The sequence below is a fragment of the Streptomyces sp. NPDC050388 genome (genome assembly GCF_040655635.1).
Lineage (GTDB): Bacteria > Actinomycetota > Actinomycetes > Streptomycetales > Streptomycetaceae > Streptomyces.
The window spans coordinates 57,672-113,385 of the sequence record NZ_JBFAKH010000021.1 but is presented as its reverse complement, the minus strand read 5'-3'; the positions used below and the strand labels follow the sequence as shown (position 1 = coordinate 113,385).

53 protein-coding genes and 1 pseudogene (1 of these 54 running past the window's edge) are annotated in these 55,714 nt (G+C 71.9%); 15 read left to right on the top strand and 39 right to left on the bottom strand.

Annotated elements, in window-relative coordinates; genetic code table 11:
* Nucleotides 1–82 precede the first annotated feature (82 nt).
* From cobT to AB0I73_RS14930, 7 genes are all read right to left on the bottom strand, one after another.
* A complete protein-coding gene (gene cobT / locus AB0I73_RS14960; protein WP_363037326.1) occupies nt 83–3,856 on the bottom strand; it encodes a nicotinate-nucleotide--dimethylbenzimidazole phosphoribosyltransferase in 3,774 nt (1,257 codons plus the stop codon).
* Nucleotides 3,857–4,237: 381 nt separating this feature from the next.
* The gene (gene cbiE / locus AB0I73_RS14955) at nt 4,238–5,449 is read right to left on the bottom strand and encodes a precorrin-6y C5,15-methyltransferase (decarboxylating) subunit CbiE (RefSeq protein WP_363037324.1); all 1,212 of its coding nucleotides are present in this window, start codon (nt 5,447–5,449) and stop codon (nt 4,238–4,240) included.
* A 154-nt stretch (nt 5,450–5,603) separates the two neighbouring features.
* A complete protein-coding gene (locus tag AB0I73_RS14950; RefSeq protein ID WP_109379511.1) occupies nt 5,604–6,245 on the bottom strand; it encodes a GNAT family N-acetyltransferase in 642 nt (213 codons plus the stop codon).
* A 205-nt stretch (nt 6,246–6,450) separates the two neighbouring features.
* On the bottom strand, nt 6,451–7,278 hold the full coding sequence (locus AB0I73_RS14945; RefSeq protein WP_109379512.1) for a MetQ/NlpA family ABC transporter substrate-binding protein: 828 nt from the start codon (nt 7,276–7,278) through the stop codon (nt 6,451–6,453).
* A gap of 89 nt (nt 7,279–7,367) precedes the next feature.
* The gene (locus AB0I73_RS14940) at nt 7,368–8,105 is read right to left on the bottom strand and encodes a methionine ABC transporter permease (RefSeq protein ID WP_363037321.1); all 738 of its coding nucleotides are present in this window, start codon (nt 8,103–8,105) and stop codon (nt 7,368–7,370) included.
* Nucleotides 8,102–9,175 (bottom strand): ATP-binding cassette domain-containing protein, encoded by a 1,074-nt coding sequence (locus AB0I73_RS14935; RefSeq protein WP_363037319.1) that lies wholly within the window; start codon nt 9,173–9,175, stop codon nt 8,102–8,104. The genes AB0I73_RS14940 and AB0I73_RS14935 overlap by 4 nt, the downstream gene beginning before the upstream one ends.
* 408 nt (nt 9,176–9,583) lie before the next feature.
* Nucleotides 9,584–10,234: an HAD family hydrolase gene (locus tag AB0I73_RS14930; RefSeq protein ID WP_363037317.1), complete on the bottom strand. Its 651-nt coding sequence runs from the start codon at nt 10,232–10,234 to the stop codon at nt 9,584–9,586.
* 69 nt (nt 10,235–10,303) lie between these two features.
* On the opposite strand from AB0I73_RS14930, the gene AB0I73_RS14925 reads away from it, so the two are divergent.
* Both AB0I73_RS14925 and AB0I73_RS14920 read left to right on the top strand, forming a co-directional pair.
* On the top strand, nt 10,304–10,663 hold the full coding sequence (locus tag AB0I73_RS14925) for a hypothetical protein (RefSeq protein WP_363037342.1): 360 nt from the start codon (nt 10,304–10,306) through the stop codon (nt 10,661–10,663).
* Nucleotide 10,664: 1 nt separating this feature from the next.
* On the top strand, nt 10,665–11,081 hold the full coding sequence (locus AB0I73_RS14920) for a hypothetical protein (protein WP_363037315.1): 417 nt from the start codon (nt 10,665–10,667) through the stop codon (nt 11,079–11,081).
* A 10-nt stretch (nt 11,082–11,091) separates the two neighbouring features.
* Here AB0I73_RS14920 and AB0I73_RS14915 read toward each other — a convergent pair whose 3' ends face one another.
* The 3 genes from AB0I73_RS14915 to AB0I73_RS14905 form a co-directional block, all read right to left on the bottom strand.
* Nucleotides 11,092–11,589, bottom strand: coding sequence for a GNAT family N-acetyltransferase (locus AB0I73_RS14915; RefSeq protein ID WP_363037340.1), 498 nt, complete (start codon nt 11,587–11,589; stop codon nt 11,092–11,094).
* A gap of 57 nt (nt 11,590–11,646) precedes the next feature.
* On the bottom strand, nt 11,647–12,150 hold the full coding sequence (locus AB0I73_RS14910) for a sigma-70 family RNA polymerase sigma factor (protein ID WP_363037313.1): 504 nt from the start codon (nt 12,148–12,150) through the stop codon (nt 11,647–11,649).
* Nucleotides 12,151–12,226: 76 nt separating this feature from the next.
* A complete protein-coding gene (locus tag AB0I73_RS14905; protein ID WP_363037310.1) occupies nt 12,227–13,423 on the bottom strand; it encodes a glycerophosphodiester phosphodiesterase in 1,197 nt (398 codons plus the stop codon).
* Nucleotides 13,424–13,908: 485 nt separating this feature from the next.
* Here AB0I73_RS14905 and AB0I73_RS14900 point away from each other — a divergent pair, with 485 nt between their 5' ends.
* The gene (locus tag AB0I73_RS14900) at nt 13,909–14,580 is read left to right on the top strand and encodes a lysophospholipid acyltransferase family protein (protein WP_363037308.1); all 672 of its coding nucleotides are present in this window, start codon (nt 13,909–13,911) and stop codon (nt 14,578–14,580) included.
* 68 nt (nt 14,581–14,648) lie between these two features.
* Here the strand turns inward: AB0I73_RS14900 and AB0I73_RS14895 are convergent, their stop codons facing one another.
* The 3 genes from AB0I73_RS14895 to AB0I73_RS14885 form a co-directional block, all read right to left on the bottom strand.
* Complete coding sequence (locus AB0I73_RS14895; RefSeq protein WP_363037306.1) at nt 14,649–15,620, bottom strand: aldo/keto reductase; 972 nt, start codon at nt 15,618–15,620, stop codon at nt 14,649–14,651.
* A 75-nt stretch (nt 15,621–15,695) separates the two neighbouring features.
* Nucleotides 15,696–17,123 (bottom strand): argininosuccinate lyase, encoded by a 1,428-nt coding sequence (gene argH / locus AB0I73_RS14890; RefSeq protein WP_363037304.1) that lies wholly within the window; start codon nt 17,121–17,123, stop codon nt 15,696–15,698.
* Nucleotides 17,124–17,261: 138 nt separating this feature from the next.
* Complete coding sequence (locus tag AB0I73_RS14885) at nt 17,262–18,455, bottom strand: argininosuccinate synthase (RefSeq protein ID WP_363037302.1); 1,194 nt, start codon at nt 18,453–18,455, stop codon at nt 17,262–17,264.
* Between the two features lie 223 nt (nt 18,456–18,678).
* Here AB0I73_RS14885 and AB0I73_RS14880 point away from each other — a divergent pair, with 223 nt between their 5' ends.
* From AB0I73_RS14880 to AB0I73_RS14860, 5 genes are all read left to right on the top strand, one after another.
* On the top strand, nt 18,679–19,125 hold the full coding sequence (locus AB0I73_RS14880; protein ID WP_363037300.1) for a hypothetical protein: 447 nt from the start codon (nt 18,679–18,681) through the stop codon (nt 19,123–19,125).
* A gap of 99 nt (nt 19,126–19,224) precedes the next feature.
* Nucleotides 19,225–19,812: a pyridoxamine 5'-phosphate oxidase family protein gene (locus tag AB0I73_RS14875; RefSeq protein ID WP_363037298.1), complete on the top strand. Its 588-nt coding sequence runs from the start codon at nt 19,225–19,227 to the stop codon at nt 19,810–19,812.
* 136 nt (nt 19,813–19,948) lie between these two features.
* The gene (locus AB0I73_RS14870; RefSeq protein ID WP_363037296.1) at nt 19,949–21,331 is read left to right on the top strand and encodes a ferredoxin reductase family protein; all 1,383 of its coding nucleotides are present in this window, start codon (nt 19,949–19,951) and stop codon (nt 21,329–21,331) included.
* A gap of 39 nt (nt 21,332–21,370) precedes the next feature.
* The gene (locus tag AB0I73_RS14865) at nt 21,371–22,210 is read left to right on the top strand and encodes an FMN-binding protein (protein ID WP_363037294.1); all 840 of its coding nucleotides are present in this window, start codon (nt 21,371–21,373) and stop codon (nt 22,208–22,210) included.
* A gap of 55 nt (nt 22,211–22,265) precedes the next feature.
* Nucleotides 22,266–23,003: an FAD:protein FMN transferase gene (locus tag AB0I73_RS14860; RefSeq protein WP_363037338.1), complete on the top strand. Its 738-nt coding sequence runs from the start codon at nt 22,266–22,268 to the stop codon at nt 23,001–23,003.
* Between the two features lie 35 nt (nt 23,004–23,038).
* Here AB0I73_RS14860 and AB0I73_RS14855 read toward each other — a convergent pair whose 3' ends face one another.
* From AB0I73_RS14855 to argC, 5 genes are all read right to left on the bottom strand, one after another.
* The gene (locus tag AB0I73_RS14855) at nt 23,039–23,578 is read right to left on the bottom strand and encodes an arginine repressor (RefSeq protein ID WP_109379526.1); all 540 of its coding nucleotides are present in this window, start codon (nt 23,576–23,578) and stop codon (nt 23,039–23,041) included.
* A 100-nt stretch (nt 23,579–23,678) separates the two neighbouring features.
* Complete coding sequence (locus AB0I73_RS14850) at nt 23,679–24,887, bottom strand: acetylornithine transaminase (protein WP_363037292.1); 1,209 nt, start codon at nt 24,885–24,887, stop codon at nt 23,679–23,681.
* Nucleotides 24,884–25,846 carry an acetylglutamate kinase gene (gene argB, locus AB0I73_RS14845; RefSeq protein ID WP_363037290.1) on the bottom strand — a complete coding sequence of 321 codons (963 nt, stop codon included), beginning with the start codon at nt 25,844–25,846 and terminating at the stop codon, nt 24,884–24,886. The genes AB0I73_RS14850 and argB overlap by 4 nt, the downstream gene beginning before the upstream one ends.
* Nucleotides 25,843–27,000: a bifunctional glutamate N-acetyltransferase/amino-acid acetyltransferase ArgJ gene (gene argJ / locus AB0I73_RS14840; protein ID WP_363037288.1), complete on the bottom strand. Its 1,158-nt coding sequence runs from the start codon at nt 26,998–27,000 to the stop codon at nt 25,843–25,845. Before argJ ends, argB begins: the two co-directional genes overlap by 4 nt.
* Nucleotides 26,997–28,025 carry an N-acetyl-gamma-glutamyl-phosphate reductase gene (gene argC, locus AB0I73_RS14835; protein WP_363037286.1) on the bottom strand — a complete coding sequence of 343 codons (1,029 nt, stop codon included), beginning with the start codon at nt 28,023–28,025 and terminating at the stop codon, nt 26,997–26,999. The genes argJ and argC overlap by 4 nt, the downstream gene beginning before the upstream one ends.
* A 194-nt stretch (nt 28,026–28,219) precedes the next feature.
* Here argC and AB0I73_RS14830 point away from each other — a divergent pair, with 194 nt between their 5' ends.
* Entirely contained in the window at nt 28,220–29,086 is an 867-nt protein-coding gene (locus AB0I73_RS14830) for an AraC family transcriptional regulator (protein WP_363037284.1), read from the top strand.
* A gap of 106 nt (nt 29,087–29,192) precedes the next feature.
* Here AB0I73_RS14830 and AB0I73_RS14825 read toward each other — a convergent pair whose 3' ends face one another.
* From AB0I73_RS14825 to AB0I73_RS14805, 5 genes are all read right to left on the bottom strand, one after another.
* Nucleotides 29,193–30,290 (bottom strand): barstar family protein, encoded by a 1,098-nt coding sequence (locus AB0I73_RS14825; RefSeq protein WP_363037282.1) that lies wholly within the window; start codon nt 30,288–30,290, stop codon nt 29,193–29,195.
* Nucleotides 30,291–30,421: 131 nt separating this feature from the next.
* Nucleotides 30,422–31,936, bottom strand: coding sequence for a hypothetical protein (locus AB0I73_RS14820; protein ID WP_363037280.1), 1,515 nt, complete (start codon nt 31,934–31,936; stop codon nt 30,422–30,424).
* A 69-nt stretch (nt 31,937–32,005) separates the two neighbouring features.
* The gene (locus AB0I73_RS14815; RefSeq protein WP_363037278.1) at nt 32,006–32,206 is read right to left on the bottom strand and encodes a DUF397 domain-containing protein; all 201 of its coding nucleotides are present in this window, start codon (nt 32,204–32,206) and stop codon (nt 32,006–32,008) included.
* The gene (locus tag AB0I73_RS14810) at nt 32,203–33,054 is read right to left on the bottom strand and encodes a helix-turn-helix transcriptional regulator (RefSeq protein ID WP_363037336.1); all 852 of its coding nucleotides are present in this window, start codon (nt 33,052–33,054) and stop codon (nt 32,203–32,205) included. Before AB0I73_RS14810 ends, AB0I73_RS14815 begins: the two co-directional genes overlap by 4 nt.
* Before the next feature lie 353 nt (nt 33,055–33,407).
* Nucleotides 33,408–34,052 carry a phospholipase gene (locus AB0I73_RS14805; RefSeq protein WP_363037276.1) on the bottom strand — a complete coding sequence of 215 codons (645 nt, stop codon included), beginning with the start codon at nt 34,050–34,052 and terminating at the stop codon, nt 33,408–33,410.
* Nucleotides 34,053–34,256: 204 nt separating this feature from the next.
* Here AB0I73_RS14805 and AB0I73_RS14800 point away from each other — a divergent pair, with 204 nt between their 5' ends.
* Nucleotides 34,257–34,811 (top strand): DoxX family protein, encoded by a 555-nt coding sequence (locus AB0I73_RS14800; protein WP_363037274.1) that lies wholly within the window; start codon nt 34,257–34,259, stop codon nt 34,809–34,811.
* 73 nt (nt 34,812–34,884) lie between these two features.
* Here AB0I73_RS14800 and AB0I73_RS14795 read toward each other — a convergent pair.
* Nucleotides 34,885–35,733, bottom strand: a pseudogene (locus AB0I73_RS14795) (alpha-L-arabinofuranosidase C-terminal domain-containing protein); the annotation flags it as partial.
* Here AB0I73_RS14795 and AB0I73_RS14790 point away from each other — a divergent pair.
* Nucleotides 35,708–36,058, top strand: coding sequence for a DUF6314 family protein (locus tag AB0I73_RS14790; protein WP_363037272.1), 351 nt, complete (start codon nt 35,708–35,710; stop codon nt 36,056–36,058). The pseudogene AB0I73_RS14795 and the gene AB0I73_RS14790 overlap by 26 nt on opposite strands.
* On the opposite strand, the gene AB0I73_RS14785 is transcribed toward AB0I73_RS14790, so the two are convergent.
* Entirely contained in the window at nt 36,040–36,633 is a 594-nt protein-coding gene (locus AB0I73_RS14785) for a histidine phosphatase family protein (protein ID WP_363037270.1), read from the bottom strand. The genes AB0I73_RS14790 and AB0I73_RS14785 overlap by 19 nt on opposite strands.
* Before the next feature lie 368 nt (nt 36,634–37,001).
* On the opposite strand from AB0I73_RS14785, the gene AB0I73_RS14780 reads away from it, so the two are divergent.
* Nucleotides 37,002–37,196, top strand: a complete 195-nt coding sequence (locus tag AB0I73_RS14780; protein ID WP_363037268.1) for a DUF1918 domain-containing protein — start codon at nt 37,002–37,004, stop codon at nt 37,194–37,196.
* Between the two features lie 22 nt (nt 37,197–37,218).
* On the opposite strand, the gene AB0I73_RS14775 is transcribed toward AB0I73_RS14780, so the two are convergent.
* Nucleotides 37,219–38,478 carry a family 10 glycosylhydrolase gene (locus tag AB0I73_RS14775; RefSeq protein WP_363037266.1) on the bottom strand — a complete coding sequence of 420 codons (1,260 nt, stop codon included), beginning with the start codon at nt 38,476–38,478 and terminating at the stop codon, nt 37,219–37,221.
* A 253-nt stretch (nt 38,479–38,731) separates the two neighbouring features.
* Between AB0I73_RS14775 and AB0I73_RS14770 the strand changes: the two genes are divergently transcribed.
* The gene (locus AB0I73_RS14770; protein WP_109380433.1) at nt 38,732–39,592 is read left to right on the top strand and encodes a 3-hydroxybutyryl-CoA dehydrogenase; all 861 of its coding nucleotides are present in this window, start codon (nt 38,732–38,734) and stop codon (nt 39,590–39,592) included.
* A 48-nt stretch (nt 39,593–39,640) separates the two neighbouring features.
* Here AB0I73_RS14770 and AB0I73_RS14765 read toward each other — a convergent pair whose 3' ends face one another.
* The 10 genes from AB0I73_RS14765 to infC form a co-directional block, all read right to left on the bottom strand.
* The gene (locus AB0I73_RS14765) at nt 39,641–40,186 is read right to left on the bottom strand and encodes an NUDIX hydrolase (RefSeq protein WP_363037264.1); all 546 of its coding nucleotides are present in this window, start codon (nt 40,184–40,186) and stop codon (nt 39,641–39,643) included.
* A gap of 182 nt (nt 40,187–40,368) precedes the next feature.
* Complete coding sequence (locus AB0I73_RS14760; RefSeq protein WP_363037262.1) at nt 40,369–41,709, bottom strand: transcriptional regulator; 1,341 nt, start codon at nt 41,707–41,709, stop codon at nt 40,369–40,371.
* Between the two features lie 276 nt (nt 41,710–41,985).
* Nucleotides 41,986–43,035 carry a PP2C family protein-serine/threonine phosphatase gene (locus tag AB0I73_RS14755; protein WP_363037260.1) on the bottom strand — a complete coding sequence of 350 codons (1,050 nt, stop codon included), beginning with the start codon at nt 43,033–43,035 and terminating at the stop codon, nt 41,986–41,988.
* Between the two features lie 240 nt (nt 43,036–43,275).
* The gene (gene pheT / locus AB0I73_RS14750) at nt 43,276–45,786 is read right to left on the bottom strand and encodes a phenylalanine--tRNA ligase subunit beta (RefSeq protein WP_363037258.1); all 2,511 of its coding nucleotides are present in this window, start codon (nt 45,784–45,786) and stop codon (nt 43,276–43,278) included.
* Nucleotides 45,786–46,907, bottom strand: coding sequence for a phenylalanine--tRNA ligase subunit alpha (gene pheS / locus AB0I73_RS14745; protein ID WP_363037256.1), 1,122 nt, complete (start codon nt 46,905–46,907; stop codon nt 45,786–45,788). The genes pheT and pheS overlap by 1 nt, the downstream gene beginning before the upstream one ends.
* Before the next feature lie 149 nt (nt 46,908–47,056).
* Nucleotides 47,057–48,202, bottom strand: coding sequence for an ATP-binding protein (locus tag AB0I73_RS14740; protein WP_363037254.1), 1,146 nt, complete (start codon nt 48,200–48,202; stop codon nt 47,057–47,059).
* 130 nt (nt 48,203–48,332) lie between these two features.
* Entirely contained in the window at nt 48,333–49,223 is an 891-nt protein-coding gene (locus tag AB0I73_RS14735; protein ID WP_363037252.1) for an RNA methyltransferase, read from the bottom strand.
* Between the two features lie 97 nt (nt 49,224–49,320).
* Complete coding sequence (gene rplT, locus AB0I73_RS14730) at nt 49,321–49,704, bottom strand: 50S ribosomal protein L20 (RefSeq protein WP_055470307.1); 384 nt, start codon at nt 49,702–49,704, stop codon at nt 49,321–49,323.
* A gap of 100 nt (nt 49,705–49,804) precedes the next feature.
* The gene (rpmI, locus tag AB0I73_RS14725) at nt 49,805–49,999 is read right to left on the bottom strand and encodes a 50S ribosomal protein L35 (protein WP_109380440.1); all 195 of its coding nucleotides are present in this window, start codon (nt 49,997–49,999) and stop codon (nt 49,805–49,807) included.
* A 108-nt stretch (nt 50,000–50,107) separates the two neighbouring features.
* Entirely contained in the window at nt 50,108–50,764 is a 657-nt protein-coding gene (infC, locus tag AB0I73_RS14720; RefSeq protein ID WP_202276840.1) for a translation initiation factor IF-3, read from the bottom strand.
* Between the two features lie 407 nt (nt 50,765–51,171).
* Here infC and AB0I73_RS14715 point away from each other — a divergent pair, with 407 nt between their 5' ends.
* Complete coding sequence (locus AB0I73_RS14715) at nt 51,172–51,585, top strand: DUF1844 domain-containing protein (RefSeq protein ID WP_363037250.1); 414 nt, start codon at nt 51,172–51,174, stop codon at nt 51,583–51,585.
* Between the two features lie 14 nt (nt 51,586–51,599).
* Here AB0I73_RS14715 and AB0I73_RS14710 read toward each other — a convergent pair whose 3' ends face one another.
* Nucleotides 51,600–52,331: an SseB family protein gene (locus AB0I73_RS14710; protein ID WP_363037248.1), complete on the bottom strand. Its 732-nt coding sequence runs from the start codon at nt 52,329–52,331 to the stop codon at nt 51,600–51,602.
* A 133-nt stretch (nt 52,332–52,464) separates the two neighbouring features.
* Here AB0I73_RS14710 and AB0I73_RS14705 point away from each other — a divergent pair, with 133 nt between their 5' ends.
* The gene (locus tag AB0I73_RS14705; protein ID WP_363037334.1) at nt 52,465–53,208 is read left to right on the top strand and encodes a hypothetical protein; all 744 of its coding nucleotides are present in this window, start codon (nt 52,465–52,467) and stop codon (nt 53,206–53,208) included.
* A 69-nt stretch (nt 53,209–53,277) separates the two neighbouring features.
* Here AB0I73_RS14705 and mycP read toward each other — a convergent pair whose 3' ends face one another.
* Entirely contained in the window at nt 53,278–54,453 is a 1,176-nt protein-coding gene (gene mycP / locus AB0I73_RS14700; protein ID WP_363037246.1) for a type VII secretion-associated serine protease mycosin, read from the bottom strand.
* Nucleotides 54,450–55,714: the 3' portion of a hypothetical protein gene (locus AB0I73_RS14695; RefSeq protein WP_363037244.1), read on the bottom strand. Its footprint extends 319 nt past the window's final position; 1,265 of the gene's 1,584 nt are visible here — the last part of the coding sequence; its start codon lies off the right edge, out of view; the stop codon is at nt 54,450–54,452. The genes mycP and AB0I73_RS14695 overlap by 4 nt, the downstream gene beginning before the upstream one ends.

Sequence of the window (55,714 nt, the reverse complement as noted above, 5' to 3'; positions counted from 1 at the left end):
CGTATGTCACCCCCTGGGAAGTCTCCGTGGCACCCGCACGGTCCCCGGCGGCGTTCGCCGCCCCGCCCCCGCCGGGTACCTGCTACTTCTCTGTGACGCCCGCCGAGTCGAACGTCGCCACCTCGTGCATGGCGCGCGCCGTGCTCTGCACCATCGGCAGTGCGAGCAGCGCGCCCGTGCCCTCGCCGAGGCGCAGGTCGAGGTCGACCAGCGGGCGCAGACCCAGCTTGTTGAGGGCGGCCACATGGCCGGGCTCGGCGCTGCGGTGTCCGGCGATGCAGGCGGCCAGCACCTCGGGTGCGATGGCACGGGCCACCAGGGCCGCGGCCCCGGCGCTGACGCCGTCCAGGATCACCGGCGTACGCAGCGACGCGCCGCCGAGGAGCAGGCCGACCATGGCCGCGTGCTCGAAGCCGCCGACGGCGGCGAGGACGCCGAGGGGGTCGGCCGGATCCGGCTGGTGCAGTTCGAGGGCACGGCGCACGACCTCGGTCTTGCGGACCAGGGTCTCGTCGTTGATGCCGGTGCCCCGGCCGGTGACCTCCGCCGGGTCCGCGCCGGTGAAGACCGAGATCAGGGCGGCGGACGCGGTGGTGTTGGCGATGCCCATCTCACCGGTGAGCAGGGCCTTGTTGCCGGCCGCGACCAGGTCGCGGGCGGTCTCGATACCCACCTCGATGGCCTGCTTGGCCTCCTCGCGGGTCATCGCGGGGCCGGCGGTCATGTCGGAGGTTCCGGCCCGGACCTTGCGCGGCAGCAGCCCGGGGGTGGCCGGAAGGTCGGAGGCCACGCCCACGTCGACGACGCAGACCTCGGCGCCCACCTGGGTGGCGAAGGCGTTGCAGACCGCTCCCCCGCCGAGGAAGTTGGCCACCATCTGGGCGGTGACCTCCTGCGGCCACGGGGTGACGCCCTGGGCGTGCACGCCGTGGTCGCCCGCGAAGACCGCGACGGCCGCGGGCTCCGGGACGGGCGGCGGGCACTGGCGGGACAGCCCGGCCAGCTGTGCGGAGATGATCTCCAGCATGCCGAGCGCGCCGGCCGGCTTGGTCATGCGCTTCTGCCGCTCCCACGCCTCGCCGAGCGCCTTGGCGTCCAGCGGACGGATCTGCGCGACGGTCTCCGCGAGCAGGTCGTGCGGGTCCTCGCCGGGCAGCGCACGCCTGCCGTAGGTCTCCTCGTGCACGACCCAGGACAGCGGGCGGCGCTTGGACCAGCCCGCCTGCATCAGCTCGGGCTCGTCCGGGAACTCGTCGACGTAGCCCACGCAGAGGTAGGCGACGACCTCGAGGTGCTCGGGCAGGCCCAGCGCGCGGACCATCTCGCGCTCGTCGAAGAAGCTGACCCAGCCGACCCCGAGTCCCTCGGCGCGCGCGGCGAGCCACAGGTTCTCGACGGCCAACGCGGAGGAGTACGGCGCCATCTGGGGCTGGGTGTGCCGGCCCAGGGTGTGCCGGCCGCCGCGGGTCGGGTCGGCGGTGACGACGATGTTCACCGGGGTGTCGAGGATGGCCTCGATCTTCAGTTCCTTGAACTGCTTCGCCCGGCCCTTGGGCAGGGACTTGGCGTAGGCGTCGCGCTGACGCGTGGCCAGTTCGTGCATGCCGCGCCGGGTCTCGGCGGAACGGATGACGACGAAGTCCCAGGGCTGCGAGTGGCCCACGGAGGGCGCCGTGTGGGCGGCCTCCAGGACACGGAGCAGGACCTCGTGCGGGATGGGATCGTCGCGGAAGCCGTTGCGGATGTCCCGGCGCTCCCGCATGACCTTCAGTACGGCCTCGCGCTCGGCGGCGTCGTAGCCGGGGGCGGGAGGACCGGCGGACGGTGCGGCGTCGGGCACTCCGGCGCCCTGGGTGTCCAGGTCGTCCGGGTTCTGGGCGGGTTCGTTCCGGACCGGCTCGTTCTGCACCGGCTCGTTCTGGGCCGGCGTGGTGGGCACCGCGCCGGTGTCGGCGGCGTCGGCCGGGCGGGGCACGGGCACCGGGGTGGCGGCTTCCGGCGCGGGCTGTTCCTCGGTGGGGAGGGTCAGGGGCTGCGGCGGCGTCGGCGCGAGGTGCGGGGTGGCCGGAACGCTCCCCTCCACGGAGACGGACTCTTCCGGCGTCTGCTCCGGCTGGGCCTCCGGGAGAACAGTGCCGTCGGGGGCCTGCCCGGGCCCGGCGGGAGGGGCCGCGTCCGGGGTGGGTGCCTCGGCGCCCGAGGGGGCCGGGGCCCCGGGAAGCGGCGCCCACGCCTCCTGGACGGGCGGGGCGGAGGGGGCGGTGGGAGCCTGGGGCTGGGTCTGGGCCTGCTGCGGTCCCTGGGCCGGGGACACGACCGGGTGGTGCCCGCTGTTCAGGTTCTCGGCGGTCGGCTCGGCCTCCGCCCGCCGGAGAAGCGGTTCGGCTGCCGCGACGGGAGTGGGCTCCGCGTCAGGGGCGGGTGCGACGGTCTCGGGGGCCTCGGCCGTCTCCGCCGGGCCGGGAGCGGGCGCGGGAACCGGCTGCTCCGTCTCCGTTGCGGAGATGTGCCCGGGTGCCGGAACGCCGTCAGCGGCAACCAGCGGTACGGAGGCTGACGCCTCATCGTTCCCGACAGTGGTCACGGCAGGGGCGGCCAGGTCGGCGGCCGGGCCGTGGGGCTCGTGGGCCCCGGCGTCCGCCTCGTCGGTCGCCGCGGGGACGGCGGCGTCGCCGGTCGCCGTCCCCGTCTCGGGGGCGGCGACCGCTGCGCCCGCGGCGGGCCGGTCGGCGTCGGGGGTGACGTTCTCCGGCGTCCGAGCGGTCACGGACTCCTGGTCCGAATCTCCCGGCACCACGGCGACGACCGGGGTGGGTGCCTCCTGCCCCGCGGCATCGGCCCCGGTGCCCACGGCGTCGACCGCCTCGGCGGCCTGCTCGTCGACAACCGGTGCCGGAACGGTCCCGGCGCCCTGGCCGGCCTCCGGGGCGACGGGAGGTACGACGTCCGCGGCAGGGCCCGTGCCGGACCCGTTCGCATCGGCCGCCGTCGGTGCGGGCGCACTTTCAACACCCTCGGCACCCTCGGGGTCCTGCGCCCCCTGTCCGGAACCGGTGTCCGTGCCGGAGGTCCCTGCCTCGCCCTGCCATGCCTCCGCGGCCGCTGCCACCACTGGCGCAGGTGTCTCCGGCGCCACAGGGGTCTCCGTTGCCGCAGGTGCCGACGGGGTCTGTGCCGTCGCCGCCGGCACAACGTCCTGCGGCGCGACCTGCGCCCCGGCGGTGGCGCCCGCCTCCGTCGAGACGCGGGCGACGAGCGCCTGGGCGGCGCCCGCCGGCCGCGGCGACGGAACAACCGTTTCCGCTTGGGCCGTCGTGCCCGCGCCCGCCGGCGCCGGGGCGCCCCAGGGCTCCGCCGTCTGCGGGGCCGCCTCCCGGGGGCGCGGCACGTCGAGGTACTCGGGGCCGACGGTCGGCGGGCCGACCTGGCGCACCGGCACGTCGGCCGGGCCGCGGTCGGCGAGCGAGCGGACCGGGCCGGTGGTGGCACTGGGGATGGGCGGGCCGAGGTGCAGCGGACGGCGCGGCGCCGCCGGTTCGCGCGTGAACGCGCGGCCGGGTGCCTGCGCCCGCTCCGGTTCGGGGAGGCGGACACCGCCGAGGTCGACCGAGCCGGTGTCCCGGCCGGCCGTCTCGTGCGGTCCCGGCTCGTGCACGGTCTCGACGACCGGCTCGGGCACGGGTGGGGCGACCTCGTTGCCCCAGGCGCCCTGGGCACCGGGCAGCAGCAGCTCTTCGTCTTCGGCGGAACTCTCGGAGAGGTAGGTGTACGGGTCGGGCGCGGGGACGCCCGGCTGCTCCACCATGCCTGCGTTCTCCGGCAGTCCCTCGCCCGGGACCTGGCCGGTGTCGGTCATGCGTACCCCTCGCCCATCGGTTAGTGCTCCTACGACCAGCTCACCCGGAACGGCGCACCGACCGCCCCACACTGAAGAACGAGCGTGCGTCCCCAGCGGCACGAACGGCCTGCCGAGAAAAGGCGACAAAGCCATTCACTGGCATTGTCGCTGCCGTACTGCCGTCGCGTCAGCTTGATCGGCGACGGTTCCGCTGTGGACTGCGCCACGTTGCGCGCCCTTGGGTTCCGCCGTACCACACACACCTCATGACGAGCGTGTTTTCGGGACATCGGCCGACGAATCGGCGAGCGTCCGAGTTGCGGTACAACGATCGGCCAGCCTACCGCGAGCGGTACGACAACCCGATCACGGGGACGGCATCGGAACCGGGCGGCGCGATCAGGGGGTGCGCGCGGGCAGTACACCGCTGAGCAGGAACGCGACGCTCCGCTCCGTCTCCGTCCAGGCCCGGGGGTCGAGTCCGACGGACTGCAGAAGAGCGCACTCGACGCCGTAGCCGTGTTCCGTCAGTTCCCGGCCGATGCGTTCGGCCGCGTCGCGGGTGGCGGCGTGCGTGACGATGCGCTGCGGGCGGCGGTCGGCGACCGCCGTGACCACGGCCGCTCCCCCACCGCCGACCCGGACGACGTCCGGTTCCGGGAGGTCCTCCAGGACGTGCGGGGCGGTGCCGTGCACGATCTGGAGCTGGACCCCGTACCGGCGGGCGGTGGACTCGGTGCGCGCGCAGGCCAGCGGGTCGCTGTCGACGGCGATGACCGCGGCTCCGGCCCGCGCCGCCTCGGTGGCGAAGGCACCGCTGCCGCAGCCGATGTCCCACACGAGGTCGCCCAGCCGCGGTCCGAGCCGGGCGAGTTGGGAGACTCGCAGCGGCTCCCGCTCGCCCTCGCCGAGTTCACCGCCGTAGGCCTCGGCCGGCAGCGACCAGCCGCGCGGGCCGGCGGCGGGGTCGCGTCCGGCGATCCAGCCGCCGGACTCGCCGGCGGCGGCCGGGCCGCCGATCACGATGACGACGTTGGGATCGCGCCAGGTGTGGTCGGCGGCCTTGTCGGAGGTGACGACGCTGACCTGTTCGCGAGCGGTGCCGAGTTCCTCGCAGATGACGAAGGTGCGGTGGACGCCCTCCATGAGCAGGCCCAGTTCGGCGGGGCCTGCTCCGGGAGAGGTGAGAACCGCCACTTTGGTGTGGGCTCGGCATACGTTCACCGCACGTCGCAGGGTTCGGGGGTGTGCGACGACCACCTGTGCGTCGTCCCAGGGCATTCCAGCCCTGGCGAAGGCGGCGGCGACGGAGGAGACGGCGGGGACGACCTCGACCTCCAGGCCGAACTCGGGTGCGCGCAGGGTCCGCACGACGCCGAAGAAGCCGGGGTCGCCGTCGGCGAGGACCACCGCCGTGCCGCGGTGGCCGGCGACCCGGCGGGCGGCCAGGGCGGCACTGCCGAGCCGGACGCGCTCGGCGCCCGCGGGTACCTCGGGGAGTTCCAGATGGTGCGGGGCGCCTGCCACCAGGGTGGCGGCTCCCAGTGCGGCGCGGGCCGCTGCGGTCAGCGGCGAGCCGTCCCAGCCGATCACCGTGACCCGGTCGGCCATCGTCGTCAGTCTCCTGGGTTGTGCGCGGGTCGTCTGGGGGTGTGAGCGGGTCCGTCGTCGGCCGCTCCGCCCGCGGACGGGCGGGCTTGGTGAGAGTACCTGGTACGACCATGCAGTGGGTGGACGGTACCGCCGGCCGCGGGTTCGCGGAGGGTCAGCTCCAGTCGGTGAGGGCGGTGAACTCACCGGTGTCGGTCAGGGGCCCGGACGCGCCCTCGAGGTCCTCCGGCAGCAGGCTCCAGACGATGAAGTCGGTGCGCACGTCCGTCCAGCCGCCGTCCTCGGTGCGGACGTGGGCTATGCAGGCGTTGCGCAGGACGCCCTCACTGATGCAGCCGATCTTCTGGGCGACCTGTTGCGAGGCGGTGTTGTCGGCGGCGGTGCGCAGCTCGACGCGTTCCAGCTTCTGGTCGCCGAAGAGCCACTGGGCGGTGGCGAGCGCGGCCTCGGAGGCGTACCCCTCGCCCCGTGCCCAGGGGGCGACGATGTACGACAGTTCGGTGGACCGGATGTGCCAGTCGGTGCCGGTGAGCCGGATGACGCCGACCAGGCGCTGGGTGAGGAACTCGGTGACGGCGAGGTCGAGCCCGCGTCCGGCCATCCGTTCGGCGGGGGCCTCCTCAGTGATCCAGGTGCGGACGGCCGGTTCGGTGAAGGGCCGGGGAACGTCGGTCCAGGCGGCGACCTGTTCGTCGTTCATCATCTCGGCCAGGGCGGGGACGTCGTCCTCGTCGAGGGGACGCAGCACCAACCGCTCCGTGCTGATGGAGATGTTGGGGAAGGTGCTGCTCGTCATGCGCCGCTCCGTAACCTTCGAAACCTTCGGAACCGTCAGGTCCTGCTGAACTGCCCAGCATGCAGCATGAAAGCACCGAACCGCACCACGGGGGCCACTCCGTGTACCGGAGTGGCCCCCGTGGGTGCCGGACGGGTCGCGGGCGCGGCGCGGGCCGCTGTGCGCCCTGTGCCGGTGGCGCCCGTCGGGCGGTTCGGAAGGCGGATCAGAAGGCGGCGACGACCGAGCCGGCGTACTTGTCGTCGATGAACTTCTTGACCTCGTCGGAGGTGAGGAGCTCGGCGAGCTTCTTCACGCGCGGGTCGTCCTCGTTGCCCTCCTTGACCGCGAGGAAGTTGGCGTGCGGGTTGCCCTCGGCGGACTCGAGGACGAGGGCGTCCTCGGCCGGCTTGAGGTCTGCCCCGATGGCGTAGTTGCCGTTGACGACCGCGGCGTCGACGTCGGCCAGGGCGCGCGGCGTCTGGGCCGCCTCCAGCTCCTTGAACTTGAGCTTCTTCGGGTTCCCGGTGATGTCCGCAGGGGTCGCCTCGAAGCCGACGCCGTCCTTGATCGTGATGATCTTGTTGGCGGCGAGCAGCTGCAGCGCGCGTCCCTCGTTGATGGTGTCGTTGGGGATGGCGATGGTCGCGCCGCTCTTCAGCTGGTCGGCCTCCTTGACCTTCTCGGAGTAGAGGCCGAGCGGCTCCAGGTGCACGTCGCCGGCGGGCACGATGTGCGTGCCGTTCTTCTTGTTGAAGTCGTCGAGGTACGCCTGGGTCTGGAAGTAGTTGGCGTCCACCGAGCCGTCCTCCGTGGAGGTGTTCGGCGTGACGTAGTCGGTGACCTCCTTGACCTCCAGGTCGAGCCCGGCCTTCTCGGCCAGGTTGTCCTTGACGAAGTTGAGGATCTCGGCGTGCGGCACGGGGCTCGCGGCGACGGTCAGCGTGCCGGAGGCGTCGGACCCGGATTCCTCCTCCGAGCCGCAGGCGGTGAGGCCGAGGCTGAGGGCTCCGGCGGCGAGGACAGCGGTGGTGATCTTGATGGTGTTACGCACGAAAAGTGCCTTTCCTTCAGGGTGGTGCGGCCCCGGCCCGGGGTGGTGCGGGGGCCTTCGGGGAAGTGGGGATCAGGGGCGGGCCGGGGTCACCCGGCCTTGCCGACCTCGGCCGTCGCCGGTTCCTTGGCCTTGAGCAGCCGCAGCTTCGGCCCGGCGCCCGGGCGTCCGCCGCGGTGGTGCAGGGAGCGGGCCGCGTAGTCGCCGGCGAACTGGATGAGGGAGATGACCACGGCGAGGATCGCGACGGTGATCCACATCAGCCCGGTCTCGAAGCGCTGGTAGCCGTAGCGGACGGCGAGGTCGCCGAGTCCGCCGCCGCCCACGGTGCCGGCCATGGCCGAGTAACCGATGAGGGCGATGATCGTGGTGGTGGTGCTGGCGATCAGCGAGGGCAGCGACTCGGGCACGAGGACCCTGCGGACGATCGTCCAGGTGTTGCCGCCCATGGCCTGCACGGCCTCGACGAGTCCGTGGTCCACTTCGCGCACGGCGGTCTCGACGAGCCGGGCGAAGAAGGGGATGCCGCCGATGGCGAGCGGCACGATCGCGGCCTCGCTGCCGATGGTCGTCCCGGTGATCCAGCGGGTGAAGCTCATCAGGGCGACCATGAGGATGATGAACGGCATCGAGCGGCCGACGTTCACGATCTGCCCGACGACCTTGTTCACCGGACTGTTCTGCAGCAGCCCGCCCCTGTCGGTGAGGACGAGCAGCACGCCGATCGGCAGACCGACGACGACGGAGATCAGGGTGGACCAGCCCACCATGACCAGCGTTTCCCAGCACGCCTGTTCCAGCAGGGGCTGCATCTGGGACCGGGTCACTTGACCGTCTCCTTCACGAGGGTCCGCGCGGTCTGTTGCTCCTGCGCCGCCCGCGCCGCCTGTTCGACGATGTCGATCTGCAGCCCCTGCTCCCGCAGGAAGCCGACCGGTACGACGTTGTCCTCGTAGCGGCCCGGGAGTTCGATGCGCATCCTGCCCACCTGGAGACCTCCGACGGTGTCGATGGCGGCACCGAGGATCGATATGTCGATGTTGTAGGTGCGGGCCAGCTGGGAGATGACCGGCTGGGTCGCACTCTCGCCCTGGAAGGTGACGTCCAGGACGGTGCGGTCGTCGCCCGAGGCCTCACCGGCGACCGGGAACAGCGCGGAGGCCAGTTCGGAGCCGGGGGTGGCGAGGAGTTCGGTGACCGTGCCGGACTCGACGATCCGGCCCTTCTCCATCAGCGCGGCCGAGTCGCAGATCGACTTCACGACGTCCATCTCGTGCGTGATGAGCAGAACGGTCAGGCCGAGCTGGCGGTTCAGGTCGCGCAGCAGCGCCAGGATCGAGCGGGTGGTCTCCGGGTCGAGAGCGCTGGTGGCCTCGTCGGACAGCAGCACCTTCGGGTCGCCGGCCAGCGCGCGGGCGATGCCGACGCGCTGCTTCTGGCCGCCGGAGAGCTGGGCGGGGTAGGCCTTGGCCTTGTCGGCGAGGCCCACCAGGTCGAGCAGTTCCAGCGCCTTGCGGGAACGTTCCTTCCCCGACTGGCCGAGGATCTCCAGCGGCAGTTCGACGTTGTCCTGCACGGTGCGCGAGGAGAGCAGGTTGAAGTGCTGGAAGACCATGCCGATCCGGCTGCGCGCCCGCCGCAGTTCCCGCCCGGCGCGCGGGCCACGCCCGGCCAGGGCGGTGAGGTCCTGCCCGTCGACGGTCACGGTGCCCGAGGTGGGGCGCTCGAGCAGGTTGACGCAGCGGATGAGCGAGGACTTTCCGGCGCCGGACTGGCCGATGACGCCGTAGACCTCGCCTTCACGGACGTGCAGGTCGACGCCGTCCAGGGCGGTGACCTCGCGTCCGCGGGAACGGTGAGCCCGGTAAATTTTGGTGAGGCCCGAGGTGGTGATCACGTGAACATCCGTCACTGTCGAGTGCGCGACACGTCGTGGCGCCGGCACGAGGCATTCAGGGTCGAAAGCAGCCCGTACGCGGCACGGCTTCTCCCTAGCGCGGCGGAGGTGAACCGTGGAGAGACGTGCGCGGGGCGTGGTTCCGTCGTGCATGCGGGACCCGGGGGGACACGCGGACGGACGGGAACCGGCTCTCGCTTCGGGGCGCGAGGCTCAAGTGCTGCGGGGGCCCTCTAGAAGGCGCGCATTCGGAGCGGACACATACAACCGGCACCGGGCTGCATGTGCACCTCGGTCGCGGGGCTGCGGTCGCTCATCGTGGTCATGCGGCCAGTAAAGCAGACCTTTACTGCTGACCGGACACTCATGTCCACATTCTGGACAGCCGTGGACATGAGTGATCGCACGTCAGGGGCGTACGGCGATCTCCACCCCCGCGTCCGTGACCAGTGCGGACAGGGCCGACAGGTCCTTCACCACCAGGTCGGCGGTCAGCTCGTGGGCCTGGTGGGTTGTGGCCAACGCCACGGTGGTCATGCCGGCGGCCCGGCCCGCCTGGAGCCCGGCGGGGGCGTCCTCGAAGACGACGCAGTGCGCGGGGTCCACGCCGAGCGTCCGGGCGGCGAGCAGGTAGGGCTCGGGGTCGGGCTTGCCCCGGGTGATGTCGTCGGCGGCCACCAGGGTCTTGGGCAGGATGCCGGCGGCGGCGAGGCGGGCTTCGGCCAGCCGCCGGGTGGCGGAGGTGACGACGGCCCAGCGCTCGGCCGGCAGCGCGTCGAGGAAGTCCCGGGTGCCCGGCAGCAGAACGGCCCCGCCGTTCGGCACGTCCTCCACCTCCAGGTCCTCGATCCGCGCGACGGCCTCCGGCACGACGTGGGCGGGCAGCAGGTCGGCGGCTATCTCGACGGCCGGCCGGCCGTGCAGCTCCACCCGTCCGAACTCCTCGGCCGTGATCCCGTACTCCACGGCCCACCGCGTCCAGCAGCGCCGCACGGACTCGAGGGAGGAGACGAGGGTCCCGTCGTTGTCGAACAGGAGAGCTTGCGCATGGATGGTCATGCCATCGACCATACGGTGCGGGCGGGGCCGGGCACGGTGGGGCCGTTCCGGCGTAATAAGGTCGCTGACATGCTTGATGTCCTGACGCTGACGACCGGCGTCGCCGCGCTGCTGCTCGCCGCCTGGTGCGGCTGGGCCGCCTACCGTGATCAGCCGACGAAGGACTGGCATTTCATCGGTATGGCCGTGGTCACGCTGCTGACGTTGGTTCAGCTGATCGTCGGGATCGTGCAGCTGGCCCGGGGCGAGAAGCCCGAGCAGGGGACGACGCTCTTCCTCGCGTACCTGCTGGGCTCGTTCGCGTGCGTCCCGGCGGCGGGCTTCATGTCGCTGGCCGAGCGCACCCGGTGGGGCTCGATCACGGTGGCCGCGAGCGGTGTCGTCCTGGCCGTGCTCGAGGTCCGGCTCCATGACATCTGGGGGAGCTGAGATGGCCGCGACGGAACGGAAGCCGACCGGGACCCGGCTGATCGGCGGGCCCGGGCTGCTGCTGGTGTGGCTGTACGGGGTGATGGTCGTCGGCGCCGTGTCGCGCTCCGCGTACCAGATCGCCACCGAGTTCGACCGGGCACCGCTCGCCTACTCGCTCTCGGCGATCGCCGGGGTGGTCTACGGATTCATCACGTACACCCTGGTGCGCGGCGGGGAGACGGCCCGCAGGGCGGCGCTGGTGTGCTGCGCCGCCGAGCTGGCGGGCGTCCTGACGGTCGGCACCTGGACCCTGGTCGACCCGTCCGCCTTCCCCGACGCGACGGTGTGGTCGGACTACGGGATGGGGTACCTGTTCATTCCCGTACTGCTGCCCCTCACGGCCATGTACTGGCTGCGCAAGGCACGCACGGCGTGACGATCCCCGGTCAGGCGGTGGTCGCGTACGTCTCGGCCGACTTCTCCAGGACGATCTGCGGTACGCCGTCCGCGCCCCGGGACGTCCCGACCCGCTGGTAGCCGACCCGGCTGTACAGCTGGAGGTTGCTCTCGCTGCGGTGCCCGGCGTGCAGGCGGAAGGTCCTGGCCCCCCGCTCGTCGGCGAGGGCGGCTTCGGCGACCCGCAGGAGCCGGGCGCCGATGCCGTGTCCCTGGAGACGGGGGTGGACACAGAGCTTGCCGATGGCCGCGGCGGCGTCCTCGGTGCTCCTGCCGTGCACCGAGCCGACGATCTCGTCACCGAGGCGGGCGACGAAGACCAGGTCGGCGGCGACCTCCTCGCGGACCGAGTCCAGACTCTGGACGAGCGGGTCGATGCGGTAATTGCCGTACAGCGCCGCTTCGCTCTGGAAGCACAGGTACTGCAACCTGAAGATCTGCTCGGCGTCCTGCTCGGTCGCCGCAGAGATGGTCACGCTCATGCCCATGTGCGCACGCCTCCCGCTCACCTGATCACCTGTGGTCCCTCACTCCTATCCCCGTCCTCAACGCGACGCAACCTCCGGCGCGAGCAATCGACGCAGACATCCCAGGCATCTGGAACGTTCCGGACCCAGGCTGCCCTGTGAGATACCCAACTCACCCGCGATTTCCCGGTATGTCGGGTCGTGCGGGGCCAGCAGCGCCTCCAGCAGCCGGGGACAGCGGCCGGGCAGTCGGCGCACCGCGTCCCGCAGGCCGCGGCGGCGGGACGCGGCGACGGCGAGGAGTTCGGGGTCGCGGTCGCGGGGGTCGCCGGGATCGACGGGGTCACCGGCCCACGGCCTCTCGTGCCGGACGGCACGACGGCTACGACGGGCCTCGGTGCGGACGGCCCTGCGGAGCCAGTCCTGGGGGTCGCGCGGCGGGCCGTGGGCGTCGAGGCGTTCCAGGAGGCGCAACCAGACCGCCTGCTCCAGGTCGGCGGGTTCGGCTCCGGACGCGTACGCCTCGGCGGAGGCCTCCGCGGTGAGCAGCGGACGGAGAGCGGTGACCAGGTCACGGGTCATATGCGCAACGACACGGCCGCCCCGGGCTCGGTTGCCCGGGACGGCCGGAAATCACCCTGAAAGGGGACAGAACGACTCAGCCGTTGACGAAGTCCTCGCGAGCGAGCAGACCGGTGTCCGGCTGGTCGGTGAAGACGCCGTCGATGCCGGTGGCAAAGTAGGCACGGAAGGCTCCGAAGACGTCGCCGTAGGCGTCGGGGTCGCTGCCCTTGCGGAAGTTCGCCGGCAGGAAGGGGTTCTCGTTGCGCATCGTGTACGGGTGCAGGATCAGTCCGGCCCGGTGCGCGTCGCGGACGAGGCTGGTGGGTTCGGTGAGGTTTCCGGCCGCGTCACGGGGGATGACCAGGTCCAGGGTGGGGCCGATGCCCTGGGCGTAGGAGGCGATCTCCTTCAGGCCCTTCGGCGTGATGAGGTCGGCCACGGTGCGCGGGTCACCGTTCTCGACGAAGTCCCAGGGGCGGCTGTCCGCGCCGGAGAGCAGCACGGCGAGCGGATTGCCGACGAGCCTGCTCATCCGCTGGATGCTGGTGGGTTCGAAGGACTGGACGATGACGGGCGAATTCCTCTTGTCCTTGCCGTACTTGCGCAGCAGCCGGGCGAGGCGCTCCTCGGTGCCCAGGCCCAACCGGCGGAAGTAGGTGGGGTGCTTGAGTTCGGGGTAGATCCAGACCTGCTTGCCGCGCTTGCAGGTCTGCTCGTCCTGCCAGCGCAGCACCTCTTCGAAGGCGGGGATCTCCCAGCGGCCGTCGTAGAGGGTGTTGTGCGGGCGGTTGGCCGGGATGCGCTCGGTGGCGCGGAGCGTCTTGAGTTCGGCGAGGGTGAAGTCCTCGGTGAACCAGCCGGTGACGGAGACGCCGTCGAGTCGCTTCGTGCGCTTGCGGTCGGCGAATCCGGGATGGCTCGCGACGTCCGTGGTGCCGCCGATCTCCGGCTCGTGCCGGCAGACGAGGTGACCGTCCCTGGTGGGCACCAGGTCGCCGGCCTCGACGATGTCGGCACCCATGTCGAGGGCCAGTTCGTAGGCGCCGAACGTGTGCTCGGGCCGGTAGCCGCTGGCCCCCCGGTGGCCGATGACGGTCGGGACGGGCAGGCCCTTGACGCCCCGTCCGCCGCCGCGTCCCTCGGCGTGCCGGGCCTCGGCCGCTCTCGCCGTGCCGCCCAGCCCGAGGACGGTGCCGCCCGCGCCGAGCACCGCCGCGCCCAGGAGCGCCCGCCGCCCGGTTCCTCCGTCCGCGGCCTTGCCCGTCCGCTCGTCCGACTCCTGCGTTCCCATGAGGTGCCTCCTGCCGTCGACCGTCAGTGCGGGGTGATCGTAGGGGCGCGTGCATGACGAACGGGAGACCGCGACCGGAACACGCGGGGGCCACCGGATGGCGTACGGCCCGGGCCCGGCCCGTCGGGCTCCGGACGGGTGTGCGAGGCGGGGGGCTGACGATCCGCCGGCTTCGGAGGCGCCGTACCGGGTACTTGCAGGCACGCCGTCAACGGCGCGCCTCCCGCAGTCCGCGGGCCGCGCGTGCTTCGATCCGGCCGTGTCCGCACCCCGGACCGACGACGCCGCGGATCGCCGTCCGCGGACGCGACGTGCCTCACATCACGTCGTGCGCGTTACGGCCGTACGGCGCCGCGTCACCGCAGGTGAACATGCGTCTGTACCGCGTGACACCTCGGTGGACCCGACGTACGCGTCCCCCTCGCCCGCGAGTAATGTCCTTGCCTGCACAGACTCATACCGCATTCCCGACACCGGAGGACCCGTTGTCCCGCTTCGCGCTCATCAAGGCAGTGCTCGGCCCGGTCATGCGCCTGATGTTCCGCCCACGGGTGGAGGGCGCGGAGCACATCCCGGGTGACGGTCCGGTGATCCTGGCCGGCAACCACCTCACGTTCATCGACTCGATCGTCCTGCCGATCGTCTGCGACCGCCAGGTCTTCTTCATCGGCAAGGACGAGTACGTCACCGGCAAGGGCCTCAAAGGGCGGATGATGGCCTGGTTCTTCACCGGCGTCGGCATGATCCCGGTCGACCGGGACGGCGGCCGGGGCGGGGTCGCGGCGCTGATGACGGGCCGTCGGGTGCTGGAGGAGGGCAGGATCTTCGGCATCTACCCCGAGGGCACCCGCTCCCCCGACGGCCGCCTCTACCGGGGCCGCACCGGTATCGCGCGGCTCACCCTGATGACGGGCGCGCCCGTCGTCCCGTTCGCCATGGTCGGCACCGACAAACTGCAGCCGGGCGGCGCGGGGCTGCCCCGCCCGGGCAAGGTCACGGTCCGCTTCGGTGAGGCGATGGAGTTCTCCCGTTACGAGGGCATGGACCGCGACCGCTACGTCCTGCGGGCCGTGACCGATTCGGTGATGGCCGAGGTCATGCGCCTGTCCGGGCAGGAGTACGTGGACATGTACGCCAGCAAGGCGAAGGCCGCCTGACCCCGCCCGCCGCGAGGACCACGCACGCCGACGGCGGACCGCTGCTGAAGCGGTCCGCCGTCGGCGTGTCAGTGCCAGGGCAACTGTCCGCGTCGTTCCCAGTACGCGTGCGGGTCCTCGGGCAGCGCGGCGAGGCGGGAGAGCTGGTCGTCGTCGAGGTCGACGGCCGCCGCTCGCAGGTTGGAGGCGAGTTGGACGACGGTGGCGGCACCGGAGAGGACGACACCGGCCCAGGGCCGGCGCAGCACGAGCGCGAGGGCGACGGCGTCGCAGTCCACTCCGGTCTCCGCGGCGACGGCCCTGAGCGCGTCGGGAGCGTGGGCCGCGGCCAGCCGTCCGTTGGCCATGCCCTCCTTGACGATCACCGTGAGCCCGGCGTCGTGGGCCTCCGCCAGCGCGGGCTCGGCGGACGTCTCCAGCGCGTTGTACGTGGACTGGACGGTACGGAAGAGGGGTTCGCCCTCGACCGTGACGGCGAGCGCCGCGCGGACGGCGTCCGCCTGGGCCGGGCCGCTGGTGGAGAACCCGACCGTGAGGCCCTGGGCCGCCGCCTCGGCGAGCCTGGCGTGGAGGTCCTTGTCGGTGAGGGCGGGGCTGTCCGGGGTCACCGAGTGGATCTGGTAGAGGTCGAGCCGGTCCCCGAGCAGTGCGTCGGACTCGGCGCGCTGGCGCTCGTACGCGGCGAGGGAGTGCTCCTTGACCTCGTGCAGCTCGGCTTCGGTGGACCAGTCCGCTGTGTACGTGTAGCCCCATTTGCTGCCGATGACGACGTCGTCGGCATCGGGCCGACCGCTCAGCCAGTCGGCGAGGAACTCCTCGGACCGGCCGTAGGAGCGGGCCGCGTCGAAGTAGCGGACGCCCTGGGCGTAGGCGGCGTCGAGGAGGTCGTGGGTGCGGGTGCGCAGGGCCTCGACACTGCGGTCGCCGCCGAGGTCGGTGTCGCGGTCCAGGTTGATGTAACCGGGCCGGCCGACGGCGGCGAGTCCCAGTCCGATGTGGCAGGTGGGGGTAGTGGCTGTGGCCAGACGTGCGAAGGGCATCGGGGCTCCGTTCGGTCGGCTCCTTGCGGCTGCCCGACCAACGTAACCCGCGATGCCCCCGCGACACCTGCTCCCTTACTTCCTGGCGTTCGCCCACGCGTGCTGGGCGGCCAGGTCCGCCTTGACCTCGGTGAGCTGCGTGGCGACCGCGCTCGGTGCCGTGCCGCCGCGGCCGCTGCGGGAGGCGAGGGCACCGGGGACGTTGAGGACGGTGCGGACCTCGGGGGTGAGGTGGGCGGAGATCTTCGCGAACTGTTCGTCGGTCAGCTCGTCGAGTTCCTTGCCCTCCGCCTCGGCGGCCTTGACGCACTCCCCTGCCACCTCGTGCGCGACCCGGAACGGCACGCCCTGCTTGACCAGCCACTCGGCGATGTCGGTGGCCAGCGAGAACCCGGCCGGGGCCAGCTCCTCCATGCGCTCGCGGTGCACGGTGAGGGTGGCCATCATGCCGGTGAAGGCCGGGAGCAGGACCTCCAGCTGGTCGATGGAGTCGAAGACCGGCTCCTTGTCCTCCTGGAGGTCGCGGTTGTACGCGAGCGGGAGCGCCTTGAGGGTGGCCATCAGGCCGGTCAGGTTGCCGATCAGCCGGCCCGACTTGCCGCGTGCCAGCTCCGCGATGTCCGGGTTCTTCTTCTGCGGCATGATCGACGAGCCGGTGGAGAAGGCGTCGTGCAGGGTCACGAAGGAGAACTCCTTCGTGTTCCAGATGATGACCTCCTCGGCGATCCGGGAGAGGTTCACGCCGATCATCGCGGTGATGAAGGCGAACTCGGCGACGAAGTCCCGGGAGGCCGTGCCGTCGATGGAGTTGGCCGCGCTGCCGTGCTCGAAACCGAGGTCGCGGGCCACCGCCTCCGGGTCCAGGCCGAGGCTGCTGCCGGCCAGCGCGCCCGAGCCGTACGGCGACACCGCGGTCCGCTCGTCCCACTGGCGCAGCCGCTCGGCGTCCCGGGAGAGCGACTGGACGTGGGCGAGGACGTGGTGGGCGAAGAGCACCGGCTGGGCGTGCTGGAGGTGGGTGCGGCCGGGCATGGCCACGTCCGGGTGGGCCTCGGCGAGGCCCACGAGGGCGTCCTGGAGATCGGCGATCAGGCCGCCGAGCGTCCGGGCGTGATCCCGCAGGTACATCCGGAACAGGGTCGCGACCTGGTCGTTCCTGGAACGGCCCGCACGCAGTTTGCCGCCGAGGTCGGGGCCGAGGCGCTCCAGCAGGCCGCGTTCCAGGGCGGTGTGCACGTCCTCGTCGGCGATGGTGCCCGTGAACGAGCCGTCGGCGACGTCCGCCTCGAGCCGGTCGAGGCCCTCGATCATGCGGGTGAGTTCGTCCTCGGTGAGCAGGCCCGCCCCGTGCAGCACGCGCGCGTGCGCACGCGATCCGGCGATGTCGTAGGGCGCGAGCCGCCAGTCGAAGTGGACGGACGCGGACAGCTTGGCCAGGGCCTCGGCGGGACCGTCGGCGAAACGGCCGCCCCAGAGCCGTACGTCACCGCTGTTGCTGCTCACTTGCGTTACTCCTCGAAGACAGGCAGGTCGTGGATGTGCCACCGCCTCCTCACTCAGGCGCGGGGGAGTGAGGAGGCGGTGTCAGAGTAGTGCGTGACGGGTCGTCAGGCGATCAGGCCGGCAGGGCCTGTCCGGCGGTCAGGCGAGGTCGCGCCTGGCGGCGATCTTCGACGACAGGCTGTAGATGTCGATGAAGCCCTTGGCCGCCGCCTGGTCGAAGGTGTCGCCGGTGTCGTAGGTGGCGAGGTTGAAGTCGTACAGGGACGACTCGGAACGCCGACCGGTGACGACGGCCCGGCCGCCGTGCAGGGTCATCCGGATGTCGCCGTTGACGTGCTGGTTGGCCTCGGTGATGAAGCCGTCCAGGGCGCGCTTGAGCGGGGAGAACCACTGGCCGTCGTAGACCAGTTCGCCCCAGCGCTGCTCGACCTGCCGCTTGTAGCGGGCGAGTTCGCGCTCGACCGTGACGTTCTCCAGCTCCTGGTGGGCCGTGATCAGCGCGATGGCGCCGGGCGCCTCGTACACCTCGCGGGACTTGATGCCGACGAGGCGGTCCTCGACCATGTCGATCCGGCCGACGCCCTGGGCGCCCGCGCGCTCGTTGAGCTGCTGGATGGCCTGGAGAACGGTGACGGGCTTGCCGTCGATGGCGACCGGCACGCCTTCCTTGAAGGTGATGACGACCTCGTCGGCCTCGCGCGCCACGGCGGGGTTCTGCGTGTACTCGTAGACGTCCTCGATCGGCGCGTTCCAGATGTCCTCGAGGAAGCCGGTCTCGACGGCGCGCCCGAAGACGTTCTGGTCGATGGAGTACGGCGACTTCTTCGTGGTCGCGATCGGCAGGCCCTTGGCCTCACAGAAGGCGATGGCCTTGTCGCGGGTCATGGCGTAGTCACGGACCGGGGCGATGCACTTCAGGTCGGGAGCGAGGGCGACGATGCCGGCCTCGAAGCGGACCTGGTCGTTGCCCTTGCCGGTGCAGCCGTGGGCGACGGTGGTGGCGCCGTGCTTCTGCGCTGCGGCGACGAGGTGCTTGACGATCGTCGGCCGGGATAGCGCGGAGACCAGCGGGTAGCGGTCCATGTAGAGGGCGTTGGCCTTGATCGCCGGGAGGCAGTACTCGTCGGCGAATTCGTCCTTGGCGTCGGCGACCTCGGCCTCGACGGCACCGCAGGCGAGCGCGCGCTTGCGGATGACGTCCAGGTCCTCGCCGCCCTGGCCGACGTCGACCGCAACGGCGATGACCTCGGCGCCCGTCTCCTCGGCGATCCAGCCGATGGCGACGGAGGTGTCCAGACCGCCCGAGTAGGCGAGTACGACGCGCTCGGTCACGGGATTCTCCTTACAGTGCATTCGCTGATATGCATGAGTATGCAGGAGAACGCATGATTCGTCAATCCGCCTCCGCGTGAGTGGCGATTCCGGGGGCGATTGAACGCGGGAAACCGCTTTCCCGTATCTCCGCAGGACGCAGGCGCCGCGTCGGCACGACCGAGACACCACGCGAGACCCGCGAAACCCGACCCCACCCCCTCGATCCGAGTGAGGCATCCGCATGTCCAGGGCTCTTCCGAAGTACAACAAGCGTCGCGTCGGCCTCATCGGCGGTGCCGCCGCCGTGGCGCTGTCCGGCGCGGTGATCGCCGGATCCGCCCTCGCCGGCGAGTCGTCCGAGGACAGCGCCGCGAGCGCCCGGACATTCGCGGACCCGGGCACGATCAGCTGTGCCGACGTCGCCCCGCGGCTCCCCGCCGTCCCCGCCTCCGCCCAGGCCGAGGTCGACCGCAACCTCGCCGACCTCGACACCCAGATCAACGAGGCCAACAAGCGACTCGTCGACACCGTCGGACAGGGCGGACCCGACTTCGTCCAGAACGCCATCCTCGGCCCCCTCAAGGACAAACGCGTCGCCGCCATCAACCGCATCGCCACCGCCATCGGCCGCACCACCGAACGCCCCACCGGACTCGACACGCTGGCCGCCTGCACGCTCACGAAATGACGTGACAGGCGCCGTGGCCGCCCCGCATTCACGCCGGCCGGGGCGGCCACGGACAATATCCTTAGACAGGCGAAGGAAATGCGCTCATAATCGGTGCCCATGGGAAAGACCTATGAGCGCATAGAAGGCCGCCTGCGCACGTTCATCGAGGCGCAGCCGGTCTTCTTCACCGCCACCGCACCCCTGTCCGCCGACGGCACGGTCAACCTCTCACCCAAGGGCCTCAAGGGCTCCTTAGTCGTCCTCGACGAACTCACCGTGGCCTATCTCGACTTCGCCGGTTCCAATGCCGAGACCATCGCCCATCTGCGGGAGAACGGCCGTATCACCCTGATGTGGTGCGCCTTCCAGGGCCCGCCCGACATCGTGCGCGTCCACGGCCGCGGTGAGCCCGTCTTCCGGGACGACCCGCGTTTTCCCGAACTGCTCGCCCGCTTCCCCGACATCGACCCGACGGCCCACGGCCTGCGCGCGGTCGTCGTCGTGTCCGCCGAGCTCATCCGCGACACCTGCGGCTACGCCGTCCCGTTCATGGCCTACGAGGCGGAGCGCGACCTGCACGCGAAGCGGTTCGCGCGGGAGGACGATGCCTCGCTGGACGCGTACTTCGCCAAGAAGGAGCACATCGCGACGAGCCTGGACGGCCTCCCCGGGCTGCCCCTGCCCCTGCCCCCGTCCCCGGCCTGAGCCGTCCGCCCGGACGCCTCGATCCCCCGAGGGCCGTCCCGGGGCGTTTTTCCTCCGCACGCTCCGCAGTTTCGCTGAACGCTCCCGAGTCACGGCACGTATGTGTGGGCCAAGGGTCAAGTCCCACGGAGGAACCGTGACCACCACGCTCGCAGGCGGACGTGCCGCCCGCCGTCAGACGATGCGCCGCATCCGTCCGCGCCGCTCCCCCGCCGTGCCCCTGCTGCTCGCCGTGGGGGCGGGCGCGGCGGCCGTGCTGTGGTTGTGGTGGGACAACACACCGTCCATCTCGGACACCACCGGAAGGATCGTCGCCGCGGGCCGCATCACCGGCCTGCTGGCCGGCTATCTGATGGCCCTCGTGGTACTGCAGATGGCCCGGGTCCCCGCGCTGGAACGCCGGGTGGGCTCGGACCGGGTGGCCCGCTGGCACGCGATGAGCGGGCGCTACACCGTCAGCCTGGTCGTCGCCCACGTCTTCCTCATCATGTGGGGCTACGCCCTCCAGGCCGGCAAGGGCCTCGGCGACATCGTCCGGCAGACGATCACCTCGGTCGATCAGCTGCCGGACATGGGCAAGGCCGCCATCGGCACGGGCCTGCTGTTCGTGATCGCGCTCATCTCGATCGGCCCGGTCCGCCGCCGGCTGCCGTACGACAGCTGGTACCACGTGCACCTGCTGACGTACGCGGCGATGTACCTGACGTTCTGGCACCAGATCACCACCGGCAACGAGTTCGCCGTCGAGCCGTCCGCGAAGACCTTCTGGTACGGGCTCTACGGCGCCGTGACCGCGCTGGTCCTCTGGTACCGGGTGCTCACCCCGATCCGGCTGAACCTGCGTCACCGGATGCGGGTCGAGGCGGTCATCGAGGAGACCCCGGGCATCACCTCGGTGCTGATCAGCGGGAGCAAGCTGCACCGGATGGGCGCGGAGGCCGGTCAGTTCTTCCGCTGGCGGTTCCTGGCGCCGGGGATGCGGTTCAGCTCCCACCCGTACTCGCTGTCGGCGGCTCCCCGCCCCGACATGCTGCGGATCACCGTGAAGGCGATCGGCGACCACACCTCCCGGCTGCACGAGTTGGAGCCCGGCACCCGGGTGTGGGCGGAGGGACCCTACGGGGCGATGACCGCCCAGCGCCGCAGCCGCGGCAAGGTGCTGCTGGTCGCGGGCGGGGTGGGGATCACCCCGATGCGGGCCCTGTTCGAGACGCTGCCCGGCGCCTCCGGGGACATCACCCTGCTGTACCGGGCCAACACCACCCAGGACCTGGCCCTGTGGGGCGAGCTGGCCAAGATCGCCGAAGAGCGCGGTGCGCGCCTGATGTACGCGGTGAACAGCCCCGAGGGGGAACGCCCCGACATCTCGGCGGACAGCCTGCGGCGGAAGATCCCCGACATCGACGACCACGACGTCTTCATGTGCGGCCCGCCCGGGTTCGCCCAGTCGGTGTACGACGCACTGCGCGGCGCCGGGGTCCCCGCCCGCCGTATCCACCACGAGTCGTTCGAGATGTGAGCGACGGGTCATCCACACCCATCAGGAGCTTGAGAAGCGATGAGGAAGAGTCACCCCGTCCGGCGTGCTGTGCTGGCCACCGCCGCCACCGTCTCCGGGATCGTGCTGCTGCTGACGCTGAAGCCGGATTCCGACCCGGGCTCGGCGGACGCGGTCGGCGGCACGGTCCCGCCCGCGGCCGCGCAGTCCCCGCAGGGCGGCGCCCAGGCCATCGCCGACGGCAGCGTCACCGGTGACGCGGCGCAGACCGAGTACGGGGCGGTACAGGTACGCCTGACGGTCAGCGGCGGGAAGATCACCAAGGCCGAGGCCGTCCAGTCCCCCAAGGGCGGCCAGAGCGACCAGATCAACGCCAACGCCGTACCCAAGCTCAACCAGGCCGTGGTCGCCGCGCAGAGCGGCGAGATCGACGCGGTGTCCGGCGCCACCTACACCAGCGCTGGCTACAAGAAGTCGCTGCAGTCCGCGCTGGATCAGGCCGCGGCCGCCGGATCGGCCGCGTCCGGCAGCGGGTCCGCCGGCAAGAAGGAGCCCGCCGACGAGGAGCCCGCCGGGAAGGAGTCCGCCGGGGGCGGGCAGGGCTCGGGGGGCGGGCAGACCCTCAAGGACGGCACCGTCACCGGTGACGCGGTGCAGACCGAGTACGGGGCGGTACAGGTCCGGATCACCGTCCAGGGCGGGAAGATCACCAAGGCCGAGGCGGTGCAGGCGCCCAAGGGCGGCCAGAGCGACCAGGTCACCTTCTCGTCCGTGCCCCGGCTCAACAAGGCCGTCGTGGAGGCCGGCAACGCGGACGTCGACGCCGTGTCCGGCGCCACCTACACCAGCGCCGGCTACAAGAAATCGCTGCAGTCCGCACTCGACAAGGCCGGTGGCTGACACCGTGGCCGAGTCCGCACAGGCTCCCGCCGCGGTGCGTCGTACGGAGGAGACGATGGGGACCGTCTTCTCCTTCGACGTCCGCGGCGGGAAACCCGCTGCCGTACACGCGGCGCTGGAGGAGGCGGTCGCCGGGCTGCGCCGCGTCGACGAGGTGTTCAGCACGTACCGCGACGACACCCAGATCTCGCGGCTGGCACGCGGCGACCTCACGGTCGAGGAGTGCGACCCCGAGGTCGCCGAGGTGCTGGAGCTGGCCGCAGAGGCGGAACGGGTGAGCGGCGGCTGGTTCAGTCCGCGCTACCGGGGCCGGCTCGACCCGACCGGCATCGTCAAGGGCTGGGCCACCGAGCGGGCCGCGCGGCGGCTCGCGGAGGCCGGGGCGGTCGGCGTGAGCCTCAACGGCGGCGGTGACGTCCAGTTGCTGGGCTCCCCGGGGGCCGGGCGGCCGTGGCGGGTGGGCGTGGCGGATCCGCTCCGGCCGGGCGGCCTCGCGGCCGTGGTCTCCGCGGCCGGCGTGGACGAACTGGCCGTCGCCACCTCGGGCACCGCCGAGCGCGGCGACCACATCGTCGACCCGCGCACCGGCCGTTCCGCGGTCACCGACCTGGTCTCGGTGACGGTGGTGGCGCCCCGGCTGGTCTGGGCCGACTGCTGGGCCACCGCCGCCTTCGCGATGGGGTCGCGGGAGGGGCTCGCCTGGCTGGAGACGCTGCCCGACGTGGAGGCGCTGCTGATCACGGCGGGCGACGAGGTGCGCTGCACGGGGGGCCTGGCGGACCGGCTGGGGTGATCGACCGGGCGGGCCCCGGCCGGCCCGGCCCGCGCTCAGTGCCCGTTCTGGGCCAGCCGCAGCATGTGCTCGGCCAGGGCCGGCCCGCCCACCGGGTCGCGACTGATCAGCATCAGCGTGTCGTCACCGGCGATGGTCCCCAGGATGTCGTGCAGTTCGGCCTGGTCGATGGCCGAGGCCAGGAACTGCGCGGCACCCGGAGGGGTGCGCAGGACCACGAGATTGGCGGACGCCTCCGCGGAGATCAGCAACTCCTGGGAGAGCCGCCGCATCCGCTCCTCCTTCGCCGACTCCCCCAGCGGTGCGCGCGGAGTGCGGAAGCCGCCCTCGCTCGGTACCGCGTAGATGAGGTCTCCGTCGGTGTCGCGGATCTTCACCGCGTTCAGCTCGTCCAGGTCCCGGGAGAGCGTCGCCTGGGTGACGGTCAGTCCGTGGTCGGCGAGCAGTTTCGCCAACTGGCTCTGGGAACGCACCGGTTGCCGGTTGAGTATGTCCACGATCCGGCGGTGGCGGGCGGTGCGGGTCTGCGGTACGGCAGGCCCGACAGGCTGTCCGTGGTCCTGATCGTGGCTCATCGTCGTCTCATTCTCCGGTCATCCTCGGGGCGTTCCCCGGCTCGTGGTCCGGTTCATCGCCCTGCTCGTCGTCCGGGCCTCGCCCGGCTCGTGGTACGGCTCACCGTCCGGCTCGCCCTTCCCCGTCCGCCGCCCGGCCGGCGACGTCCAGGACGCCGGGCAGTGCCCCGAGGAAAGCGTCCACCGCGTCGTCCCCGAGGATCAGCGGCGGCATCAGCCGTACGACATCGGGGGCGGGCGCGTTCACCAGGAAACCGGCGTCCTGAGCCGCCTGCTGCACCTGGGGTGCGAGCGGTTCGGTGAGCACGATACCCAGGAGGAGGCCCGCACCCCGGACATGGCTGATCAACGGGTTGCCGAGCGCCTCGATTCCGTCGCGGAGCCGCTCGCCCTGCCGCTTGACGTTCTCGAGCAGCCCGTCGTTCTCGATGGTGTCGAGGACGGCGAGGCCGGCGGCACAGGCGACCGGGTTGCCCCCGAAGGTCGTGCCGTGGTGGCCGGGGTGCAGCAGTTCGGCGGCGCGTCCGAAGGCGACGGCCGCGCCGATCGGCAGCCCGCCGCCGAGTCCCTTGGCGAGGGTGACGACGTCGGGCAGGACACCTTCGTGGGCCTGGTACTCGAACCAGTTGCCGGTGCGGCCGATGCCGGTCTGCACCTCGTCCAGGACGAGCAGCGCGCCCGTGGCGGCCGTGATGGCGCGGGCGGCCTTCAGATAGCCGGGCGGGGGCACCACGACCCCGTTCTCGCCCTGGATCGGCTCGATGACGACCAGCGCCGTGTCCTCGGTGACCGCGGCGGCCAGGGCCTGCGCGTCGCCGTAGGGGACATGGGTGACGTCCCCGGGCAGCGGCGCGAACGGCTCCCGCTTGCCCGGCTGGCCGGTCAGCGCGAGGGCGCCCATGGTGCGGCCGTGGAAGCCGCCGTCGGTGGCGACCATGCGGGTCCGCCCGGTCAGCCGACCGATCTTGAACGCGGCCTCGTTGGCCTCGGCGCCCGAGTTGCAGAAGTACACCCGGCCCTCGCGGCCGAAGAGCCGCAGGAGCCGTTCGGCGAGTGCGACGGGCGGTTCGGCGACGTACAGGTTGGAGACGTGGCCCAGGGAGGCGATCTGCCGGCTGACGGCCTCCACGACGGCCGGGTGGGCGTGGCCGAGCGCGTTGACGGCGATGCCGCCGACGAAGTCGGTGTACTCCTTGCCGTCGGCGTCGCGGACGGTGGCGCCCACGCCGCTGACCAGGGACAGCTTCGGTGTGCCGTAATTGTTCATGAGCGCGCCCTGCCACCGCGCGCTCAGCTCCTCGTTGCTCACGACTCTCCCTGTTCGGGCTGTACGTCCTGCACGTGCGGTGTTCCGTCGGGTACGGTCCCGGTGGCGTCGGCGGGATCGTCGGGCACGACCATGGTGCCGATGCCCTCGTCGGTGAAGATCTCCAGCAGGATCGAGTGCTGGACCCTGCCGTCGATGACGCGGGCCGTGGTCACGCCGTTGCGTACCGCGTGCAGACAGCCCTCCATCTTCGGCACCATGCCCGAGGAGAGCTCCGGCAGCAGCTTCTCCAGCTGGGAGGCGGTGAGGCGGCTGATCACCTCGTCGGAGTTCGGCCAGTCCTCGTAGAGCCCCTCGACGTCGGTGAGGACCATGAGGGTCTCGGCGTCCAGAGCAGCAGCGAGTGCCGCAGCCGCCGTATCAGCATTGACGTTGTAGACATGGTGGTCGTCCTGGCTCCGGGCGATGGACGAGACGACCGGGATACGGCCGTCGGCGAGCAGCGCCTCGATGGCGCCGGTGTCGATCTCGGTGATCTCCCCGACCCGCCCGATGTCGACCGGCTCACCGTCGATCTCGGGCCGGTGCTTGGTCGCGGTGAGGGTGTGCGCGTCCTCACCGGTGAGGCCGACGGCGAACGGGCCGTGCCGGTTGAGCAGCCCGACCAGCTCACGCTGCACCTGCCCGGCCAGCACCATCCGTACGACGTCCATGGCGTCCTCGGTGGTGACCCTGAGGCCGGCCTTGAACTCGCTGACGATGCCGTGCCGGTCGAGCGCGGCGCTGATCTGCGGGCCGCCGCCGTGCACGACGACCGGCTTGAGGCCGGCGTGCCGCAGGAAGACGACGTCCTGGGCGAAGGCGTTCTTCAGTTCCTCGTTCACCATGGCGTTGCCGCCGAACTTGATGACGACGGTCTTGCCGTGGTGCCGGGTCAGCCAGGGCAGCGCCTCGATGAGGATCTGCGCCTTGGGCAGGGCGGTGTGCTTGCGGGTGGTCATGATGAGTAGGCGCTGTTCTCGTGGACGTAGTCGGCGGTGAGGTCGTTGGTCCAGATGGTGGCGGTCGCGTCACCGGCGCCCAGGTCCGCGACGATGTGGACCTCGCGGTAGCGCATGTCGACCTTGTCGCGGTCCTCGCCGACGCCGCCGTTCTTGCACACCCAGACGCCGTTGATGGCGACGTCGAGTTCGTCGGGCTCGAAGGCGGCCTTCGTGGTGCCGATCGCGGACAGCACCCGGCCCCAGTTGGGGTCCTCACCGTGGATGGCGCACTTGAGGAGGTTGTTGCGGGCGATGGAGCGGCCCACCTCGACGGCGTCGTCCTCGGTCGCGGCACCCACCACCTCGACCTTGATGTCCTTGCTGGCGCCCTCGGCGTCGCCGATGAGCTGCCGGCCGAGGTCGTCGCAGACGGCGCGTACGGCCTCGGCGAACTCCTCGTACCCGGGGGTGACGCCGGTGGCGCCGGAGGCGAGCAGCAGCACGGTGTCGTTGGTGGACATGCAGCCGTCGGAGTCGACGCGGTCGAAGGTGACCCGGGTGGCGGCGCGCAGGGCCCGGTCCAGCGTCCCGGCGTCGACGTCGGCGTCGGTGGTGAGGACGACCAGCATGGTGGCGAGGCCGGGGGCGAGCATGCCGGCGCCCTTGGCCATCCCGCCGACGGTCCAGCCGCCGTCCGCCGAGGTGACGACGGCCGTCTTGTGCACGCTGTCCGTGGTCTTGATGGCGATGGCGGCCTTCTCACCGCCGTGCTCGGACAGCCGGCCCGCGGCCTCCTCGACCCCCGGCAGCAGCTTGTCCATGGGGAGCGTGACGCCGATGAGCCCGGTGGAGCAGACGGCCACCTCGCCCGCGCCGGTCCCGAGCACCTCGGCGGCCTTCTCGGCGGTGGCGTGGGTGTCCTGGAAGCCCTTGGGGCCCGTACAGGCGTTGGCGCCGCCGGAGTTGAGGACGACGGCGGCGACCTGGCCGCCCTTGAGCACCTGCTCGGACCAGAGCACGGGTGCGGCCTTGACGCGGTTGGCGGTGAAGACGCCCGCCGCGGCGCGGCGCGGCCCGTTGTTGACCACGAGGGCCAGGTCCGGATTGCCGTTCTCCTTGATCCCGGCGGCGATGCCCGCCGCCGTGAATCCCTTTGCTGCCGTCACACTCACGGCGCGACTCCGATCGTCGTCAGTCCCGTGGACTCGTCGAGCCCGAGGGCGATGTTCATGCTCTGCAGAGCGCCGCCCGCGGTGCCCTTGGTGAGGTTGTCGATGGCGCTGATCGCGATGATCCGCCCCGCGGCCTCGTCGTACGCGACCTGGATCTGAACGGCGTTGGAACCGTGGACGGACGCCGTCGCGGGCCACTGGCCCTCGGGGAGGAGACGGACGAAGGGCTCGTCGGCGAACGCCTTCTGGTAGGCGGCCCGGACGGACTCGGCGGTGACTCCGGGCCTGGCCTTGGCACTGCACGTGGCGAGGATGCCGCGGGGCATCGGCGCGAGGGTCGGCGTGAAGGAGACGGAGACCCGCTCCCCCGCCGCCGCACTGAGGTTCTGGATCATCTCGGGGGTGTGCCGGTGGGTGCCGCCGACGCCGTAGGGCGACATCGACCCCATGACCTCGCTGCCCAGCAGGTGCGGCTTGGCCGCCTTGCCCGCGCCGGAGGTGCCGGAGGCGGCGACGATCACCGCCTCGGCCTCGGCGAGCCCCGCCGTGTAGGCCGGGACGAGGGCCAGCGAGACGGCGGTCGGGTAGCAACCGGGCACCGCGATGCGCTTGGACCCCTCCAGCGCAGCGCGGCCGCCCGGCAGTTCGGGCAGGCCGTAGGGCCAGGTGCCGGCGTGCGGGGAGCCGTAGAACCGTTCCCAGTCGGCGGCGTCGGCGAGCCGGTGGTCGGCGCCCATGTCGACCACGAGCACCTCCGGTCCGAGCTGCTCGGCGACGGCGGCTGACTGCCCGTGCGGCAGGGCGAGGAAGACGACGTCGTGCCCGGCGAGCACGTCGACCGTGGTCGCCTCCAGCACCCGCTCGGCGAGCGGCACCAGATGCGGCTGCAGGCTCCCGAGCCGCTGTCCGGCGTTGGAGTTCCCGGTCAGCGCACCGATCTCCACCCCGGGGTGCGCCAGCAGCAGGCGCAGAAGCTCCCCACCCGCATATCCACTGGCCCCGGCTACAGCCACCCGTACGCTCACGAAAACCTCCTCCTCGATGGCATGACTATACGTATATGCGCACGTTTATGCAACGCCGCACAGGAAGCGCCGGGTGAGAACGTCGTGGCGGGGCCGGCACGCACACCCGACTCGATCGGGCACAGGATGTCGGGTCCGGCGGGACACGTGCCGCCTAGCGTGTCGATCGCAAGCAAGAAGGAAGGAGACCGGGCGTGCTGGAGCGGCTCAACCAGGCCATGGAGCAGATCGAGCAGGGTCTCGACCGGCCCGTCGATGTGGCGGGGCTGGCACGCACCGCGACGACCTCGGAGTACCACCTGCGCCGGATGTTCTCCGCGCTGGCGGGCATGCCGTTGTCGGAGTACGTCCGGCGTCGGCGGCTGACCGTCGCGGGTGCCGAGGTGCTCGACGGCCGTGAGCCGCTGCTGGAGATCGCGGTGCGCTACGGCTACGGCTCGGGGGAGGCGTTCGCGCGGGCGTTCCGCGCCGTGCACGGTGTCGGTCCGGGCGAGGCCCGGCGCACCGGCTGCGCGCTCGTCTCCCAGCCCCGGTTGACCTTCCGCCTCACCGTCGAAGGGAGCAGCAGCATGCGTTATCGCGTGGTCGACCGTCCGGCCTTCACCGTCGTCGGCCTCAAGGCCCGGGTGCCACTGGTTCACTTGGGGCCGAACCAGGCGATCATCGACTTCGTCCGCGGCATCGAACCGCGGACCGTGGAGCGCCTGGAGCTGCTGTCGGACCAGGAGCCGCAGGGCATCGTCGCGGTCTGCGACGACCTGGACCCCAGCCGCGCCGAGGGCACCGAACTCGACTACTACCACGGGGTGATCACGTCGGCGGCCGCCCCCGAGGGAACCACGTCACTGGCCGTCCCGACCGGCACCTGGGCGGTCTTCACCACCTCCGGGCCGGCCCCGCAGGTCATCCAGGAACTGTGGCGGGACGTGTTCACCCAGTGGTTCCCGTCGAACCCGTACCGCAGCCGCCCCGGCCCGGAGCTCCTGCGCACCCGCCTCTCCCCGGACAGAACCGAAGCCGACGCCGAACTGTGGCTCCCGGTGGAGCGGGAGCAGGGGTGAACACGACACCGGGCCCGTGGCCGTCGAACGGTACGAACGCTTCAGCCGACAGCACGGGCCGGCTGGGCCGAGGCGCTCGGTTCGGACGTGGACGGCCGGCCACGCATCACACCAGGCTGACCCGCATGCCGCCCTCGGCCAGGACGTCGAGGACCTCGGCGAACAGGTCCAAGGGCCGGCCACGAGGTGTCAGGGTCCGGGACAGGTACTCGCGTGCGGTCGCGGAGTGCCGCCAGAGCAAGGTCGCGGGGGCCGTGTAACCGAAGGAGCCGCGCAGGCAGTCCGTGAGGGCGTCGAGACAGCCTCCGAAATAGCCGCCCGGCCCGTTCACCGCCTCGCCGAGCGCCAGGTAGAGGCCCGGTTCGTCGGTGATCTGCCGGCCGTCGAGTTCGTAGGCGTGGCCAGTCGGCCGGTCACGGTGGGTACGACGGCAGGCCCGGTCCCGGGCCAGGTCGAGCCAGACCTCGCGACGCCGCGTGTCGAGTCCGGCCCAGGCGCCAAGGGTGTCCGGCGGCCCGGCGAGCCATCGTTCCCAAACTGAGTGCGCGTACGTGGGAACGGGGGTGAAGAACTCTCCGTCGAGCTCCAGGTCGATCAGGTCCGCCCCGTAGGAGGACGGGCCCCAGCCACGGACGGTGGTCCACAACAACCGATCGGTGAGCGGTTCGCCTCGGGCATCCCGTATCTCCAGCGCGGCCTGTTCCAGGTCCAGCGCCCGCCGGGTGCCCGTCCTCAGTGCCGTTCTCAGTCGATCACCCTGGGCCAGCCCTCGCAGGACGAGTGGGGGCGCCGTTCTCTCCGGCGGCAGGACGCGGGCGTATTCCCGGCAGGAGCCCAGCCACCGACTCCCGTCATGCACACGAACGGGGCCCCGGTGTCCCCCGGGCGGGCCTTCGTAGTCGTCCTGGCCGGTGAGAACGAGACTGTCCGATCCGGGAAGCAGTCCGAGGCTCTCCGCGTCCTCCAGCAGCCAGGGTTCGAGCGCCCCGTCATCCGGTACCAGCCACACCCTGCTGCCCACCCAGCCCCGCACGTCGCCGTTCTCCGGAATCCAGCCGAACAGTTCGTACGTCCCGCGCCGGGGCTCACCGAACAGCCCGTCCACTGTCTCGCACACACCCCAGATGTGGCCATGGTCTGTGTCCGTGAGCTCGTACCGCTCGCGCCCTCGATGGTCGCTTTCTCCATGCACTTGAGTGATCATATCCGCACCGGCTTTGCCGACGAAGTCGCTTTTGTCGCAGCGGGTTGACGTAGGTCCAAGCCTGAGCACTCCAGTCGGTAGGCGGCCCTCAAAGGGGTGAGGCCGAGCGTTCGGCAGGGCAGGCGGGGTATTCACAGCTGGGGAACGAGGTCTGACATCACGGCAAGCGGCAGCGCCGGGTTGACCGCCGCCGCTTCCACCACCTGCGAGTCGGCGTCGGTGAGCAGTTCCACGATGTCCGGCGGTGGGAGAGTCGGATGGACGGCCGCCATGGGTCTCGCTTGCCTGTCCGCCAGGCAGGCGAGCAGTGCTCGGGCTGTCGCGTTCCGGTGCCGGGCGATCTCGCGGAAGGCCTTCTGCGCCGGTGGTTCGTGCCGGGTCAGGTGCTCCAGCAGCGCCGGACTCGCTTCCGGATTGGCCGCCACCTTGGCCAGGACCCGGACTCCGTGGCGGTCGAGCATGGCGCGCAACTGAACTTCGGTGAGGCCCGGGTGCGGAGCGACGGATTTGGCCACTTTCGCGTCGACGTCACCGGCCAGCGCGTCGCGGATCTCAGGCGGTAGGTCGCGTCGTTGACCCACGAGCATGCGCACGGCCGGGTTCGGTGACTGGGCCAGCTGCCGAACCTCACCGGGCGACGCGGCAGCGATCCGTGGCAGCAGACTGGCGCCGATCCTGGTGTCGTCGGCCAGGTGGACGAGTACGTCGAGCGACACATTCGGGTTGCCCGCGAGCCTGCGCCGTACGTCGTGGTCATGGTCGTCGGCCAGGGTACGCATCAGAGCGACGTCGATCGCGGGGTTCCCGGCGAGGTCGGCCCGGACACCGGGGACAGGGTCTGCGGCCAGTCGCCGGTACACCTCCGTGGGCAGACCGGGGCGCGTGGCAAGCGTCCAGCGCAGCAGCATCGAAGGATGGTCCACGAAACCGACCACCGATTCGGTGGGTGTCCCCGGATTCCGCAACGCGGCCTCCTGGATCTCACACATCGTGGACTCGTGGGACCCGTCGCAGGAGGCGCCCGGCGGCAGATCGCAGTCGGGCCGCGGACACTGCGGCTCATGCACGAAGGGCGGCGCTTCACGGTCGCAGACCAGGCATCGACGCGGCGGAGGCAGCTCCTCGCCGATGAGCGCTGCGAGTACGTCCGGGGGCGTCGCCTCGTTGGCGGCCACCGCACGGCGGACCTCGGCGTGCGGATGGCCGGCAAGTCTGGTGGTCATGTCGGGCGTGGTCCACAACGCCAGCTCCGTGACGACGCGGATATCCGGGTCCGCAGCGAGAGTCTCCCTCACATCCGCCGGAAGGCCGGGGCAGGCGGCGAGTTTCTCCCGGTGCTCCAGAACCGGATCGGCTGCGAAGCGGCGTGCCCATTCCGGGGTGCCGGCTCGCTTTTCGAGCAGGGCGAGGGCGGCACGCGGCTGTGTCACCGGATCGACGTCGGCGACGGTCAGCCGGCCTTCGTACGCAAGCCGCACACCGCTCTCCGGAACGCGCGCGGCCACCGCGGCCGCCTGCGCACGGCTGAGATCCTTCCGAGCCGCGAGGCTCTCGGCGATGTCGTCGTCCGCGACCGCGATCAGTCGGTCGACCAGCTCGGCCGGCAGGGCCGGATTGGCGGCGAGCCCGCACAGGAGTTGATCCACGGAGGTCATCCTGCATCTGCCCCTGACACCGTGCCAGGGGCAGGGGTCAACAGACCGCAGAGACAGGCCCTACAGGGACGTGAACCCGACGAACGCCGACCAGGCTGCGGGGTGGACCGAGACACCGGGGCAGCGTATGTCCTTGGAGTCGCGTACATGGATTGCGTGTGGGCAGGACGCCACCTCGACGCACTCGCCGCCTTCCTCACTGCTGTAGCTGCTCTTGACCCACAGAAGCCCAGACGTGTGCTCCCGTGCCCTGACTTTCATAGCTCCCCCAGCAGTTTCTCAACGTGGCTGAGCGACGCCCGAGGCGTGAGCGCCTGTGCTCGCAGAATGCCGTACTTGATCTCAAGGCCCTTCACGGGCCGTCGCTCAGTGTGTACATGGCTGACGTTCTGAACCTCGACATAAGCGATCCTGCGCCCTTCGGCCGTCTCGATCAAGGTGAAGGGACCGGCCATTCCAGCATTCTCCTCGCTCCCCAGCGACATGACCTGGATCTCAACCGTCGGCTTCCGCCCAGCCAGCAGAATGTGTTCCAACTGGCCACGCAACACCTCCCGGCCGCCGATCGGCCTTCGCAGCACGGACTCGTCGATGACGAAGCTCATCAGCGGCTGAGGGCTCTTGCCGTAGACCTCTTGACGCGCCAGGCGTGCCGCGACTCGTCGGGCAATGGCGTCCTCGTCGAGTGGCGGACGCATCATGCCGAACACCGCCTGCGCGTACTCCTCCGTCTGCAGCAGCCCCGGTACCGCCTGATTCGCGTACACGTGCAGTTCGACCGCTTCCGCCTCCAGCCGCGCCGCGTCCCGGAAGAACGCCGGATACTGCGCCCGCGCGATCTCCTCCTTCATCTCCTGGAGGACACCGCCCGCGTCCAGGAGTTCGTCCGCCTGATCGATGAACTTCGGCGGCGGGATCCGGCGGCCCTGTTCGTACGCGGCGATCGTCGAGGCCGAGTAACCCGTCATCGAACCGAACTCAGGCCGTTCCAGGCCCGCCCGGCCCCGGAACCGCTTCAGCTGCCGCCCGAAGACACGCAGGATGCCGGAGCTTGCCCCCGCATCCCGTTCGCCTTCCTCCGTACCGGGCTCTTCGACAGCCCGTCCCATCAGATCGCTCATGTGCATCATCACCGCCTCTCCCGTCAACGCGGCTCCGCGTCGAAGCGACACGCTTCGCCCCGCCCACACGCACCGACGAGCGACGTACAGCGACCAGACGTGTGCGCACCGTTCACCTCGTCGCGCGAGCGCTCGTCCGTACCTCGCTTGAGAAGCAAGCCGCCACTTGCCCGTGGTGTCGGCTATGGCGGATTCACCCAGGAGCCGCTGGAAATAGGCCAGGCCACTCCTGCGGTCCTGGACGGTATCTGCGGCAATCTGATTCACATCGCGCACAGCACGCAGGGACCTGCGAAGGCGGGCAGCGGGTCCTCTCTCCACCGCCCCAGGCCTCGTCCCCCTCAGGCCGCACCCTCCCACGCGCGCCGCAGGAAGGCCGAGGCGTCCGCCAGTTCCGGGAGGGTGATGCCGTGGCCCTGGCCCGGGTAGCGGCGTTCCTCGAGGCGTGCGCCGGACTCCTCGCGGAGCCAGGCGCCGGTCCGGGTGACGAGGTCGGCGGGGATCACCTGGTCGGCGGTGTCGCGGCCCCAGAAGACCGGCACCCCGGTCAGGCGGCCCTGCTCCTCGGGCAGACCCGCGTCCCACGGCAGGGTGCCGGACAGGAGGACGGCGGCGGTGAACCGCTCCGGGCGGGCGAGCAGCAGGCCGCCTGCCATGGCCATGCCGCCGGAGAAGCCGAGCAGTGAGACCGACGTGTGGCCGGCGGCCGCGGCGTCGAGCCAGCGGAAGAGCCAGTCGGCGGTGGCCGCGATGGAGTCGGGCAGGGGGCGCCCGATCCCCCGGTTGGCGAACCACGCGTATCCGCTGCCCTCGGCCAGCGGGGCGCGCACGAAGGCCACCGTGGCCTCCTGCGGCAGATGCGGCGTGAGCTGCGCGAACGACGCCTCGTCCGCTCCCCGCCCGTGCAGGGCGACGACCAGCGGCGCGCCGGGCCTGCGGTCGGGTTCGACGGACCAGCTGACCGTGGGTGCGGCGGTGTAGAGCATGGCGGCGGCTCCTTGGGCGGTGTGGGACGGACACAGGTTTCGGCTCGGGTTGGAGCACGGTCGAGCGTACCCGCACTGCTTGAAAGTTGAAGCAAGGGTCACGACTGGGTTAGCTTGAAGCTTCAAGTTTGTCGGGGCGGTCGTCGCTCAGTGCCGCGCGGCGCCCCCACCGTCTTCGCCGTCCCCTTCCGAGGAGTCCCCCCCATGGCCAGTGCCACCACCTTGTCCCGCCCCGCCGCCGCGACGTCCGGCCAGGAGGGCCCCGCCGCCCCCGCCCGCGCCTACGACATCGGCCTGCTGGTCCTGCGCCTCGTGCTCGGCCTGACCATGGCCGTGCACGGCGCCCAGAAGCTGTTCGGCTGGTTCGGCGGGGGCGGTGTCGAGGGCACCGGGATGTTCTTCGAGTCCCTCGGCTACCCCTCGCCCGAGGCGTTCGCCGTCGTGGCCGGACTCACCGAGACCCTGGGCGGGCTCGGCCTCGCGCTCGGCCTGTTCACCCCGCTCGCCGCTGCGGCCGTCGCCGGCACGATGGTCAACGCGATCGCCGTGAAGTGGGGCGGCGGCTTCTTCGCCCCGGAGGGCGTGGAATACGAGCTGCTCCTCACCCTGGCCGCGGTGGCGCTCGCCCTGACCGGTCCCGGTCGGATCGCCGTGGACCGGCTGCTGCCCTGGCTGCGCACGCACCGCCTCGCGTACGGCCTCGCCGCGGTCGTGCTCGGCGTCGTGGTAGCCGGTGTCACCCTGCTGCTGCGCCACTGACCCGGCGGGCGGTTCCCCTCTCGGCGCCGGGTGCGGGCCGCCGTCTCCGTGACGGCGGCCCGCACCCCGACCACTACCGCTGCTTGATCCGCAGGAACGTCACCGAGTGCGCCGGGAACGTGTACGTGAAACTGTCGGACACGCCCCGGAGCGTGTACGTCACCGGGGTCACCGGCGTGTCCGTCTCGGTGTTCACCGCGTCCGCGTCGGCGGCCAGCGTGGTGACCCGGGCGGTGGAGGCGGTCCTCGCGCCGCCGAGGTCGATCGCCGTGCGGGCCTCGGCCGGCTGGGCGTTGACGACCTTGACGATCAGGTCACCGGTGCGGGCGTCCTCGGTGACCACCTGGCGGAACGGCTCGGCGGGCTTGTCGTCGGTGAAGCCGCCCCACTCCTGGCCGTCGAGGGAGAGGGTGACCTGGCGGCCGCGCACCTTGACCTCGATGTCGTAGGCACGGCCCGTCTCGATCGATCCCGCCTTGGAGATCAGGGTCGACTTGCCGCCGTCCACGGCCTGTTCGACGGCGGACCGGGTGTTGCTCCAGCCGCCGAGGTTCCACCAGTAGTAATTGCCGGTGTCCTGGACGCCGAAGGCGACGAGGAACCCTTCCTTGCCTGCCTTCTTCGTGGCCTTCACCCGTAGGTCGTAGTCGTGCCAGGCTGGGTCACCGGCGGTGACCAGGGTGTTCTCGGCGGCCTCGTCGGTCTGGACGTACTGCCCGTCCTGGACGCTCCAGCTGCCTCCGCCGCTGTGGGTCCACTGCCCGGCGCCTCCGGAGAAGTCGTCGGCCAGGAGTGCCGAGCCGTCCGCGGCGGTGATCTTCACGTCGTCGTAGGCGGCGCTCGTCGCCCACGTCGACAGGCCGACGGCGCCGGCGAGGGGGCCGCTGACGTCAGGTGTGCCGCTCGCCTCCGAGGGGACCACGCTTTTCGGCCCGCTCGAGGGCGGCGGCCTGCTGCACCAGGAGACCGGCACCTTCACCTGGCGGGGCGTCCCCCGGCCCGCCGAACGCACCCTGCGTTTCCTCCCCGGGCCCGGCGGCACGGTGGACGTGCGGTTCGCGGACGGCCGGCCGTTCCACGACCTGGACCTCTCGACGGGCCGGTACGTCGCCGACCACCCCTGCGCCGCGGACCTCTACCGGGGCGAGTTCACCGTCCGCGACGAGGACCACTGGCGGACTCTCTGGCGGGTGCGCGGCCCGGCCAAGGACCTGGAGCTGGACACCGGCTACGTCCGTGTGCGCTGAGGGGAGACACCCTCGATGCGCAGGCTCCAGCGGCCCGCCTGCCCGGTGACGCTGACCCGCGACAGCGCGCGGACGTCGATGTTCCAGTAGGTCGCGGGCGGCGCCTTCAGCGCGTACACCAGCGCGGCGCGGATCACGGAGGGTTCGGCCACCGCCACGACCCGGAAGTCCTCCTCCAGCGGCCGGGTGTCCAGCCAGCCGCCCACGCGGGTGATGAAGTCCAGCAGCGACTCCCCGCCGTGCACGGTGGCCCGCGGGTCGGCGAGCCAGGCGTCCACGGCCTCCGGCTCCCGGGCCATCGCCTCGCCCAGGGTCAGCCCGCGCCAGCGACCCATGTCGCAGTCGCGCAGGGCGAGCTGGACCAGCGGGGCATAGCCGAGCCCGTCCCCGGTGGCACGGCTGCGCGGGTTCGGCGAGCAGTACCGCAGGTCGGCCGCGGCGAGCGGCAGCAGCGCATGGGCGACGCGCTGCACCTCGCTCCACCCGGCCCGGTCAAGCGGCCGGTCGTCCTCGAAACGCTCGGCCAGCCGCGAGGAGCTCCCCGCTGCGGCAACGAACGTGACCCGAAGTGCCATGCGGCGATCGTCGACCTCCCGGGTGAGCAAATCAAGGGGTCCGGCCGGGGTGTTACCGAGCGTCCATCAGGCATGGAGCGCAGATCACGACCTATCGGACAAGTGATGCGAAACACCTACCCCTCCGCCTCGCTGCCCGCACTCGAGCAGGCGTGTCCTTCATCGCCGAACACTCGCAGGCCACCCGATTGGGACAAGCGCTTTCCCCGGCACCTCACTCACCCCGGCACCTCGCCGCAGGCAGCGTGCGGTCACCGCTCAGAATCCGGAGCGCGCGGCCGTTCCCGTGCGGGGCGTGCCGGGTGGTGCGCCGCGCCGTAGACTCGAAGCCACGGACCGCTGCTCCCGCACTTGGTGAGGAGACCCCTATGCGCGCATCTGTGGGCGACCAGCTTGTCCAGCACGGCAGGGTGGTCGGTCAGCACGACAAGGTGGCCGAGATCGTCGAAGTGATGGGCCAGAAGGGCGATCCGCCCTACCGCGTCCGCTTCGAGGACGGGCACGAGGCCGTGTGCTCACCCGGCCCCGATTCCGAGATCCGGCACAAGAACCGTCAGCGATGACCCGGCTACCGCCGGTGGTGGATCAACGTGGGGGTGTCGCCGGCCGCTCGTAGTGGTCGGCGACCACCCGCGCCATCGCGCCGACCGGGTCGGTGCTCAGTTCCCGGGCGGCGAAGAAGACGTGCCCGCGCACCTGCGGGTGCTCCTCGGCGAGCGTGAGGTGCCGGGAGAGTTCGGCCGGATCCTGCCAGGGGGCGGGCTGCGCCGGATCGCCCGCCTTGTAGAGCGCCTCGCCCGCGTACAGCTGTGTCCCGGAGCCCTCCACGACCGCGGACCACCAGGCCAGCAGCTTCGCGTAGTCGGCGGCGGCGAAGCCGATGTTCCAGTAGAGCTGGGGGCAGATGTAGTCGATCCAGTTCTCCCGCGCCCACCGGCGGGTGTCGGCGTGCAGATCGTCGTAGGCCTGCACGCCGGCCCGGGTTTCTGAGCCGAGCCGGTCGGTTGCCGCGTTGCGCCACACTCCGAAGGGGCTGATGCCGAAGCGGGTGCCGGGCCGGATCTCCCGGACGCGGGCCGCCGTCTCGCGCACCAGCCGGTCGATGTTGTCCCGCCGCCAGGCCGCCCGGTCGGGGAAGGCGCCGCCGTGGGCGTCGTGGGCGGTGTCGTCGTCGAAGCTCTGCCCCGGCACGGGGTACGGGTAGAAGTAGTCGTCGAAGTGGACCGCGTCGACGGGATACCGGCGCACCGCGTCGAGCATCGCGTCCACGGCGAAGGCGCGGACCTCGGGCAACCCGGGGTTGTAGTAGAGCTTTCCGTCGTACGGAACCACCCAGCCGGGGTTCCGGCGGGCCGGGTGCGTGGCGGCGAGCCGGGTGGGGTCGGTGTGCGGGGCGACCCGGTACGGGTTGAACCAGGCGTGCAGTTCCAGGCCGCGGGCGTGGGCCTCGGTGACGGCGGTGCCCAGCGGGTCCCAGCCGGGATGCGTGCCCTGGGTGCCGGTGAGGTACGCGGACCAGGGTTCGTACGGGGACGGCCACAGGGCGTCGGCCGTGGGCCGTACCTGGAGGATCACGGTGTTGAGCCGGTTGCGGACGGCGGTGTCGAGGTGGGCGATCAGCTCGGCCCGCTGCCGGTCGGCGCTCAGTCCCGGACGCGACGGCCGGTCCCGGTTGGCCACGGTCGCCAGCCACACGCCCCGCATCTTCCCCGCCGTCGCTCCCCGGCCCCCCGCCGCACCCGAGGGCACGGGGCCCGGCCGGGCCGGGGCGGCCGAGGCCGCCGCCGTCATCGTCACTGCCGAAAGCGCCGCCGTGGCGAACGCCCTGCGTGACACTCGTCCCATTTCACACCCGCCACAAAAGCCGCGATCCGCCCGATCATGGACCGTTCCGCGCTCAGCATGCCCGCCCCGCACGATCGATCATCGATCCTTCCGGGTAGCGTGCACGAACAGAGCAGGACGCCGTGACCCGGCACCCCTGCCGGAGCCGCAGAGCGAAGTCGCAGAGCAGAGCCGTGGAACTGGGCGGCGGAACAGCGGTAGAACAGAGCCGTAACAGCGCAGACGAACCGCGCAGGGAAGCGAAAGGGACGATGTGACCGACATCGAACGCGTCGGAGTGGTGGGCTGCGGTCAGATGGGCGCGGGAATCGCCGAAGTGTGCGCTCGCGCCGGACTGCACGTGATGGTCGCGGAGACCACCGGCGAGGCCCTGGAGATCGGCCGTACCCGGCTGTACAACTCCCTCACCAAGGCGGCCGAGCGCGGCAAGATCACGGCGGAGGAGCTGGAGGCCGCCCAGGCCCGGCTGAGCTTCACCACGGACCTCGGCGAGTTCGCCGACCGCGACCTGGTGATCGAGGCCGTCGTCGAGAACGAGCAGGTCAAGACGGAGATCTTCCAGGTGCTCGACCAGGTGGTGACCCGACCGGACGCGATCCTGGCCTCCAACACCTCCTCCATCCCGCTGGTGAAGCTGGCGGTCGCCACCTCGCGGCCCGACCACGTCATCGGCATCCACTTCTTCAACCCGGCCCCCGTGCAGCAGCTGGTCGAGCTGATCCCGGCGCTCACCACCTCCGAGGGCACGATCAGCCGGGCGCAGATCTTCACCGAGAAGGTGCTGGGCAAGCACGCGATCCACGCCCAGGACCGTTCCGGGTTCGTGGTGAACGCGCTGCTGATCCCGTACCTGCTCTCCGCGATCCGGATGTTCGAGTCGGGCATCGCCAGCCGTGAGGACATCGACAACGGCATGGAGATGGGCTGTGCCCACCCGATGGGCCCGCTGAAGCTGTCCGACCTGATCGGCCTGGACACGGTGGCCTCGGTCGCGCACTCGATGTACGAGGAGTACAAGGAGCCGCTGTACGCCGCTCCCCCGCTGCTCCAGCGCATGGTCGACGCGGGCCGTCTGGGCCGCAAGAGCGGCTCCGGCTTCTACAGCTACGGCTGAGGGACGCCTCGCGGCCCGGCACCCCGACGGAGTGCCGGGCCGTCGGCGTCAGGGCCTGTTGTCCTGGCCGAGCCTGAGATGGTGCAACAGCAGTAACGCGGCCGCCATGTTGGCGGCCGGGACCTCGCCGCGGGCGACCAGGTCGGGGACCACCTTCAGCGGCACCCACTCCCGGCGGTCCGACTCGAAGTCGTCCACCGGGTGCCCGACGTACTCGCCCTCGTCGGCCCAGTAGATGTGGTGCCGGGCGTCGGTGAGCCCGTTGGACGGCTCCACGCTCATGAGGTGGTGCAGGGGCCCGGGCCGCCAGCCGGTCTCCTCCTCCAGCTCCCGGGCCGCCGCCCGGACGACGTCCTCGCCGTCCTCGACCACGCCGGCTGCGAGCTCCCACCCCCAGCTGTCGGTGATGAAGCGGTGGCGCCACAGGAGGAGGACCTCGTTGGCCTCGTTCACCACCGTGGCCACGGCGACGGGCCGCAGCCGGATGAGGAAGTGGTCGAGATGCCGGCCGTCCGGTAGTTCGACATCCGCGAGATTGACGCTGAACCAGCGGTTCGAGTACACGATTTGTTCGTTCTGCTTCGCCCATTGCACGGTTATGCCACCTTCCGCTGAGTGAGTGGCAATATCGCAGCAGCAGCGGTCCGGTAGCAGGCGCACAGGAGGCCGCCCGCGACGCAGCGGACGGCGCGACGCGGGCGCACTCCGCGGCCACCTGCGGCGGGCCACCGGGACCACCGTGCGCACGGCCGGGCCACCGGGCACGCGCGGCGGGCTCACAGCGGTACGCGCAGGGCACCGTCGATGAGTTCGGCCGCCTCCCCGGTGCCGGCGCAGCCGTTGCGCACCAGGTGCTCGCGCACGGCGCGCAGTCTGTCGCGCAGCCGCTGCGACTCCATTCCACGGGCCTGCTCGGTCATCTGCACCGCGATGGCGACCGCTTTGTCGGCGTTGCCCTGCCGCAGTTCGATGGTGCTCAGCATGGCGAGCCGGTGCACCCGTCCCCGGTCGTGCGCGGGGTTGTCGACGGCGGCGGCCGCGTGCTCGCCCGCTGCGGCCAGCTCGCCGAGGCTGAGCAGCGCCTCCGCCACCTGCACGTTGACCAGGCCGGGTTGGACGTAGCCGGTCTCGTCGGGTTCGTGGCCGCGCCGGATGCGCTCGGCGGCCTGCTCGGCGCGCCGGATGCAGGACAGCGCGCTCGTGCCGTCGCCGAGGTGCGCGTACGCCTTCGCCTGCATCGCGTACAGGTCGGAGGCGAGGGCGGGGGTGATGTGCTTGCCCGCGGCGCGCAGCGCGGCCTCCGCGAAGGCGACGGCCTGCCGGTACTCCCGCATGAACAGCGCCTGGTTGACCAGGAGCGCGATCACGTACGCGCCAAGTCCACGGTCCCCGCTGGCCTTGGCCAGCCGGAGCGCCTGGTGGAAGTAGCGCTGGGCGAGTCCGTGCGCGTCGGAGTCGTACGCGCAGATCCCCGCGACCGCCACCAACCCGCCGGTGGCCCGGTGCAGTTGACGACCGGTGGAGTCGGTGTAGCTGCCGCGCAGCAGCGGGGCGGTCTCGGTGTTGAGGAAGCCGACGATGCGGGCGCGGGTCGCGACGCCGCCGGCCTTGCGGTACATCTGCTCGTAGTGGGAGCGGGCGGAGCGCAGCATGTCCAGGTCGCCCGGTGTGACCCGGTGCCGGCCACCGCGTGAGACGTCCACGTCCTCGGGCGGGTTCTCCCACTCCCAGACGGGCATCACGGCGGGGGTGCCGGTGACCGCGGGCGCGCCCAGTATGTGCGGACGCCGCTGCTGATCGGAGCGCCACAGTGCGGTGGCCCGCTCGACGAAGCCGGAGAGCGAACCGGGGTGCGGGGTGGACGGTCCGCCGGGGACACCGAGACCGATGTCGTCGAGGGTGACCTGGCGGTGCAGCCGGACGGCCAGGACCTCGCAGATCAGGTCGGGCACCTGGCCGCGGGGCCGCTGCCCCTTCAACCAGCGTGCCACGGCGGTGTGTTCGTACCTGAGTGACAGTCCGCGTGCCCGGCCGGCCTGGTTGACGTGCGCGGCCAGACCGGCGTGCGAGATGCCGGCCTCGTCCAGGACCGCGTCGAGCAGAGTGTTGGGCTGCATGAGGTCCCCCGGAGGATCGGTGTCGACAGAGTAGTGGCCGGATGTTCACACGGGGTGTGAACGGAGTGCCCGAATCCGCAGTGTGTGCGCGCTGTCGCGGAGAGTTCCCGGCCGGTTGACTGAGGTGCCTCGAAAGAGGCCGGCCGGGCCGCCGGCTCCCCCTCGTACAGTGCGGCGGCCCGTGTCCGCGCCGTCCGCCCAGCCACCTGCCCGACATTCCGTGGCGGGGCGGACGGCCCCGCCGGCTGTCCGCGCACGCTGCGGGGGGGGCGCATGCTATGCGGGGAACTGCTGGCGGCTCGCCGCGTGCGGGTCCGTCGTGATCGACCGCGGGGATTCCGGCGCGATCGAGGGGGCGCGCGGAGACGGGCGCTCGTTCCTGAGGACCATGAGGGCGATGTCGTCCTTGGGTGGGCCGCCGGTGTGGCGGGTCAGCGCCGTGAGGACCGTGCGCAGGACCGCCTGCGGGGTGCGCGGCGCCCCGCGCGCTGCTGCGGCGAGCACCTCCGGCAGCGGGAAGAAACGGCCGCCGGCGTCCCGCGCGTCCTCGGCTCCGTCCGTGTGCAGGACGAGCATGTCACCGGGCAGCAGTCGTCCGCAGGGGACGGTGGGGAGCTCGGCGGGCAGCGGGAACGGGCCCAGCGGCGGGTGCGGATCGGCGCGGGCGAGCGGTCCGGCCCGCGCGCCGCTCAGCAGATGGGGCCAGGGGTGCCCGCAGTTGAGCGCCCGGACCTGCCCGTCCGGGAGGATCTCGAGCAGCAGTACGGTGACGAACTCCTCGGCGACCTGATGGCCGTCGGCAGCGCCGACGGCTGCCGAAAGGTGCTCGGCGCGGGCCCGCTCCCGCAGGTGCCGGTCCATCGCCCGCTCCAGCCGGCGCAGCACTCCGGCCAGGTCGGGTTCGTCGTACGCGGCCGCGCGGAAACAGCCGAGGACGGCGGTGACGGTGGGGACGGCGCCGAGCCCGTGTCCGCGGACGTCGCCGATGACCGCCCGTACGCCGTACTCGGTGGCGACCACCTCATACAGATCGCCGCCGAGCCGGGCACCCCGGTCGGCGGAGAGCTGGACGGCGGCGACCGTCAGTCCGTCGACGCGCGGCGGCGGCCGCCGCCTCCGCTGCGCGGTGCGGGCGATCGTGCGGGTCCGTCGCAGCTCCCGCAGCAGGCTCTGCCCGACGTGCAGCGCCAGTCCGGTGCCGATGGCGCTCAGGGCGGTGGGTGGCAGTCCGCGGGCGAGCGCCCGGCGCAGCGGGCAGTGGTCGGGATTCCACGATGTGGTCCTGGGCCGCCCCGTGCGGGGTGCTCCAGCCTTGAAGCGGATCATGCCGATGGCCCCCCATTGTGGCCCAGACAGCACAGACCGGCCTCGGAGAGGCCGGTCTGATTCTTTCGACCACACGATCCGATCCGGGTATATCGCCCGAAAAGTCACCCGAACGAGTGAGGTGACTGGCGGTAACAGATACGTGAGAGAGCTACGTGCACCCAGGAGCGCAGGGGAACTCGAGCACCCCGCGAAAACCCGAGGACCGACCCCGAAGGGCCGGTCCTCGGGAGGAACCCACTAGCCGCGAAGGACCGCCCCGGTGCGCTCGCCCGCGAGGGCGACCGCCGTCTCCCGGGCCGCGGACGCCTCGTCGACCGTCAGCGTCCGGTCGGGCGCGCGGAACCGCAACGCGTACGCCAGGGACTTGCGTCCCTCACCCAGCTGCTCGGCGTTCTCGTACACGTCGAACAGGCGGATGGACTCCAGCAGTTCGCCGGCGCCCTCGCGCAGTGCCGCCTCGACGTCCGACGCCGGCACGAACGCGTCGACGACCAGCGCGACGTCCTGCGTGGCGACCGGGAAGGTGGAGATGCCCGGTGCCTGCGGGGTCTCGTCGCCGGCCTGTTCCAGGACGTCCAGGTCGAGCTCCATCGCGCAGCTGCGCGCGGGCAGGCCCAGGTTCTTCAGCACGCCCGGGTGCAGCTCTCCGGCGTGCCCGATCACCCGCTCGGTGCCGTCGACGACGACCGCCAGCTCGGCGCAGCGGCCCGGGTGCCACGGGCCGTACTGGCCCTTGCGCACGACGAGTTCGGCACCCGCCTCGGCGGCGACGGTGCGGGCGGCCTCGATCGCGTCGGCCCAGTCGGCCGGGCGGCCCGCGCCCCACCAGCCGGCCTGCTCGCGGGCACCGGCGAGGACCGCGGCCACGTGCCGCGGCTGGTCCGGCAGCGCCGCGTCGAGGCCGGCGAGCTCCTCGTCGGTGGGGCGCCGGTCCACCGGCAGCCGGACGGCGGTCCGCTGCTCCTCGCGCGGGAAGAAGACCAGGCCGGTCTCGAACAGGGCCAGGTCGTGCGAGCCGCGTCCGTCGTTGCGCCGCAGCGCGCCGAGCAGGCCGGGCAGCAGCGAGGTCCGCAGCGCGGGCTCCTCGTCGCTGAGCGGGTTGGTCAGCTTCACCACCCGGCGGACCGGGTCGTCGGCGTCCAGGTTGAGCTGGTCGAAGACCTGCTCGCTGACGAACGGGTAGTTCGGCGCCTCGACGTATCCGGCGCCGGCCAGGGCCCGGCCGATCCGGCGGTGCAGTCGCTGCCGGGAGGTCAGCCCGCGGCCGGCGGGCGGCCTGGGCAGCGTGGCGGGCAGGTTCTCGTAGCCCTCGAGCCGGATGACCTCCTCGGCCAGGTCGTTCGGGTCGGTCAGGTCGGGCCGCCAGGACGGCACGGTGACGATCAGCTCGTCCTGGCCGTGGACGTCGCAGCCGACCTGCTGGAGGCGGCGCACGACGGTCTCGCGGCCGTAGGTGACGCCCGCGACCTTGTCCGGGTGGTCGGCCGGGATGGTGATGGTGTGCGGCGCGGTCGGGGCGACGACCTCGGTGACACCGGCCTCGGCGGTGCCGCCGGCGAGCAGCACCAGCAGGTCGACCGTGCGCTGCGCGGCAGCGGCGGCGGCCTGCGGGTCGACTCCCCGTTCGAAGCGCCGGGACGCCTCGGAGGACAGCTTGTGCCGGCGGGCCGTGCGCGCGATCGACACCGCGTCGAAGTGCGCGGCCTCGATCACCACGTCGGCCGTGGCGTTCTCGAGGTCGTGATCTGCGATCTCCGTGTTGGCGCCGCCCATGACGCCGGCGAGCCCGATCGGGCCGCGCTCGTCGGTGATCACCAGGTCCTCGGCGTCGAGGGTGCGCTGCACGCCGTCGAGGGTGGTGAGCTTCTCGCCCGGTTCGGCCCGGCGGACGCCGATGGTGCCCTGGACCAGGGAGCGGTCGTAGGCGTGCAGCGGCTGGCCGAGCTCCAGCATCACGTAGTTGGTGATGTCCACGGCGAGGGAGACCGGGCGCATGCCGGCCTTCTGCAGCCGGCGCTGGAGCCAGATCGGGGAGCGCGCGTCGGGGCTCAGACCGGTCACCGTGCGGGCGGTGAAGCGGTCGCAGCCGGCCGGGTCGGAGACCTTCACCGGGTAGCCGAAGGCGTTCGGTCCGGGCACGTCGAGCAGCGCAGGGTCGCGCAGCGGCAGACCGTAGGCGGTGGCGGTCTCGCGGGCCACGCCGCGCATCGACAGGCAGTAGCCGCGGTCCGGGGTGACGGCGATGTCGAGGACCTCGTCGACCAGCTCCAGCAGCTCGATCGCGTCCTTGCCGACCTCGGTCTCCGGCGGCAGCACGATGATGCCCTTGCTGCCGTCGTCGCCCATGCCCAGCTCGTCGCTGGAGCAGATCATGCCGTGCGAGACCTTGCCGTAGGTCTTGCGGGCGGCGATCGCGAAACCACCGGGCAGCACGGCCCCGGGCAGGACCACGACGACCTTGTCGCCGACCGCGAAGTTGCGGGCGCCGCAGACGATCTCCTGGGGCTCACCGGTGCCGTTGGCCTGGCCGACGTCGACGGTGCAGAAGCGGATCGGCTTCTTGAAGCCCTCCAGCTCCTCGATGGTCAGTACCTGGCCGACGACCAGGGGGCCCTTGAGGTCGGCTCCGAGGTGTTCGACCGTCTCGACCTCGAGGCCGGCCGAAATGAGTTTGGCCTGGACGTCGCGGCCGGTCTCCGTTGCCGGCAGGTCGACGTACTCCCGCAGCCAAGAAAGCGGGACCCGCATCAGATCTCCATCCCGAACGGCCGGGTGAACCGGACGTCACCCTCGACCATGTCTCGCATGTCCTCGACGTTGTGGCGGAACATCAGCATCCGCTCGATGCCGAACCCGAAGGCGAATCCGCTGTACTTCTCGGGGTCGACGCCGCAGGCGGTGAGCACCCGCGGGTTGACCATGCCGCAGCCGCCGAGTTCGATCCAGCCCTCGGAGGAGCAGGTGCGGCAGGGGCGGTCGGGGTTGCCGACGGACTCGCCCTTGCAGACGTAGCAGAGCATGTCCATCTCGGCGCTCGGCTCGGTGAAGGGGAAGAAGTTCGGCCGCAGCCGGGTCGTCATGCCCTCGCCGAACAGCGACTGCACCATGTGGTCCAGGGTGCCCTTGAGGTCCGCCATGGTCAGGCCCTCGTCGACGGCGAGGAGCTCCACCTGGTGGAAGACGGGGGTGTGGGTCGCGTCCAGCTCGTCGGTTCGGTAGACGCGGCCGGGGCAGATGACGTAGACCGGCAGCTCGCGGTCGAGCAGGGTGCGGGCCTGCACGGGCGAGGTGTGGGTGCGCAGCACGACCCCGGACTCGGTGCCGCCCTTCGGGCCCTGCACGAAGAAGGTGTCGTGCTCACCGCGGGCCGGGTGGTCCGGACCGATGTTCAGGGCGTCGAAGTTGAACCACTCGGCCTCGACCTGCGGGCCCTCGGCGACCTCGTAACCCATGGCCACGAAGATGTCCTCGATGCGCTCGGACAGCGTGGTCAGCGGGTGCCGGGCGCCGGCCGGTACGCGGTCGTGGGGCAGTGTGACGTCCACTGCCTCCTCCACCAGTACGCGGGCGTCACGCTCGGCCTCGAGCTCGGTCTGACGGCCGGCGAGGGCCTTGTTCACGGCACCGCGCGCCTGGCCCACGCGCTTGCCCGCGTCGGCCTTGGCGTGCGGGGGCAGGGCGCCGATCTCGCGGTTGGCGAGGGCCAGCGGGGAGGCGGCGCCGGTGTGGGCGACCTTGGCCTCATGGAGCGCGTCGAGGGAGTCCGCGGCGGCGAAGGCGGCGAGCGCCTCGTCCCGCATGCGCTCGATCTCTTCCGGTTTCAACGCCTCGACCTCGACTGGGTCGTACGACTTATTGGGTGCCGACATCTCTTCCCGTACTTCCGTTTGGCTGGCTGATGGTCCCCGTCACCGGCTCGTGGACGAAGCGTCTCCGTCTGCGGGACACAATGGTGGCCAGAGGCCGAGTCTAACGGGGTGAGGGCAGGCGAATGCGCCCGTGGGGCCCTGGGGGCGCTCTAGGTGAGATACGCCGGGGCCGCCACGGGCAACGTGAATCGGAGCTCCGCGCCGCCGCCGCGGGCGCGGCCGACGGTGATGGTGCCGCCGTGGGCCTCGACGATGCCCTTCACGATGTAAAGCCCGAGGCCGGTGCCACCGCGCTTGCTGCCCCGCCAGAAGCGGGTGAAGACGCGGTTCATGGACTCCTCCGGGATGCCGGGGCCCTCGTCGCTCACGGTGACCGACGTGGCCGCGTGTTCGCCGTTCTCCCGGTCTCGGGGGGACGCCGAGGGCGTGATGTCGATGGTGACGGTTCCCTCGCCGTGGCGCACGGCATTTTCCAGCAGGTTGCTGAGCACCTGGTCGACCTTGTCGGGGTCGGCCCACAGGGCGGGCAGGGGGTGCTGGATCCGCAGCAGGAACCGGTCGGCGGGCTGTCCGGCGGCGACGTACGCCTGGATGTGCCGTCCGACGGCCGTGCCGATGTCGACGGGCTGGCGGCGCACCTCGAGGCGCCCGGAGTCGATGCGGGAGATGTCGAGGAGTTCGGCGATGAGCCGGGTGACGCGGTCGGCGTCGGCGTCGACGGTCTCCAGCATCAGCTGTTTCTGCTCGTCGGTGAAGCGCTCCCACTTCGCGAGCAGGGTGGCGGTGAAACCCTTGACGGAGGTGAGCGGGGAGCGCAGTTCGTGGGCGACGATGGCGATCAGTTCGGCGTGGCTGCGTTCGGTGCGGCGCCGGGCCTCGGTGTCGCGCAGGGACACCACGACCCGGCGGACCGGGCCGGTGGGGCGGGCGCGGACGTAGCGTGCCGAGACCAGGACCTCCCGGCCGCCGGGCAGCAGCAGATTGCGCTCGGGCTGGCTCACCCGGATGGCGAGGCCGCCGTAGGGGTCGGTGAGCTGCCACCAGCGTCGGCCTTCCAGGTCCTCCAACGGCAGGGCCGTGTCGAGGTGTTGCCCGAGGGCCTGCTCGGCGGGGACGGCGGTGATCCGGGCGGCCGCCGCGTTGAAGCAGATCACCCTGCCGTGCTCGTCGGCGACGACGAGTCCGTCGGGCAGCTGGTCGGGTTCGATGCCGAGCTCGGCGGGGCCGACGGGCCGGGGCGCGGGCGGGTGCGCCGCTTCCGGTGCTCCCGGTGCGCTGCTCGTGCCGACGGTCATCCCCGTACCCCACCTCTCAGAACTCCCTCGGGGTGCCCCGCGCTCACGGCGGGTGCCCCGGTCCGGGCGAAGCCGGAAGCCTGGGGCACGGCCGAAAGCTCGGGGAAGGGTCCCCGGGCAGGTCACCCTACTAGCTCTCGGTGACGGAGCGGCACCCTCCGGCGGCGCGCTGTGCACGCGCCGACGCGTAGAGACATACGGCAGCGGCGGTGGCGAGGTTCAGACTCTCGGCCTTTCCGTGGATCGGGACGCGGACGACGGCGTCCGTGAGCGCGCGGGTCTCCTCGGGGAGGCCCCACGCCTCGTTGCCGAAGACCCATGCGGTGGGTCCGCCCATGGTGCGCCTGTCGAGTTCGTCGTCGAGGTCGCGGTCGCCCGCGCCGTCCGCCGCGAGCACCCGTACCCCGGTGTCCCTGAGGGCGGCCACGGCCCGCTCGACGGGCACGCCCACGGCGACGGGCAGGTGGAACAGCGACCCGACGGAGGCGCGTACGGCCTTGGGGTTGTACAGGTCGACGGAGGCGTCGGTCAGGACGACGGCCTCGGCGCCGGCCGCGTCGGCGCACCGCAGTACGGTGCCCGCGTTGCCGGGGTCGCGTACGTGCGCGAGGACGGCGACGAGCCGGGGCCGGGCGGCGAGGATCTCCTCGAAGGGGGTGTCCAGGAAGTGGCACACCCCGACGAGGCCCTGCGGGGTGACCGTGGTGGAGATGTCGGCGATGACCTGCTCGGCGGCGAGGTGGACGCGGGCGCCTGCGTCCCGCGCGGCGCCGATGATGTCGGCGTACCGCTCGGCGGCCTCCGGTGTGGCGAACAGCTCGACGAGCGTGGCGGCTCCGGTGGGCCGGTGACCGCCCTCCCGGCCGGCCGTGGCCCGGTGGACGGCGGCCTCTCGTACGGCCTGCGGCCCCTCGGCGAGGAACAGCCGCTCCTTGCCCCGGAAGTTCCGCTTGGCCAGCCGCCGCGCGGCGGACACACGGGGCGAGCGGGAGGAGATCAACTCGGGGGTGGCGGGTGGCATTCGGTTCACTTTCGCTCGCAGCTTCCGCACAGACGACGGACCCGCAGGCAGCGCCTACGGGTCCGTCGGATCACGCCGGATCAGGGCCGGCGGGGCGTCACGCGGCCTTGGGCGCGTTCACGTCGGACGGCAGCGCCTTCTGCGCGACCTCGACGAGCGCGGCGAAGGCGGTGGCGTCGTTCACGGCCAGCTCGGCCAGGATCTTGCGGTCGACCTCGATGTTCGCGGCCTTCAGACCCTGGATGAAGCGGTTGTACGTGATGCCGTTCGCGCGGGCAGCGGCGTTGATGCGCTGGATCCACAGCTGGCGGAAGTCACCCTTGCGCTTCTTGCGGTCGTTGTAGTTGTAGACCAGCGAGTGGGTGACCTGCTCCTTGGCCTTGCGGTACAGGCGCGAACGCTGACCGCGGTAGCCGGAGGCCTGCTCGAGGATCGCCCGGCGCTTCTTGTGGGCGTTGACTGCCCGCTTGACGCGTGCCACTTTTTAACTCCTTGTAGCGGGGCCGCGGTCGTTGCTCACACGGCCCGAAATCGATTGGGTCCCGGTCCTGACGTGCTTACGGCGCCTGGGCGCCGTGACGTCACTTGCCGAGAAGCTTCTTGATCTTCTTGGCGTCGCCCGGGGCCATCTCGGCGTTGCCGGTGAGGCGACGCGTCACACGGGACGACTTGTGCTCGAGCAGGTGGCGCTTGCCGGCGCGCTCACGGAGCACCTTGCCGGAGCCGGTGACCTTGAAGCGCTTGCGGGCACCGCTGTGCGTCTTGTTCTTCGGCATAGCGCCGTTATCTCCTCGTCGGTGGCGCTCCGATGCCCGGTCACGAAAACCGGGCACGGTGGAGCGTCGTACTTGTTTCGGTTATGTCCTGGGGGCGGACCCCCGGGATCACGCCTCGGCGGCGGCCTGGGCCGGAGCTTCGGTCTCCGCGTCGTGGTCACCCTCCGCGGCGTTCTGCGAGCGGCCTGGGTGGGCCTTCGCGTCCGCCTTGCGGGCTTCCTGCGCCTGGCGGGCCTCGGCCATCGCCTCGGTCTTCTTCTTGTGCGGACCGAGAACCATGATCATGTTCCGGCCGTCCTGCTTCGGGTTCGACTCGATGAACCCGAGGTCCTGGACGTCCTCCGCGAGCCGCTGCAGCAGTCGGTAGCCCAGCTCGGGCCGGGACTGCTCGCGACCACGGAACATGATCGTGATCTTGACCTTGTCGCCCTGCTTGAGGAACCGGACGACGTGACCCTTCTTGGTGTCGTAGTCGTGCGGGTCGATCTTCGGCCGGAGCTTCATCTCCTTGATGACCGTGTGCGCCTGGTTCTTGCGCGCCTCACGGGCCTTCATGGCCGACTCGTACTTGAACTTCCCGTAGTCCATGAGCTTGCAGACGGGCGGACGGGCGTTCGCCGCGACCTCGACCAGGTCCAGGTCGTACTCCTGCGCAAGCTCCAGTGCCTTGGCCAGCGGGACGATGCCCACCTGCTCGCCACTGGGACCGACAAGTCGCACCTCGGGAACGCGAATCCGGTCGTTGATGCGGGGCTCGGCGCTGATGGATCCTCCTCGGTAAGCACCACGCGACGGTCTGGCGGACAGCCGCGTAACGTCTGTTTTCGTTAGACCTGACCGCGCCGAAGCAACAAAAATGCCCCGGCCGGTCACAGGCGGGGCTCCTCGAACTACCGGAACACCGCCGCGGTCACCGCGGGGCGCACTTTCGGGCGGATCGCCGCCGAGCGGCACCGCCTGACCGGTGACCTGTCATCCCCAGAGACGATCAGGTGGGAGTTCGAAAGCCTCCACTTGTGGGCCGGGCTCGCATGCCGTGGGCAGACGGGTCCGACCGGTCGTTACACAAGGTTAGCAGCTTCCGCAGGGGTGCGCTAACCGTCCGTCCCGCACTTCTGCCGCCGTGCCTCCTGCTGTCAAGAGGACACGCGCCTGGCCCTATCGTGTGGGGCATGAGTGAGACCTCCCCCTCGGACACCTCGGACACCTCCGCCACCTCCGTGTCCCCCGAGAGCACCGAGAGCACCGACAACCCCGACTTCGACGCCATGACCCGGGACATCGCCGAGGTCCCGGCGGTCGAGGTGATCGTGACCGTCGCCGTCAACCTGATGAGCGCCGCCGCGGTGAAGCTCGGCCTGACCGAGGAGGGCGACCAGCACAAGGACCTGGACGAGGCCCGCAAACTGGTGCACGCGCTGGCCGGCCTGCTGGACGCGTCCGCGACCGAGATCAGCTCCTTCCACGCGGCGCCGCTGCGCGACGGCCTGAAGTCGCTCCAGCTGGCGTTCCGCGAGGCTTCGCTCGTCCGGGACGAGCCGGGGCAGGGCCCGGGTGAGAAGTACACGGGTCCGCTCTACGCCTGAGGGGTCCGGCTCCGTCAGGGGCGTACGTAGAAGGGCTCGCCCGGTGGCGTCGCCTCGGCGGGCAGTACTGCCAGGTCGAGGCCGCGCACCAGGCGGGCCCTCAGTGTCTCGTCGGCGGCGAGGCGCTGTGCCACGGACCTGGCCGCCTCGGCCACGGGTGCGGCGGGGTCGAGGACCAGGGCCAGGGTGCCGTCGGCCTGCCCCGGCCCGAGGTGGGCGCGCAGCACGGCGGGCTCCGCGGCGACGACCGCGCGTAGGGCCTCGGTGACCGCGGGGTCGGCCAGCGGATCGGTCGTCGTGCGCCCCTCGGCGAGCGCGAGCAGCAGCGGTCCGGTCAGCTCGAAGGGCACGGGCCCTGCCAGGTCGAGCACGACCGTGTCGGCCTTCTCGTGCGCGGCGGCCTGCAGGGCCTGGTGCAGCGGTACGGCGACGGGGCGGGCCTCGGGGTCCCAGCGGGCGAGCGAGTCGGTGGAGGTGAACGCGGGCAGCGCGGTGCGGTGGCCCGCCTTCAGGGTGGGGACGGCCATGTCGCTGGTCTTCTCGCGGCGCAGTCCCCGCTCGTCCTCCTCGACCTCGCCGAGCACGGCCACCACGGGGACCAGCAGCCGGGTTTCCTTGAGCGCTTCGAGCACCGGGGTGACGGCGTTGCCGTCCTCGGCCCACGCGGCGAGTGCCGCGCTCAGCCGGGGGTCGGCGGAGCCGTCGTCGTCGCGGTAGACCGGGTCGGGGATGTTCTTGTTCGCCACGGTCCTCGAGCCTAGCGGCCGTCGGTGGCAGGCTCGGACGGGGGCGGCCGAGAAGCGGAAGGGACAGGGGGCGCGGGAGGTGCGGGAGGTGCCGGTGAGGTCCGACGGGCTGGGGACGCGGCTGACAGCCGCCATGACGGCGGTGCCGGTGGCGGACGGCGCCGAGGTGTCGGTGGGGGTCCTGGATCCGGTTGCCGCGGTCGGCGCCTGCCACGGTGACCGGACGTTCGTCACCGCGAGCATCGTGAAGGTCGACATTCTGGCGGCGCTGCTGCTCGGGGCGCAGGACGCGGGGCGGGAGCTCACCGGGGAGGAGCGTGCGTACGCCGCCGCGATGATCGAGCGCAGCGACAACGACTCCGCGTCGGCGCTGTGGCGCTCGATCGGACGGGCGGCCGGGCTCGACTCGGCGAACGCCCGCTTCGGGCTCACCCGGACCGAGGGCGGCGACGGCCCCCGGTGGGGGCTGACCCGGACCACCGTCACCGATCAACTCCTGCTGCTGCGGCAGGTGTTCGGGGCCGGGGCGGACTCGGAGCTGACCGGTGCCTCGCGGGCGTACGTGCGAGGGCTGATGGAGGGGGTGGCCGCGGACCAGGCGTGGGGGGTGCCGGTCGCGGCGGACGGCACCCTGGCGGGCAGGGGTCCGGGGGACGGCTCGGCGTGGGCGGTGAAGAACGGCTGGGTGTCGCGCGACGCGACCGGACTGTGGGTCGTGAACAGCGTCGGGCGCGTCACGGTCGACGCCCGGGGCCTGCTGGTGGCCGTGCTGTCCGACGGCAACGCGACGATGGCTCGGGGCGTCGCGCTGGTGGAGGCGGCGGCACGGGCGGCGGTGTCGGTGTTCACGGGGGACGACGGGCACCGCGCCGGCTGACGCCCGGTGACACCGCTCGGTCCTCGTGGCACCGGACGTACGTGTGGGGCCCCGGACGTCCTCGCGCGTCTAGACGTCCTCGCGGCTCGTGCGGCGGCCGCGCCACAGGACGACCGTGGCGACCAGCAGGACGCCGCCCGTGCCGCCCGCCAGGGGTGCGGCCCAGTCGGCGGTGTCTCCGTCGGAGTCGGCGGTCTCCGGTCCGGGGCCGAAGTACGCGTCGCCGTGGGCCGCCGGCTTCAGGCCCTCGGGCTTCAGCCGGGCCGCGGCCTCGATGGCGGCGGCCGGGTCGACGAAGCCGAAGCCGCGGGAGTCGTCGCGGCCCTCGGCGGGGGCGTTGCGGGCGGTGTCCTCCAGGAGGCTCTTGAGCTGGGCCGGGGTCAGGTCCGGGTGGGCCGCCCTGACCAGGGCGACGGCGCCGGACACGAACGCCGCGGCGGCGCTGGTGCCCCAGCCCTCGTAGTACTTGCGGTCGGGGTCGGCGATGATCACGTCGACGCCCGGGGCGCTGACCGTGGCGTACCAGCGCCGGGTGGAGAACGGGGCGCGGGTGCCGTAGCGGTCGACGGCGGTGGCGGCGATGACGCCCGGGTAGGCGGCCGGGTACGAGACGCGGTCGCCCTTTTCGCCGCCGTTTCCGGCGGAGGCGACGACGGCCACGCCTTTGCGGAGGGCGTACTGGATGGCCTCGTCCTCGCCTGACTCGGGGTGGGCGGAGGCCGAGTCGTCACCGAGGGAGAGGTTGATGACGTCGGCACCGTGGTCGGCGGCCCAGCGGATGCCCTCGGCGAGGGCGTTGCCGCGGGTGCGGCGGGCCTTGGCACGGGCCGGGTCGCGGTCCTCCAGGATCACCCGGACGGGGAGGATCCTGGCCTCGGGCGCGACGCCCATGACGCCCTCGGCGTTCCCGGGGCCGTGTCCGTGACCGGCGATGATCCCGGCCATGTTGGTGCCGTGCCGGGCCCAGGCACGGTCGCCGGGCTCGGCTCCGAAGCCGACCAGGTCCTTGCCCTCGAGGACGTTGCCGGTGAGGTCGGGGTGGTCGGCGTCGACCCCGGTGTCCAGGACGGCGACGACGACGCCGTCGCCCCGGGTGGTGCGCCAGGCCTCCTGGGTGTGCAGGGCGTCCAGACCCCACTGCCGGGCGCGGATGCCGTCGGCGTGCGCGGCGGTGACGGGGAGCAGGGCGAGGGTGGCGGCGAGGAGGGTGCTCAGGGTCGCGGCCCTGGCGGTCGCGGTCCTCATGACGGCTGCTCCGTGGTCGTGCCGACGTTCTTGCGCAGGCCGCGTTCGACGCGGTCGGCGAGGCCCTGTGCCTCGTGGCCGAGGCCCGCCTGGGCGGGGGCGCTGGTGGCACCGGACTCCATGGCGTCCTCGGCGGGCTGCGGGGTCTCGACGGCACGGCCGTCGGCCCAGCCGGAGACGGCGTAGACGACGACGGGGGCGTCGGTGAGGACGGAGATCGCCCAGGAGGCACGCTGCCCGGCACCGAAGTCGGCGGCGGCGGTGCCCTTCGCGGGGTACGGGAGGGGCACCAGGTCGGTGCGGCGGTCCAGGCGTTCCTTGTCGACACGGTCGGCGAGGGAGGCCATGCCGGCGGCGTCGGCCTCGGTGAACAGCAGGCCGACGGTGGTGACGTGGCTCTGGGTGGCGTCGGTGTAGGTGGCGCGCAGCAGACGTTCGCAGCCGAGGGGGGCGAACAGCTTGCGCAGCAGGGGATCGAAGGCGTCCTCGCAGCCGCTGTCCGGGGCCACTGCTATCCGGGTCCAGAGCCGGTCGGCGTCGCCGGGACCGGCGCCCTTGCCCTCCACGGTGGGCGGGAACAGCTGGTCGACCGGGACGCTGTGCCACAGGCTTCCGGCGGCGGTGAAGCCGCTGCGGGAAGCCGTCTCACCGGAGTTCCCGGCGAGCCAGCTCCCGGTGACGGCGCCGCCTATCAGTCCCACCCCGAGGACGAGGCAGACCGCGGCGGCCACGATCTGGGACCGGTCCCGCTGTCCGAGGAGCCGTGGCCGGGTGTTCTCGTCGTACCCCTTGGTCCCCGTCGGCCCGAACGACACGACGGACCGGCCGGAGCCGGAGGCACCGCCGGGTGTCATGGGACCGCTCCAGGAGAGCGCGGGGTCGGGGGAGCCCGGCCGCGGGGCCGGGGCCCAGGTGTCGTCCGGTGCCGGGCGGGGCGGCGGCATGGCCGACCGGGACGGGGCGGCCGTGCGGGGGGTCGGTTCGGCGGGTGCGGGTGCGGCTACCGGGCGCAGGCGGGTGGTCGTCTCCGACGGGGTTTCGGCGGGGGTGTCCTGCTGCCGGACGGTGGGGCGGGGGGCGGGCTGCCGCGGTACGGCTGTCGAGCCGTTCGGGGCGGTGCCCGCAGACGGCGCCCCCCGGCCGACGGTCGGTGGCGTGTCCGGGAAGCGGGCGGAGGCCCGCGGCGGGGGCGGCGTGCCGTCCGGGCCGGCCGTGTCGGCCGTGTCGGCCGTCGGTCCGCCGGTGCCGAAGCGCGGGAACC

Coding starts and splice junctions, on each gene's coding strand:
- cobT (WP_363037326.1), bottom strand. CDS start 3,856: ATGACCGACACCGGCCAGGTCCCGGGCGAGGGACTGCCGGAGAACGCA.
- cbiE (WP_363037324.1), bottom strand. CDS start 5,449: ATGGCCGACCGGGTCACGGTGATCGGCTGGGACGGCTCGCCGCTGACC.
- AB0I73_RS14950 (WP_109379511.1), bottom strand. CDS start 6,245: ATGACGAGCAGCACCTTCCCCAACATCTCCATCAGCACGGAGCGGTTG.
- AB0I73_RS14930 (WP_363037317.1), bottom strand. CDS start 10,234: ATGACCATCCATGCGCAAGCTCTCCTGTTCGACAACGACGGGACCCTC.
- AB0I73_RS14925 (WP_363037342.1), top strand. CDS start 10,304: ATGCTTGATGTCCTGACGCTGACGACCGGCGTCGCCGCGCTGCTGCTC.
- AB0I73_RS14920 (WP_363037315.1), top strand. CDS start 10,665: ATGGCCGCGACGGAACGGAAGCCGACCGGGACCCGGCTGATCGGCGGG.
- AB0I73_RS14915 (WP_363037340.1), bottom strand. CDS start 11,589: ATGGGCATGAGCGTGACCATCTCTGCGGCGACCGAGCAGGACGCCGAG.
- AB0I73_RS14910 (WP_363037313.1), bottom strand. CDS start 12,150: ATGACCCGTGACCTGGTCACCGCTCTCCGTCCGCTGCTCACCGCGGAG.
- AB0I73_RS14905 (WP_363037310.1), bottom strand. CDS start 13,423: ATGGGAACGCAGGAGTCGGACGAGCGGACGGGCAAGGCCGCGGACGGA.
- AB0I73_RS14895 (WP_363037306.1), bottom strand. CDS start 15,620: ATGCCCTTCGCACGTCTGGCCACAGCCACTACCCCCACCTGCCACATC.
- AB0I73_RS14880 (WP_363037300.1), top strand. CDS start 18,679: ATGTCCAGGGCTCTTCCGAAGTACAACAAGCGTCGCGTCGGCCTCATC.
- AB0I73_RS14875 (WP_363037298.1), top strand. CDS start 19,225: ATGGGAAAGACCTATGAGCGCATAGAAGGCCGCCTGCGCACGTTCATC.
- AB0I73_RS14865 (WP_363037294.1), top strand. CDS start 21,371: ATGAGGAAGAGTCACCCCGTCCGGCGTGCTGTGCTGGCCACCGCCGCC.
- AB0I73_RS14860 (WP_363037338.1), top strand. CDS start 22,266: ATGGGGACCGTCTTCTCCTTCGACGTCCGCGGCGGGAAACCCGCTGCC.
- AB0I73_RS14855 (WP_109379526.1), bottom strand. CDS start 23,578: ATGAGCCACGATCAGGACCACGGACAGCCTGTCGGGCCTGCCGTACCG.
- argB (WP_363037290.1), bottom strand. CDS start 25,846: ATGACCACCCGCAAGCACACCGCCCTGCCCAAGGCGCAGATCCTCATC.
- AB0I73_RS14825 (WP_363037282.1), bottom strand. CDS start 30,290: ATGATCACTCAAGTGCATGGAGAAAGCGACCATCGAGGGCGCGAGCGG.
- AB0I73_RS14815 (WP_363037278.1), bottom strand. CDS start 32,206: ATGAAAGTCAGGGCACGGGAGCACACGTCTGGGCTTCTGTGGGTCAAG.
- AB0I73_RS14810 (WP_363037336.1), bottom strand. CDS start 33,054: ATGGGACGGGCTGTCGAAGAGCCCGGTACGGAGGAAGGCGAACGGGAT.
- AB0I73_RS14805 (WP_363037276.1), bottom strand. CDS start 34,052: ATGCTCTACACCGCCGCACCCACGGTCAGCTGGTCCGTCGAACCCGAC.
- AB0I73_RS14800 (WP_363037274.1), top strand. CDS start 34,257: ATGGCCAGTGCCACCACCTTGTCCCGCCCCGCCGCCGCGACGTCCGGC.
- AB0I73_RS14785 (WP_363037270.1), bottom strand. CDS start 36,633: ATGGCACTTCGGGTCACGTTCGTTGCCGCAGCGGGGAGCTCCTCGCGG.
- AB0I73_RS14780 (WP_363037268.1), top strand. CDS start 37,002: ATGCGCGCATCTGTGGGCGACCAGCTTGTCCAGCACGGCAGGGTGGTC.
- AB0I73_RS14775 (WP_363037266.1), bottom strand. CDS start 38,478: ATGGGACGAGTGTCACGCAGGGCGTTCGCCACGGCGGCGCTTTCGGCA.
- AB0I73_RS14760 (WP_363037262.1), bottom strand. CDS start 41,709: ATGCAGCCCAACACTCTGCTCGACGCGGTCCTGGACGAGGCCGGCATC.
- AB0I73_RS14755 (WP_363037260.1), bottom strand. CDS start 43,035: ATGATCCGCTTCAAGGCTGGAGCACCCCGCACGGGGCGGCCCAGGACC.
- pheT (WP_363037258.1), bottom strand. CDS start 45,786: ATGCGGGTCCCGCTTTCTTGGCTGCGGGAGTACGTCGACCTGCCGGCA.
- pheS (WP_363037256.1), bottom strand. CDS start 46,907: ATGTCGGCACCCAATAAGTCGTACGACCCAGTCGAGGTCGAGGCGTTG.
- AB0I73_RS14740 (WP_363037254.1), bottom strand. CDS start 48,202: ATGACCGTCGGCACGAGCAGCGCACCGGGAGCACCGGAAGCGGCGCAC.
- AB0I73_RS14735 (WP_363037252.1), bottom strand. CDS start 49,223: ATGCCACCCGCCACCCCCGAGTTGATCTCCTCCCGCTCGCCCCGTGTG.
- rpmI (WP_109380440.1), bottom strand. CDS start 49,999: ATGCCGAAGAACAAGACGCACAGCGGTGCCCGCAAGCGCTTCAAGGTC.
- AB0I73_RS14715 (WP_363037250.1), top strand. CDS start 51,172: ATGAGTGAGACCTCCCCCTCGGACACCTCGGACACCTCCGCCACCTCC.
- AB0I73_RS14705 (WP_363037334.1), top strand. CDS start 52,465: ATGACGGCGGTGCCGGTGGCGGACGGCGCCGAGGTGTCGGTGGGGGTC.
- mycP (WP_363037246.1), bottom strand. CDS start 54,453: ATGAGGACCGCGACCGCCAGGGCCGCGACCCTGAGCACCCTCCTCGCC.